The organism is Mycetohabitans endofungorum (assembly GCF_002927045.1).
Taxonomy (GTDB): domain Bacteria; phylum Pseudomonadota; class Gammaproteobacteria; order Burkholderiales; family Burkholderiaceae; genus Mycetohabitans; species Mycetohabitans endofungorum.
The window spans coordinates 1-57671 of sequence record NZ_PRDW01000007.1; the positions used below are offsets into that span (position 1 = coordinate 1).

Consider the following 57671-nt stretch of genomic DNA (forward strand, 5'->3'; position numbering starts at 1 on the left):
GTTCGCCTGCCAGTGCAGGCCCCGGGCCGATTCGGCCCACCCCGAAGAGCCGGAAATTTCCACTTTAGAACGGCCCTGATTTGGGGGGAGCCTCACTCGATATATTGTTCCAGGTCAACTTGGTACAAGTTTAGGGTATATTTTTCAAATTTTTCCAGGTCCTATGCAAGCAGCGATTGAAAAAGAGAAAAATAAAGGAGAAAAGAATTAATGTCTTATTTGATGAAACGCAGGAAATTGTATCGGCGATTTGCCTTGGGATACCTTGGTATACTGGGTATGATTTTAGTTCCACTATTATTTTCCATAATTCAGGGTGCGGGTTGGAAGTCTGTGCTTGCCGGAGTACCAGGGTACCTGACATTCTTTTTTGCGGTGTCCTGGCAGTTTGTCAAAGAGCTTCGCGCCTTAAAACGCGAGAAAAGGGAAGCGGAAAATTCAGCAAGAAATGGTGAACAATAGGTAGCCAGTCTTGAATTATTCGAAATACAAGTTATTGATCAGGCGTACAGGGGCAGCTGGTCTAGCTGGCGCGCTGACGTTTGGTACAAGCCTTCTACTCGGTATGTTAATGCGAACAGAAGAAGCCTTATTGGGCTCTGTTGTTAAAGGTGAAGATCCGAATGCTGGCATGGTGGGTGCTGAGGCTGGCTTACTAATCGATTATAAAGTAGGGGATTCGCTTGGGAAAGCCTTGAATACGAAATTGAACCAGTAATATCGTCCAGAATGGGTTGAATGAGACCTTGGCATGTTGAAATATGTTCCGCCGAGTACGCTTCCCTCACTAGGTAGCACTGCGTCTGGCACAATCAGTTCAGAAGGAGCGGGCGGTATGGTCAATGCAAACTTGGAATCTTCCTTCAAAGTTCATGGAAAATGAAATTACGAGTAAAGTGTGAGGTTATTGAAGTTGGTTATTTGTCTCTGTTTTATTAATATTGATAATTGTGGTGGGTTGGGTTGTGTGGTTTATAATCTGGCCTTCTCTGGCTTGGATGTTGGGGCCCGATAACAATACTGCGCCAGTAATGGATAGTTTGTGCAAGTACGGAAATTAATTTGATTGGTTTGCCCATTTTTTAATTAATAATATGGATTTGTGAGAAAAAATATATGGTTAATAGATAATGAAAACCACGGATGTGGGCCAACGGAAACAGGAGTGAGCGGTTCAACTGGCAGTTGCACGACAACTAAAAAAGGCGATCGCGGAAAAAGCGGGCAGCAATAAGGCGGAGCAAGAGCGGCTAGCCAAAGCGGTGTGCTACGCGGTGAAATGTTGGGCGAAGTACAAGCCGGGAAGCGAGGAGTACACGAAGCACTATGTGAGCCAGCTTGAGGCTTCACAACTTCAACCAGAAATCGATTGGGCGAATCAACAGAAAGAGGCGGGGCTGTTCAAGTACACGCCAGGTCAGAAGATTGGCAATGCGGTGAAGAGCGATCCGGGAGGGGTGGCAGAGGATGTGGCGAAGGTTGTTGTTGGAAGCGTGACAGCGAAGACAGGTGCTGGGCTTTGCACGACAGGACTTGGTTGCACGGTCGGCGGCTGGATGGCGGGCTTTGGGTTGAGCGAAGTGGTAGAGGGCGGAAGTGGTCTGTATAACCGCTATAATAGTGTGAATGCACCTGGTGATAATCCGTTGCGTTGGGGTTTTAATCAGTTAAACCCTACATGGGGGAATGCTGTGTACGATGGTGTTAATTTCGCGTTCTCTATAGCGGCTTTGAAAGTTAAAGCCCAACTAAATGTTGGTGTTGCTGATGGACTAAATAAGCCTGTTTCGATGTTTGGCGTGACGGTTTCACGTATAGATAACGTGAACTTGCTGCCATTTATTAAGCAGCCTTGGCCGTATGGTACGACGCAGGGGGGTGCTCTTTGGCGTTGGTTTGAAAGGGGCCGCGGTCGTCAATGATGTTCGGCAGGTCATGGGAGATAAGAAGTGAATTGGCGCAGATTGTATGCGACCGTTCAAATATATGGAGTCATAGGCGGTGTTGCCTTGGGCGGGGCGGGATGTTGGTCTTTCTTGGTCGCAGGGATTTGTCGCATAGTGTTTGGTCTTGGCGATAACGAAGTGATTTTATTGATAGGTTTGCCGTTATTTATTGTTCTGTTCGTTGTGTTTGCGAAGTATTTGCCAAAATCGTTGGGCAAATCGGGGGGGGGCGAGCGACGATCCGGAGAAATTTGGTCCGTGGTTCAAGTGAGAGTCCTAGAAAATCCAATATGGGGTGACACTACATAGGCGCAAATCTCCTCTTTGCTATTGGAGGATTGCGAGCTCAAATTTTCTTTGAAGATGGTAGCGTATGATGGAATGAATCGTCCGAATTCTATATTTGACGTGACTGTGCCATGCTTCAATAATCCGAATTTAAATCCATTCACTAAATTTCCTTTGCCGATTGGTGCGACGCAAAGTATCTTGTTGTTCGAAGTTGGCTCTAAAGGTGCGATAATTATTAATAATATTAAAAAGTGAAGGAAGGTGAATTGGAAAAGAATGCTTGCTGCGGAATGCAAAATCACCATTTTAAATGCTTGGGTTGGAGAGGTGAATTCTTGGATTGGAAAGGTGGTTCTTGTGATAACAAAGGCTACACCAGACTTTGCAGGAAAGGAGATTGAAATTTCTTTTGGAAATTTGATAGGACTGGGCGGATTCATAAATTCAAGGAGGGCGATCAGTGACTCTAGAGGTGGGATTCATAGTTATCTCACTTGCATCCCTTACAATCACTTGGCTGATGTTTGGTAGGGGCGATCTGAAATTGAGACAAGAAAAGTTTTTTTACTGGTTAAAATCGACGCTATTTTTTGGTGTGTTGCTGACTGCCTGGCTGGTATATAAAGAACCCACATTGAAATTTTTGCTTTCTGCTGTTCTTGGTTTTGTGTTCTCTGCATTACTGAATTGGATGAGGTCGCAGTGTGTTTTTATGATTCACTGAATGATAAGCCCGAAAAATTTCGAGCGATTCAACATGACATAACATACCTCGAAGCAGGGGATAGTTACAAAAATAAAAATGATGACCAAAAGCGTGGGTCGAGATAAAATATCTACGCTTCAATTGGCAGTTACATCCGGAAGAGAAAAAGTGGTTTAGTGTCGCTAACACAAGTCGTCCACGAAGCGCGAACAGATAACGGCAGCGGCCAGCAGAGCAAGGCGATATGAATGTCCAGACGCCGCTCGAAGCGGATGCGCAGCTTACCAAAGCCGGCAAACCAGGCGTGCGTGCGCTCGACTACCAGCGATGCCGTTCGAGCCGCTCGCGCTTTTCTCCGCCGCGACGGGCGATGCGTGCAGTGATTGCGCGTTGTTTCAGATAGCGTCGGCAGCGGGTAAAGTCGCAGCCCTTGTGCGCATGCAGTTTGCCCGGGCGTTTGCGCGGCGAACCGCTCAATTTCCCATGCAATGCCTGTATGCAGGACATACACGATGCCGTTCAATGCCGCCCGGTCGCCAACAGTGCGCCGACGCCCGCCTTTGGGTGAGGGCGTGAACGCTGGAATCAACGGCTCCAGCACCGCCCACCATTCATTGCTGATTTTGCGCCTTGCCATGACCCCAGGATACGGCGCTTACGGCCTGCCGTCCAGGTTACGTTAGCGACTCTTATTGCCATGAACAGCCGCCTGAGCACGGCAAAATAATCTAGCTGGAACGTTTTTGCTCAGTGGGTTATGATGAGCAAGCTTCAATAACCATTTCAATAACGAGGTAAAGAATGACAATTTCATCAGAAGAAAACGTATCGCCGATCAGTCAATGGTATGACATGATGACTCGGATGTTTCCCGACGGCCGTCTAACGTTTCTGAACTACGGCTATCTGGACGAGTGCAGCAACTTTGATTGGCTCGAAGAGGAGGACATTGAGCAGAAATGCTCAGCTAACCTGATCCGAACCATTTTGGGCGATGCCGATTTGCGCGGCAAAAAGGTCCTTGAAGTGGGTTCTGGAAGAGGGGGAAATTGTTCTTACCTTGCTAGATATGCTGGTGCTGCATCGGTGACCGGGCTGGACTTCTGTCCAGCGCATATCGAATTTTGTAAACAAGTGCATCATCTTGACGGGCTGTCTTTTATTGGTGGCGACGCGACGGCTTTACCGTTTGCCGATGAAGAATTCGACGTGGTGGTCAACATCGAGTCATCTCACTGTTACCCAGACATTAATAGGTTTGGTGAAGAAGTGCGGCGGGTGCTGAAAAAAGAAGGTTTGTTTTTTTATGCCGATACCATGAAGGGCGACAATCACGATGTGTTGTCTGAAAAAGATAAAATTGGCGTTGATTTTTTTAACAACATATTGGAGCAGCATCAGGCAATGATTCTGAACTCCAAATTTAACGTAGAAGATTATATTGACATTTCTGACGGAGTGGCGAGGGCTTTTGAAAGTGAGCAAGGTCACCTAAAGCATTTACTTAAGACATTAGTAAATGAAAAAAAGCAGCATAGTTCTCTACCGCCCGACGTGTATCATGCATTCGATACAATGTTCCACTTCTTTGACGATAGTGGCCTTAAGGCTTATAAAAATGGCCACCTAGCATACAGATTTTGGCGTCTAAGAAAAACTGTGTGACTTTTTAAGCTCGGGCTTGGGTTTGATCAAGACCCGTGGTATTGGCGTAGGTTGGCCCCGTAGGTGACCAACCCTATTATCGCGCCATGCTTGTGATGGCGCGGCTTGAATCATTGAGCAGCGCCATCACTGGTTCTCCACTATTAAAAGACGACCGTGGGGATATGTCTCAATCAAAGCGGCGTGTCAAAGCGGTGTGCTATGACCAGCAGCTTTGTTTTAAACAGTAGTTTCCGCGGCGCGGATACTGTTGATTAATTTGGTCAACACATTCCCTGGTCCAAGTTCTTCGAACTCGCACTCCCCTTGGCGAATTAAATACTGAACGGTGTCAACCCACCGCACGGATCCACAGATCTGTCGGGTGAGGTTGTCGATCAGTTCGTTATCTCGGTAGGGAGCGGCATGAATATTGGAGATCACGGGTATTTGCAGCGGTGAATAACTAAACTGCCTCAGATATTCGCTAAACTCCTCCATCGCGCCCTGCATATAACGGGAATGAAACGGAGCGCTGACTGACAGGGGAATAACCGTGATTTTCAGCTCCTGGAAAATCTCTTTGGCTTGGCTAAGGGTTTCAGCAGGGCCGGCAAGGACAACTTGGGTCGGTGAGTTGTAGTTGGCCACATCCAGAGCATTCAAGCCATGCTGAGATAGTAGCGAATTGATTTCTGCTGGGGAGGGACCGATGACCGCGGCCATGCTCCCGCCGGTGGCGCGCGCCATTAATTCGCCACGTTTCTTGACCAGTTTCAGGCCAGTTTCGAACGAGAAGGCCCCAGCGGCAAAAAGTGCGCAGTATTCGCCTAGGCTATGGCCGGCAAGGTAATCCGGTTGACGAAGATCCTGTTGTTGCTTGCTTAGGAAGGCTAGGGCGCTGACAGTGTAGAGCGCTGGCTGGGTATATTGGGTGTGGGACAGCTGGCGATCTGGATCTTCCAAACAAAGCGTTTTTAACGAATAGCCAAGGATTTCATCGGCCTGGGCAACGTGATCGGGAAACTGCTCGAACAGTTCCGCTCCCATGCCGACGCGTTGCGATCCCTGGCCAGGAAAGACGTAAACGCGCTTTGGGCCATTCGCTGGCCGCGTTGACGGCTGCTGTGCCACGTGAACTGGCTGCTGAACTTGCTGTGATGCTGGCCGCGCGAATGGCTGTACTTGCGGGGGCGTTTGTTGTGTTGGTGCGGTCGAACTTGTTGGTAGCGGTTGTAGCCTCCGTCCGAGCGCCAGCGTTTCATCAAATTTTTCAAGATCACGGCCGAACGGGCTGAGCACAGCGAAAGTCTGTGGCGCCTGACGGTCACGAATATTTTGTTTGATTAGGTTGGCTAGTGTGCCGCTGGGGCCAAGATCCAAGTAGATCATTGACTCACCGCGCTCGGCGGCTTCCTGTTCAATCCGCGCCAGTGTTTGAGAGAAGTGAATCGGTTCGCGGATGGTCCGCCAAAAGTGGTCGGTCGCGAGTTGATTCAAGGTCTCGGTGTTGTGGCAGGAAATCACCGGGATTTGCGTGTGCCGTAAACGCAGCTCACTGGCTAGCGCATCGACTTCCGGTTTAAGGAAATCGATATGGCGGGAATGAAAAGCCTGTTTGACTGGCAGGCGTTGGAACACGATATCTTGACTGCTGAGGTAGCGTTCAGCGTCTGCAATCCGGGCGGATTGACCGGCGATGACGATCAGCGATTTAGCATTATAAGCCGCAATATCGCAATGGTCACGGAGTAGAGGCGTTCGCTGGTAGAGCGACTCATCGCAGAGAATCGCCAGCATCGCGCCTTCAGTGGTCGAAGTTTGACGTCGGTGAAATAGCTGGCCCTGGCGGGTCACGAAACGAATCGCGTCGGACAACGGCAGTGCATCGGCGAGGGCGGCGGCGGCAAGTTCTCCGAGACTGGCGCCTAGTAGATAGTCGGGCTTGATCTGCTGCTCGATCAGCGTTTTGCCAAGTGCGTACTCCACCATGAAGATGGCTGGGTGGCTAATACGAAGATCATCGAACGTCTTAGAACGTGCGTTATTGGCATCGTAAATTTCGGCAATTAACGAATGCCCAAGCTCGACGCGAATGAGCGCATCAAGTTCGTTCATCCAGCGATGGAACACCGAATTGTTTTGATAGAGTTCCCGTCCCATCTGGTAGAACTGGCAACCTTGGCCTGGAAACATAAAAACAACGGAAGTTTTCTGTCCTTCGCAGAGGTACGGCATATATTTGTCCTAGGATGTGGAGGGTGCAGAGAACGATATTCTAGCCAAAACTCATTTTGCGTCCTGCACAATTTGGATGCCGTGTGTACATTCGTCGCGGCAAACCATTGCTTGCCTACACATTGGCTTGCCTACACGTTGAGCTTTGTGTTTCGCCAGCTCGCGCTCGGCACTCACTCGACGCAACGCGCGATGTTTCCAAGAAAACGGCAGCCTTCTGCGATGCACACGATTGTTGACAACGCGTGTCGCAGTGTCGCGCTATTTGCGTGCAAACCGTATCGGGGTATCTAAGTATACCGATGTGGTTATTGTTGCGACACGATATCGTCCATGCCGCACGATCGTAACGACGCTATGTAAAGCGCTAATGCGAGCGTTGCCGAAATGCGATGGTGCTACATACGGGAAATCGTAGTCAGCGATGAGGAACGAGTTCACGCACTGCTGGGATCGGGTGTTATCGCTTGACTTTGCCGGCATAGTCAGCGCCGCGCATACGCAGCGCTTACGACTTCGAAGTCGGGCGTGACGCGGCCAGGCTTCTACACTATTTACCGTAAAGGAGCAAATCTTCTATTGAAGTTCGATCAACCTTTTTCTAAACGACAATTTATTTATGTAGTGAATTATTGGGGCGTGTCAACGGCGTATCGTTGTTGTTTCAAAAAACCATTGAATCAATATGGCTTTTCGGCTATGGTTTGGCTGACAAATGAACCGTTGCTATGGAAATGTTGATGATGGTCACTTTTACCGATCATCTGTTTTTTCTTTCTATCGTTCTTAGTCTCGAAAGTCGTCGGCTGATCTCCCGTCGTGGGATCGGCCAACCGTTTGAGCTTGAACAGTTTGTCCCGACGACGTCCGTCAATGTTGGCCCATTACGGGTTGCGTTTGACGGCCTCAAGGCGTTTGGCTGGCTGGGCCAGTCAAGCGACGACGAGTATTTTTTTCGCAGTCGGGCGTATGCTGCCCAAGCCCTGCCGGATCGGATCGATGAACTTTTTGCGCTGCTAGCGTCTGAACGTGGACCCGTCAAAGAAGACTTGTCGCAACTGTCGTGCTGGTTGTCGCTGTCGGCGTTGGACTGGAACTTGCGTTGCCCTGCATTGATTCGCAGCCTCGACGATTTGTTGGCGTTGGCGATATTGCGTTGGATGACGTTGAGCGATGCGATCGACCATGACACCGGACGGGTAAATCTACGGCGTGTTGGCAGTGGCCGAACGAGCCTCAAGTGGGTGCATCAGCTAACGGATTTCCTGCTTGCCCGACAGTGGATTCAAAGCAGTGGTGAGCAGGAGTTGACGCTCAACCCAATGCGGCGAGCGCTATTGTCTGAGTTGTTGAGTGAGTCGTTCCTGGTTTACTACGCCAGCCTACCGTCGACTCTCGATGATGTACTGTTTGGAAAGGGGGAGCGATGGGCTGCAGCATCGAGGTGGCTAAAGGAGGCGGGTGAGCGGCAGATCTGGCGCGGCGACCAGCCAGCTCTTGAACAGCTGTTGAGCACGATCTTTGATGCTCAGCCGTTGGCTACGCAGCCAGACTGGATCGTTGAATTTGGTCGCCGTTCCAACAGTTCATTGGATGATGTGTGGCAATGGATTCGCCAACATACTGCCCGAGGCAAGGTGCTGGATAGCTTGCCACTACGGTTGCTAGTGCTGGACGACGCAGTGCGGGGCGATCTGGCGGCACTTCAACGACGCCTTGAAGACGCTGGAGTCGGGGCGAGCGAGCGGGTGCTGTGGCTAGGTGTCGGCCAGCAAAATCTTGAAGAACCGGAAACTACGCCGGTGCCGCAATCGCAACTGGCGCCACAACGCTATTACATCCGCTCCAACGGCTTGGCGGCGGACGGCGCCAGCGTGGTTGGTGGCCTGCAAGCACATTTTGATTGTCTGGCTGCTTTAGTTGGCAGCCATTTAGTACTGCTTAGCGAAAGCCACTGGCGCCCTGGTGGTGCCCTGGCCGATCGCTTTGCGTATCATTACGATGTTGAAGCAGTCCACTACTTGATGGCGTTGGCCGGTGTCGGGTTGTTTGCGAAACCGGGAATGTTGCACAAGTTACCTCGGGATCGGGCCGACTGCGACGCGACCTTCGGTTGCTACCAGGCTAGAGAATATCGTATCCGCTACGCGACCCTCGATGACCTGCCTGCACTATTGATGCTGGAAAAGGCTTGTTGGCCGGAAGGCGCAAGGGTTGACGAGCCGATCCTGCGTCGCCGGCTGAGTCAGTGGTCAGTTGGACAGTTAGCGCTGGAGCTTGACGGCGAGGTGGTCGGTGTGATCTATTCACAGCGGATCACGAAAATCGATGGTCTTTTCGGAGTCAATTTCGCGACCGTCGATCAGCTTTATCATACCGAAGGCAGCATAGTCCAGATTCAGAGCCTGAACATCTTGCCAGCCCATCAGTACAGCGGGTACGGCGATCAGTTGCTGGAGTTTATGCTGCAATACTGCACTGTGCTCAACGGTGTTGATACCGTGGTGGGTGTGACCCGCTGCAAGGACTATTCGAAGCATCGCCAAATTCCTTTGGGTGACTATATCCATAGTCGTGACGAGCGAGGAATCTTGCTGGATCCGGTACTGCGTTTTCACGAGCTTCACGGCGCACGGATCGAGCGGCTGGTGGCAGGTTATCGTCCGGCTGATCATGACAACTCGGGCTACGGCGTGCTGGTGCATTACGATCTAGCCAGCCGTCAGCGTCAAGAGCTGCAGTTGACCACAGCGCCGGTGGCGTTGTCGACGGTATCAATCGATGACGCCGTGCGTCACGGAGTCAACCGGTGCTTGGGTCAATCGGAAGACAGCCGGCTGTCGCCGCGCCACAGCTTGATGGAGCTGGGACTCGATTCAGCTGATCTTCTCGCGCTGGGTGAGCAACTGGGACCGATGTTTGGGCTCACGCTGGAGCCGACATTTTTCTTTCGCCATAACAGCATCGACAAGATAGTTGCGGCGCTAAAAGAACGTTTGGAAGGGCAGGCGCCGTCATCGAGTGGCAGCAACGTGCTCCACCCCAAATCCACCAACACGTCACCACAAAAAACGCCATTCACGTCAACCGAAGACCACGATGACTTTGCGATCATCGGTATCAGCGGTTGTTTCCCCGGCGGGGAACTGGAGGATTTTTGGGCTGCGGTACGCAGCGGCGTCAGTCAGATACGTGAGGCGCCGGCCGGGCGCGCCAATGCGGGTCCCCTAGGCGGCTATATCGACGATATTGATTGCTTTGATCACTCATTTTTTGGCGTGTCGGCGGCAGAGGCGGCGCTGATGGACCCCCAGCAGCGGTTGCTATTACAACATGCTTGGCTGGCGCTTGAAGATGCAGGTATTCCAGCAACGCAGCTAGCCCGTAGCCCCACCGGTGTATTTATTGCTGCCGCACCGAGCGAATATCGCGGCGTCGTTGAAATCCCCAAAGATAGCCCGTTCCTGCTGACGTCTTCGTCTGCGTGCATGTATGCGAACCGGGTTTCTTACATCCTGGATCTATGCGGACCGAGCGAATATTGCAACACGGCCTGTTCATCGGCATTGGTAGCGTTACACCGAGCGATGCAGGCGATCAAGGCTGGCGAGTGCCGACAAGCGTTGATCGGCGCAGTCAACCTATTGTTGTCGCCTGACGAAACGGCAGGGTATCGGCTGATGGATTTCCTCAGCGCGCACGGTCAAACGCGCTCATTCCAAGCGGGGGCCGATGGCTATGTGCGTTCCGAAGGCGTTGGTGTACTGGTGCTCAAGCCACTAGCGGACGCTGAGCGGGACGGCGATCACATCTATTTGAAGCTCAAGGGTAGCGGCGTTTGCCACGGCGGTAGAGGGGCTTCGCTGACCGCGCCCAATCAAGATAGTATGAAAGCGGCAATCGTTGCCGCCTACCGCAGGGCCAACGTGGAGCCGAACAGCGTTAGTTACGTGGAAGCGCACGGCGTTGGCTCGTTGCTTGGCGATGCAATAGAGATCGCCGCCATCCAGGCAGCCCGGGCGGAATTGAGCGACGACGATCACGATGTTCCTTGGACGATCAGTACATTGAAGCCGGTAATCGGTCATTGTGAACTGGCTTTTGGTATGGCGGCGTTGTTCAAAGTGATCGACGCTGTGGCGCAGCGGCAGTTACCAGGGATTCCGGGATATGCACAACTGAATCCCGCGATTACGCTGGATCCCCGCCAATTGCGGCTGCAGGCCGACAGCCGCCCATGGCCAGCGCTAAAGGATGCGAACGGCCTTGCATTGCCGCGGCGAGCGAGTATCAATAGTTACGGCTTCGGCGGCGTCAATGCCCACTTAGTCGTGGAGGAGTACATTGCACCGCAGCGTACGATACAGGATGACGTCGGGCCTCAGTTAATCCTGTTGTCGTCACGTGATGCGGCGCGTTTGACAGAGCAGGCGGCGCTGCTAAGCCGCTATATTGCCCAACAGCCCAATCTGGGTTTGGCTGACATCGCTTATACATTGCAAGTGGGGCGCACTGCGATGGCATGCCGCTGGACTTGCGTGGTTGACAGCATCGCGTCGCTACAACAGCAGCTCGACGCACTCAATCGTGCGCCGATGAATGAAATCACGATGCTCGATGCGGACACGGTGGCGATCGATCCGTTGCAAGCTGGAATCGGCGACGAGGTGGACCGGGCCTTGGCCCGTTGCGATTTGCAAGCGCTGGCCGGTTACTGGCGGCAAGGCGTTGAGCTGGACTGGCTCAAGTTGCCGCGTCTCGGTGAGGCGCGGCGCATCCGTCTGCCCGGCTATGTCTTTGCTAAGGTGCGTCATTGGCTGCCGCCGCGGCAGGCTGCTGCAGCTTGTCAGGAAAGCGAGGGTGTGGCGCAACCGCAAGGCTTTCGGCAAATACTGGCTGAGCTACTCGGATGCGAGCCAGCCGCGCTTGAAGGCGATGAATCGCGTAGTCTGGCCAGCCTTGGCCTCAACTCGCTGGCCGCAGTCGGTCTTAAAGCCAAATTGGAGCAGCAGTTGCAGCTATCGGTATCGTTAGCGCAATTGAGCCCCTATCTGAGCCTTGGCGAGGTAGAAACCCATCTGGCGGCACTAGCGGGACAGGGGGACAATCACCCGGTGCCTCGGTTGCAAATGGCACCCAACGATCAGTGGCAGCCTTTTGCACTCAACGATATCCAACAATCTTTTCTGTCGGGGCGCAAGCTACTGGCCGAGACTGAGCGGGTAGGCTGCCATATCTATTTGGAATTCGACTGGCCGGATCTCGAAGTCTACAGTCTCAACCAGGCTTGGAATCGCTTGATGAGCCGACATGAAATGTTGCGGGTCAAGCTGCTCGACGATGGTCGCCAGCAAATCCGAGAATCGGCTTCTTATCGCATCAAAGCACGGGATTTGCGACGAATCGACACGGCCGGCCGCGAGTTGGCGTTGGCAGCCATCCGTGCGTCGATGTCCCACAACGTCTACCTACCGGGGCAGGAGCCGCTTTTTGAAATCCGCGTTTCGCTGCTGGATCAACAGTGCAGCCGGGTACACCTGAGTATCGACGAGCTAGTGGTCGACGCCACTTCTTTGGATCTACTGTTGCAACAATGGTTGATGCTTTACCAGGACCCCGCTGCGCAGCTGCCAGATCACGGCTTGTCATTTCGGGACTACCAGTTATCGCTGGAGGCATTCAAACAGTCTCCACGCTACCAGCGTGATTTGCAATACTGGGTCGATAAGCTGGCGCAGATGCCACCAGGCTTGTGCTTGCCCAAGGCACAGCGGCCAGCTGGCCGCCAACGACGACGACTGGCTTCGACGCTGGAGCCAAGCCGTTGGCTGCGATTGAAACAGCAGAGCGATGCTTTGCAAATCTCAGGCACGGCATTGCTGCTGACCTTATTCGGCTTAATGCTTAGGCAGACCAATGCGGGCAAAGCATTTTCGTTGATCTCCACGTTCTATAACCGGTTCCCCATACATCCTGCAGTGGATTATTTGGTTGGGCCGTTCATCTCGACCCATTTTTTTGCCTTTGCCGGCGCGGCGGAAGAAACCCTGGCTGAATTGGCGCAGCGGGTTCAGCGCCAATTGCTCGAGGACATTGATCATATCAGCGTCAGCGGCGTTGCCGCGCTGCGGGAAGCCCGGCGCCGCAGTGGCAAACAGCTGCATTTTAACGGCGGCGAGGTGGTGTTTACGTCGATGCTCAACAACCCAGTGATTGGAGGCGCGGACAGCTTTGGTGACGCGCAGCACTACTGTGTCACGCAAACGCCGCAGATCAACCTTGATCATCAACTGCGAGAGTGCGGTGGTGCACTGAGTTTCAGCTGGGACGTCGCCATCGACTGCTATCCGGACGGCATGATTGACCAGCTGTTTTCCGACTATTGCCATTTGTTACACAAGTTGGCAGACGGCGATGCTGACTGGCAGGCTTTAAAAACGGACGAGTTGGTGGGGCAGCTAACGGCCGCGGAGCAACCCTTACTCATTTCCACCGCCGGGCATACGGGGCCCTTTGTTCTGGCACCGGGCGAGCCGACGAAAACGCCGTTTGCGTTGACTGATCAACAGCAGGCGTATGCGTTTGGCCGCTCGCTTTACCCAAAGCAAAGCAGCTCGCACCTCTATATGGCAGTGGCCATAGAGGACGTTGAAATCAGTCGGTTAGAGCAAGCTTGGCGGCAATTGGTGGCTCACCACCCGATGCTGCGCGCCCGGATTCTGCCCAGCGGGACTCAACAGCTTATGGAAGCGGCACCACCACCGCAACTCGAACTGAGCGAGCAGGGCGTTGATGTGGCTCAGATCGCCGATGAGATGCTGGGTCGGGTAACGGCGCTGGGGGAGTGGCCCTATGCCGAATTGCGAGTCAGCCCGCTGGACGGGCGGCGCAGCCTGGTGCATTTAGCGGTAGACCTGCTGATTGCCGACCTTCCCAGTCGGGATCTGTTGATTTGCCAGTTGCTGGACCTCTACTACGGCCGTCCGCCGGCACCGTTGTCGATTAATTTTGGTGGTTATATTGAAGCGCTTGGACAATACAGGCGTTCGCCGGCAGCGCAAAGCGCCGTTGCGTACTGGCAAGAAAAATTCCGTCTGTTGCCGCAGGGGCCGCTGGTAAATGACAAGGATGCCAATGGTCGGTATCTAGGCTACGAGCACCGCCTTGATTGCTGGCCGGCGCTACGTCACCGCATCGCGCAGGCAGGTATCTCAGCGGACGCGCTACTAATTTCTGCCTATGCGTGGAGTATTGCCGAGCATAGCAGCAAGCAGGCCTTTACTTTGGTGGCGCCAGGCTGGCACAGGCCTGCGGTACACCCTGAGATCAACGCGCTGGTCGGTGACTTCACGACTTTGAGTTGGATCGACTTTAACGACGAACCGATGACTTTCATCGAGCGGGTTCGGCGTTGTGAGCGAATCTTCACTGCAGACCAACGCCACGGCGCGATCAGCGGCTTGCAGGCGCTGCGTAAGGTGGCAACGGATAAGCAACGACCGCGGAAGCTGAATTTTCCGGTGGTTTTTACCCGGCTCAATCCGCAAGGGCCATTGGATCTACCCGCCGGAACGATGTTGGTCAAGAGCGCGAGCCGCACGCATGGGGTGGCGTTGGACAATCTCAGCATCGAGCATCAAGACGTGCTGTTGATCCATTGGGATCTCGCGGCCGACTGCTTGGCGCCGGCGCAGGTCGAGGCGATGTTTGCCGACTACTGCCGGGTGCTCGAGGCGTTGGCCGATGACGATAGCCTGTGGACGGTACAGGAGTCCCAACTGGCGGCGACGCTAGCTGCGGGCGAACATCCAGTAATGAGTTGAATCGCGTCGCCACTTTATATTAGACACGGACTCATAGTCGCAGCGGAAGTTGCCCTAGTTTGGCTGAAAGGGCGTGAGGCGACAGACTACGGCTTGACGAATGACAGCTAGCAGAGCAACCAGCGGCATCGCCCGGACATGATTGCTGTGCACAATGACCAGGATAGTAATTCGTGAACAGACAAGACAGTAAGGCCCTTTCCGGTTGGAACGATACCCACAACGCATACCCACTGGACAAGTGCTTGCAGCAGTTGATCGAAGAGCAGGTCGAACGCAGTCCGGACGCGGTGGCGGTTCGTTTCGAAGGCCAGGCTTTAAGCTATCGCGAGTTAAATCGGCAGGCCAATCGGCTGGCCCATTACCTGCGGGAGCTGGGAATCGGGCCAGACAGTCTGGTGGGCGTTCAGATGGAGCGTTCAGTAGAGCTGATCATTGCGCTGCTGGCGATTATGAAGGCCGGTGGCGCTTATTTGCCGCTGGACCCCGGCTATCCCGATGAGCGATTGGCTTTGATCATTGAGGACGCTGCGGTGACAGTGATACTGACGCAACAGCGTTTTCGTGGGCGGCTGGCGGGATATGACGGCGAAGTGCTTTGCTTAGACGATGCTAATCAACAAGCGCTGTCTGGCAGCGAGGCCAATCCTGTGTCAATCAATGGTCCCGATGATCTTGCCTATATCATCTACACGTCGGGTTCTACCGGCCGGCCTAAAGGCTGCATGCTGCCGCATAAGGCGATCTGTAATCGTCTGCTGTGGATGCAGCGCCATTATGATGTTGGATCAGCCGATAGGATCTTACAAAAAACACCCTTTACCTTTGACGTCTCAGTCTGGGAGCTGTTTTTGCCGCTGCTCAGCGGCGCTTGCTTGGTAGTAGCCAAGCCGGAAGGCCACAAGGATGCGCATTACCTGGTGGAGGTCATTCAAGCGGAGCAGATTACGATCTGCCATTTTGTGCCTTCGATGCTGCGCTTTTTCCTCAAGCATCCAGCGGTCTCCGAATGCGTATCGCTGCAGAAAGTATTTGTTAGCGGCGAGGCGCTGACTCACGATTTGCTGCTCCAGTTCCGTCAACTGCTGAGCGCCGAATTGCATAACTTATATGGTCCGACCGAAGCGGCGGTGGACGTGACCTATTGGCGTGGTGAGCCGCGAGAAGATCAGCTAGTGCCAATCGGTCGACCTATCGATAATATCCAAATATATATTCTGGATAACGAAGCAAATCCAGTGGCGATTGGTGAAACCGGCGAGCTGTGCATCGGTGGTGTCGGTCTGGCTCGAGGCTATCTCAATCGGCCTGAGCTGACGGCTGAAAAGTTTATCCGCGATCCGTTCTCTGGTGAGGCCGGCGCCAGACTATACCGCACAGGTGACAAAGCCCGTTTCCTCAGTAATGGTGAGATCGAGCTGCTTGGCCGTTTCGATTCGCAGGTTAAGTTGCGAGGCTTTCGCATTGAGCTGGGTGAGATCGAAAGCGCACTGAAAAGCCATCCAGCGATCGACGATGCGGCGGTGCTGGTCAAGGACCCGAGTTCAGCGGATCCCAAACTAGTGGCCTTTGTGGTGGCGCAGGGGCTGGACAAGAAAGCGGTACGAGACTTCGTTAAAACGCGCTTGCCGGAGTATATGGTGCCCAATCTGGTTAGCTTTATTAATCAGATTCCTGTGACCGCCCACGGCAAAGCGGACCGCAAGGCGTTGCTCACCGGTGACATGGAGACGACGGCCCAACCGCGCAGGCAAGCGATCAATCCGCAGGCGCTGACCGCCTGGTTGCAGCAGTATTTTATCGAAGCGCTCGGCGTCGACGAACTGGCGGTCGATGACGATCTTTTCGATCAAGGCGCAACCTCCTTTACGTTGGTGCAAGCAGTCCATAGCATCCAGCAGCAGCATCAGGTGACGCTGCCAGTCGATGTGTTTCTGGAGCATCCGACTATCGCTGCGGTGACCGCTTATATTCTTGATGCTAAAGGCATCACGGCTGACGAGGTGGAGCCAGAGCCGGAGCCGCTGAGCGCTGCACCGGCTTGCCAATCAACGGTCAGTGGTTCAATTTCGTTAGAAAAAGTCAGCTTTGATCCTCGGGCATACTGGCGACCGACTAGGGGTTCATCTGCGAATCTCGAACGGCTTGGACGCCTGCTGTCGCTGCTACGAGAGGTGCCGCTAGACGGCCACGGCAAGTACCTCTATTCGTCAGCGGGTGGCTTGAATGCTGTCCAGTGCTATCTGTATGTGGCCCAAGAGCGGATCGACGGCTTGGCTGGCGGCGTCTACTATTACCAACCGCAGCTCAACCGCCTGCTGCCAGTGAGCGTACCGGCCAAGCTAGATCCACAGGCCTTGCCGACGGGGCAACGCGCGCAGCTGACCGAGGCCGGCTTTGCCCTATTCCTGATCGCCGAAAATGACGCGATCGCGCCAATTTACAATAAAGCGTCACCCTTCTTGCTGGTGCTCGAGGCGGGTTATATCGAGCAGCTATTGTTGTCCCGCCAGCGCGACTTTGACATAGCGCTGACCCCGGTCTACGGCGTAGATTTTGCGGCGATTGCCGGGTTGTTTAAGTTACGGCCGAGCCACCGGTTCCTGCACTGCCTGATCGAGGGCGTTGCGCCGGGCACCCTGGCTGTGGATGGTCAAGCACTGAATGATCATTGGCGTCAGTCTGGTCCTCTGTTTGCTGATTTTCTCAGTGAGAAAAATAACGGTTTCGCGTTACCGACCCGGGAGGAATTGGCTCAACTGCACGAAGAACAGCGCCAGATCCGCCATGACTTGCCGGAGCAGGGTGACGGCGTCATCGAGCTGTGCGCTGAGCCGATCAGCGCTGACGCCCTGCGGCTGCGGGCTGCTAAGCGGCAATACTGCGATGGGCCGCTGAATTTAGGCCAGCTGAGCCGGCTGTTGAACCTGTTGCGCGCCGATCAGGACAACGGGCGGTTGTACTACACCGATGCCGGGTTAGCGCTGAAAATTTATGTGCACCTTGCTGAGCAAAGCGTACAGCAAGGCTGCCAGGGGCCGTGTCTGCCTGCCGGGATATACCGCTATCAGGGCGACAGCCATAGCTTAGTGCGGATCAGCGACGGCGATCTATCGGCAATCAGCAGTTGCTACACGCCGTTTAATCGTAAGCACGCTCATCAGGCACGGCTGCGCATTTTTATCATCGCCGGTCGCTCTACGACCTACGGTGATGAAAGCCGTTATTTCAATTTGCTTCAAGCGGGCAGAATCGGCCAGCTACTGCTAGAAAAGCAGGGTGAGTTCGGGATTGGCCTGTGCCCGATTGGATCGATGTATTTCAACAAGGTCCGTGACGCGTTCGATTTGGATGACGGCGATGAGTTGGTGCACAGCTTTGTGGGCGGTGCGGTGACGCAATCACTGCCCGCTGACTGGCCGCGGCTGGAAATTCACGGCACCGATGAATCCGCCCAAGTCGCTCACGCGTCGGCGCATGGGGTCAACGAATACTTGTCGACTAGAACGGTCAATGAGCACTTCAATGGCGACGCGATGGCGATCATCGGAATCAGCGGCCGCTATCCCGGCGCCGCGAACCCTGATGAGTTATGGCAAAACTTGAGTGCTGGCCGTGCAAGCATCACCACATTGGATCGCGAAGCGCTATGCTACGGCAGCGACGATGCGAGCGATTCGCCACAGTGGGCAGTGGGCGCACTGGCGGGCAAGCAGCTGTTTGATCCATTGCTGTTTAAGATTACGCCGGCTGAAGCGAAAACGCTCGATCCTCAAGAGCGTTTGTTCCTGCAAGCAGTTTGGCACTGTCTGGAAAGTAGCGGCTATACCGCTGCGAGCCTGCGGCGGCAGGCCGAGCGCATTGGCGTGTTTGTCGGCGCAATGTGGGGCGATTATCAGCATCATCGGCCGACTGAACAAGGCGAGCGGGCCACCTCGTTCCTGTCGGCGATCGCCAACCGTGTGTCTTTCTTCAACGATTTCAATGGCCCCAGCGTCGCTTTCGATACCTCGTGCTCGTCGGCGATGACTGCGTTGCATTTTGCTTGCAACAGTATTCGCCAAGGCGAGTGCCACGCAGCGATTGTCGGTGGCGTCAACTTGATCAGCCATCCATCGCACCTCGAGCTGCTGACTTCACTGAAGCTGTTGTCCGACGATAGTCAATCTTATCCGTTTGGCCGCCATGCCAATGGATGGGTGGCTGGCGAAGGTGTCGGTGCGCTGTTGATTAGGCCACTCGAAGACGCCATGCGGGATGGCGATACCATCCTCGGCGTTATCCGCGCGACGGCGATTAGCCATAGCGGTAAAACTTTCCGTTACGGTGCGCCCAATGCCGATAGCCACGCTCTGTCGATGCGTCGAGTACTACAACAGGCGGGATTGTCTGCTGAGGAGATCGGCTATGTTGAGGCCGCGGCCCCCGGCGCCAGCCTGGCGGATGGGGCTGAGTTTGCAGCGATCAGCAACGTGTTTGGTGCTCCCCGTAGCGATGCGCCGCTATTGGTAGGATCGATCAAAGCCAATATCGGCCACCTCGAATCAGCGTCGGCGCTGTCGCAGATCACTAAAGTGCTGATGCAGTTGAAACACCGGCAGATCGCGCCGACGCTCGGTTGCAATCCGCTCAGCCCGATGATTTGTGTGAATGACAACCATCTTGCCATCGCCGATCAGCTGAGCGATTGGCGGGGACCGCAGCGCGCGCTGATCAATGCTTTTGGCGCCAGCGGATCCGGTGGCCATCTGATTCTCGAGGCGCCGCCGCAACAGGCCGCTGTACGGCAAAGCGACGGGCCCTGGTTGTTCCCGTTTGCCGCCGCGAGTGGCGAGCAGCTTGATCAATTGGTTGCGGCGTTTGCTGACGATATGCAAGCTGGCCGGTTTGGCGACGTCAGCCTTGGGGATATCAGCTATACCCTATGTGTCGGCCGAGTCGCGCTCAACCATCGCCTGGCGGTCGTAGCCGATAGCCGAGACGAGTTGGTGGAGCGACTGAAAGGTCAACATTCGGAAATGCCGCTGCGCGGCAGCCTCAAAAAAGACCCGCAGTCCAGCCGTATTGAAAAGGATCTTCGGGGGCTGGACCGCCAGGCGTTGACAGCGATTGCCGGCCAATGGGTCGCCGGACAGAGCAGCTTAGCGCAGATTGCGCGGCATCACCATCGTCGGGTGGCGTTGACGGCTTATCCGTTTGCGGCCGTCGATTGCCATATCGCGGCGTCGGCAATCAGTGATGGCGCCGAGGTGCTGCGGAACGAAGCGCTGCAGCCTGGGCAAGATGAAGCGCTGCGACGGGCACTGGAAAGCCATATCAAGCGCCATTTCTCAAAAGTATCGGCGATTCCTGAGAGTAGCCTCGATTGTGAAGAGACCTTCGATCGTTACGGCTTGACGTCGCTGATGATTACCACGCTCAACCAACGCTTGGCTCAGGAGTTTGGCGAGCTGTCGGCGACTCTATTCTTCGAGTACCAAAGCATTGCTGCGCTGGCGGGCTATTTTGTCGCTGAGCATCCGCTGCGCAGCAGGCAATTACTCGGGATCCAGGCGACGCAGCCCATCCTAGCCGCCAGGGCGCAACAGCAGACACGCGTAACGGCATTGCGACGCTATGATCGTAGTGAACGAAATGAGTCGATCGCCATCATTGGCTTGGCCGGTCGGTTCCCGGGCGCGGCGGATATCGACAGTTTTTGGAACAACCTTAAAAACGGTGTCGATAGTATCAGCGAGATACCCGCCGAGCGTTGGGAGCACAGCAAGTATTACAGCCGTGACCGCAGTTTAAAGGGCAAGATCCACACCAAGTGGGGCGGCTTTATCGATGACATCGATCGTTTTGACCCGCTGTTTTTCAATATTTCGCCGCGGGATGCCGAGCGGATGGATCCCCAAGAGCGGATCTTTCTCGAAACCGCCTGGCGCACGCTCGAAGACGCCGGCTACGATCGAGCCGCGCTGCAGCGTCATTACCAGGGTGAAATGGGTGTATTCGTCGGTGTGATGCACGGCGAATACTTGCTTTATACCCGCTCGAGCGCCGCAGACTGCACCGATGATGCGGTTGATTCATCGTTTGGTTCGATCGCCAATCGCGTGTCTTATGTCTTCGACTGCAACGGTCCGAGTATGGCGGTCGATACCATCTGCTCATCGTCGTTGACTGCGCTGCACTTGGCGGTCGAGAGCTTAAGGCGCGGCGAGTGCCAATTGGCTCTGGCCGGTGGTGTCAACCTGTCATTGCATCCGAACAAATATTTCATTCAGTCCCAGCTGACGATGTCGTCTTCTGACGGACGCTGTCGCAGCTTTGGCGACGGAGGTGACGGTTTTGTGCCCGGCGAGGGGGTTGGAGCGGTGTTGCTCAAGCCGCTGTCCCGAGCCGAGGCCGACGGCGACAACATCTATGCGGTGATCCGGGCGACGTCAATTAATCATAACGGTAAGACCCATGGCTACACCGTGCCCAGTCCCCATGCTCAGGGCGCCATGATCGCCGATTCGCTCGATAAGGCCGGCATGGATCCACGAGAGCTGAGTTATGTCGAGGCCCACGGCACGGGCACAGCACTTGGAGATCCGATAGAAATCACCGGCCTGCAATCGGGCTTTACCCGGCGCAGCGCCACGCTGGGCAGCGCGATGGCGCCGGCACAACACTGCGCGGTTGGCTCAGTCAAATCGAATATTGGGCACTTGGAGTCAGCCGCGGGCATTGCCGGGATCGCGAAGGTGCTATTGCAGCTTAAGCATCGCCAGTTGGCGCCCTCGCTGCATTCAAAGCGCCTGAATCCCAACATCCCCTTTGCCGATTCGCCATTTTATGTCCCTCAACAGCTGGAGGAATGGCGGCGGCCAGTGTTGAATCTCGATGGTCGGGAGCGAGAGTATCCACGTGCGGCTTCGGTATCGTCTTTCGGATCGGGTGGTTCAAACGGGCACGTGATCATTGCTGAGTATATTGCCCCGACTCGGGACGATGACGTCGGCGGGCAGACAACGATGATTCCTTTGTCCGCAAGGACACCGACTCAATTACAACAGCAAGTCGAGCAACTGCAACAGTTCCTGCATCGGACCGGTGCCGAGCATACGCGGCCGCGGCTGGCAGATCTGGCCTTTACGCTGCAGCAGGGCAGGGAGCCGATGGATTATCGTCTGGCCTTTATCGCCGAGTCGATCGACCATTTACAGGACAGGCTAGCGCAAAGCGCGGAGCTACTGGCCAACCAGCCCGAACCGCTCGGCTTTTTTGATGGCATTCATATTGGCCGGGTCAAAGATCATAAGGCGGCAATAGCGGTGCTCGCCCATGATGAGGATATGGCGGCGACCTTAACCGCCTGGGCCAATAAAGGCAAATACGACAAGCTGCTGGAGCTATGGGTCAAAGGGCTGGCGCTTGACTGGGCGCTATTTGGGCAGCCGAAAGAGTCGGCTAGGCGGATCAGCCTCCCGAGCTACCCCTTTGCTCGCGAGCGGATCTGGGTCTCTGGCGAATCCCACTTCTCGTCGCTAGGACAGCAAAGCGGTGAGGGACGGTTGCATCCTTTGCTGCACGCTAACGTATCGGATCTGTCGCAGCAAAAATTTATCTCAAGATTCGACGGCAGAGAGTTCTTCCTGCGGGATCATCTGGTCCGTGACGATAAAGTTCTGCCGGGCGTCGCCTACCTTGAAATGGCGCGCGAGGCAATCCTTCGCTCGCTGGGTGAGCGGGTGCCAACTGGCGTGCTGAGCTTGCGCAATCTGGTGTGGTCGCAGCCGGTCATGCTCAGTAAGCAAAGCGACGACTCGGTTGAAGTAGAGATCCGTATCGACAGTCTTGACGAACATCGACTGACCTTCGACATTCTCGAGCGCAAGCAGCAGGTGGTGTGCTGCCAAGGCGAAGCGGCTTTTGTTCAGGATGCCGACGAACCAGCAGAATCGTTGACTTCGCTACAAGCGGCGATCGGCGGCCATATGCTTGACGCTGATGCGTTGTACCCGCTGTTCGACACCATGCAGATCTACTATGGCCCGTGGCACCGATCGGTGAAAGCGTTGCGGATCGATGGTGGCCAAGTGCTGGCGCGGATTGAGCTACCGCAAGCGCTGCCCTCAGATCATAAGCGACTTGTTTTACATCCTAGCCTGATGGATGGCGCTTTGCAGGCGACCGTCGGTTTACTAGTCGCGGATCAGCTCGACCAAGGATTGACGCCGCAACTGAAGCATACTTGGGTACCTTTTGCGCTGGCGCAATTACAGTTGAGCGGCGCTGCGTTGGGGGAGCAGATTTGGGCTTGGGTGCGTCCTTGCACCGAGCATCCTGAAGCGGGACAATCGACATTTAATATCGATATTTATAACCAACGAGGCCAACATTGCGCCGCGCTGCGTGAATTTGCGCTACGTGTTATGAAAAAGCCGTCACCGCTGGAAGTGATGCTTGAAGATCGGCCACGTAGCGATTGTTATCTAGTGGAAAAGTGGCAGCGTTTCTGTCCCCAAGACCTGATTCCGCCTAATGGCCGGCTGCTGCTGGTTGGCAATGATCCCCAGGGCCACAAACAGTTGACCACCCGTTATCCGCAAGCTGTTTCATGGTTGTTGGACGGTAGTGAGTCTATTGAGCAGCTCACTGAACGGCTGCGCGAAGCCGGGCCTATTGAACATCTGATATGGCTGGCGCCGACAACGTTGGCGCAGCAGGAGAATCTTGACGGCATGATCCGCGCCCAGCAGCGTGGCGTGCTGGGCTGCTTCCGTTTGATTAAGGCGCTGCTGGCGTTGGCACTGGATCAGCAGTCGCTGACCTGGACGGTGATAACTCGGGGGGTACTGACCTTATTCGACGAGGCTGACAGTAGCCGCCAAGCTGTGACTGGGCCGGTGGCACCGGCGCATGCCAGCGTGCACGGACTGATCGGCGTTATGGCCAAGGAATACAGCCACTGGCGGGTGCGGCTGGTGGATCTGCCGGCAGGCGACGGTTGGCCCACTGTGGACCCGTTATCATTGCCCACCCATCCTCGTGGCGACGCGCTGGCCTGCCGCAACGATGTCTGGTATCGCCAATATCTTGCGCCTTACCTACCGCTGTCGGAATTGGGCGCAACGGATGTAGCCGAGCAGCTAGGCGAGGTAGACAGTCTCTATCGCGATGGGGGCGTATACCTGGTGATCGGCGGCGCCGGTGGTATCGGCCGGTTGTGGAGTGAGTATCTGATTCGCACTCGACGGGCGCAAATCATCTGGCTGGGGCGTCGCGAGCAGAACAATGACATTGATCAGGCGATCGCCGAGCTTGCCAAGCTTGGACCCGCGCCGCGCTATATCAGCGCCGATGCCAGCAATCATGCCGCGCTACGACAGGCGGTGGCGCAGATCTGCACCGAGTATGGCAGGATCCATGGCGTGGTCCATGCAGCCATCCAGCTTCAGGATCAAAGTCTGGCGCGAATGGATGAGCAAAGATTTACCACCGGCTTGGCCGCTAAGGTGGATGTCTGCGTCCGTCTGGCCGAGATGTTTGCGCATCAGCCGCTGGACTTCATGTTGTTTTTTTCGTCGTTGCAAAGCTTTACCAAGTCAGCCGGGCAGAGCAACTACGCTGCCGGCTGTACCTTCAAAAACGCATTTGGCCATTACCTCGCGCAGCAGTGTTCCTACCCGGTCAAAGTGATCAACTGGGGTTACTGGGGGCATGTCGGCTCGGTGGCTAGCGAAGACTATCGCCGAAGGATGGCTGACGTCGGTCTCGGTTCGATCGAGGGCGAGCAGGCGATGGCTGCGCTGGATATTCTGTTGGCTGGGCCATTTTCCCAGCTAACGTTCTTGCGAACCTCGCAGCGGCTCAGCGATACGTTTAGCCGTCTGGCGCTGCCGACGCATCCGGCTGGGCCTTTTGGCGAGTATGGCCAGAGGCTGACGCAAGCCTACCCGTCGCTGATTGCCCGGATAAAAAAACATCTGGCTGTAGATAACCACGAGATTCGGGCGGTGATGCAGCAGATGCAGGCCCGCAAGGCGGCCATCGACGATTTGCAAGGCCGCTTGCTGTACGCCCAGCTGCAGCAACTGGGCTGGTTTAGTGGCGAGCGCGAGATCATTGAGCAGATGAAGCAACGCAGCGGTCTGCTGCCGATGTATGACCGCTGGATCGACAAGAGCCTTGACGAGCTGGCGCAGCGCGGGTACCTGTCCATGGAGGGCGGGCATTGTCCGGCAGCCTATCGCGTGGTCCATCCTCAACCGCTGGCAGTTGAATCCCTATGGAATGAATGGGACGCGCAAAAGCGGGATTGGCTAGAACACGCCAGTCTTAGCGCCGAGGTGAATCTTGCTGAGGCCACTCTGCGGGTGCTGCCAGCGATTCTCAGTGGTCGGATCATGGCCACGGACATCATGTTCCCTGACTCATCGATGGCCATGGTTGAGGGGATCTACAAGCATAATCCGGTGTCCGATTTTTTCAATGAAGTGATGCTCAACGCGATGGTTGAGTTTGTCAGGGGACGGCTGGAACAGGCGCCGCAGACGTCGATCCGTATTCTGGAGATTGGCGCCGGTACCGGCGGCACCAGTGCACGGGCGTTTGAAAAACTTCGGCCTTATCAGCGGCAAATCGCGGAATACTGCTACACCGATGTATCGCAGGCATTCCTCATGCATGCGCGGCAAACGTACGGGCCAAACAATCCGTACCTCAGCTATCAGCTCTTTGATGTCGACAAGCCTTTGGCTGAGCAAGGGATCAAGATTGGCCATTACGATCTGGTCATTGCCACCAATGTCCTGCATGCGACGCAGGATCTACGGCGGACGATGAAAAACGCCAAGGCAGCGTTGAAGCACAACGGCCTGGTGATGATCAATGAGATTTGTCGCAACGGCCTGTTTACCCACTTAACCTTCGGCTTGCTCAAGGGATGGTGGTTATTTGACGATCAGGCGTTGCGGTTGCCCGGTGGACCCGCGCTCGCACCCAAACAGTGGAAACAGGTGCTGGAGAGCGAAGGCTACAGGCAGGTCTATTATCCGGCGCTGGCTGATCACGATCTTGGTCAGCAAATCGTGATCGCCGAGAGCAACGGAGTCATTTGGCAGGATCGGCACAGCGACGTGGAACCGGCCAAGGTTGCGTCCAAGGGCTTAACGGTGCGGGCAGCCCCCGCTTCGCGGCCACCGCAGCGAATCGTCAACACGGTGTCGGTGGGTGAGGTGACTTCCCAGGCGCTAAAAGATCAGACGGTGCACTATCTCAAGCAGGTGATCGGCGGACTGTTCAAAATCCGGCCGGAGCAGATCGATGCTGGGGAGCCGCTCCAGACGTATGGCATCGATTCGATCCTGGTGGTGCAGTTGACCAATCTGCTGCGCGACAAGCTGTCGGGAATCAGCAGCACGCTGTTCTTCGAATACCAGACGATCGACGCGCTTGCGGATCATTTTGTTGCGTCACAAAAAGATCAGCTTAGGGCCCTGCTGGGGCTGGACAAGGCGTCGGTGGTCGAACAACCGGTGTCGGTTGATACAGCCTCGACGCATGCGGTCAATACGTTAGTCAAGCTAGCAGCTGGGCACCGCTTTACCGCTAAGACGTCCGACAGCGCACCAAAGGGCCAGCGTGGCACTGAAGTCGCGGTCATCGGTATAGCGGGACGCTACGCGCATTCCGATAACGTCCAAGCGCTGTGGCAGTGCTTAAAAAATGGCGAGAACTGTATTGATGAAGTGCCGGCGGATCGCTGGGATTGGCGTCAATACTTTGATCAAACGCCGGGCAAAAAAGGCTGCATTTACACCCGCTGGGGCGGTTTCATTCGGGAAATCGACAAATTTGATCCGTTGTTTTTCCATATCTCGCCCCATGAGGCGCAGAAGATGGATCCCCAAGAACGGCTCTTCTTAGAAGAGGCCTATCACTGCATCAGCGATGCCGGCTATACCCCGGGTCGTTTGGCTGAGCGGCATCGGGTAGGTGTGTTTGTCGGCGTGATGAACGGAACCTACACCCATCAGTCCAGCTATTGGTCGGTCGCCAACCGGGTGTCTTATCAGTTCAATTTCCAAGGACCGAGTATGGCGGTGGATACCGCCTGTTCATCGTCGATCACCGCGATCCATCTGGCGCTGGAAAGCTTGCATAGCGGCGTGAGCGACTGCGTGCTGGTCGGTGGGGTCAACCTGGTGATCGATCCCGTGCACTACATGCGTCTGACCGAGATGAAAATGCTATCGTCAGGCAAGCAGTGCAAGGCGTTTGGCACGGATGCTGACGGTTTTGTCGCCGGCGAGGGCGTGGGTGCGCTGCTGCTTAAGCCGTTGGCTCAAGCTGAGGCGGACGGCGATCGGATTTACGGCGTGATCAAAGGTAGCATGATCAATGCCGGCGGCAAGACCAACGGCTATACCGTGCCTAACCCATTGGCCCAGAGCCGACTGGTGGCCGACTCGCTGGCCAGGGCCGGCGTTGATGCTAGGGCGGTAAGCTATGTTGAAGCCCACGGCACCGGCACGTCGCTGGGGGATCCGATTGAGATTGCGGGTCTGACCAGAGCATTCAATAGCGGCGCCGAGACGGCGGCTAAGCAGTACTGTGCTATCGGCTCAATTAAGTCCAATATCGGCCATTGTGAAAGTGCTGCCGGCATCGCAGGCATCACCAAAGTGCTGCTGCAGCTAAAGCACCGCCAATTGGCTCCGTCGCTGCACGCCGGTGAACTCAACCCGGAGATTGATTTCGCCAACAGTCCGTTCGTGGTGCAGCAGTCACTGGCCGACTGGCATCGACCTGAGGTCATAATCAATGGCAGCCGTCAGGAATTCAAGCGAATTGCTACGGTGTCATCCTTCGGCGCGGGTGGCGCCAACGCGCACGTAGTGATCGAAGAATACGAAGATCATCGACCGCGGCCGGTGATTGTCGTCAACGAGCAGCAGCCGGCGATCATTCCGTTATCGGCTAAGACACAGGGTCAGCTATTGCAGCAGGTTAGCCTGTTGCTGCACGCGCTGGAGCAGGACGAGCTGGGCGACGCCGATTTGCCGGCACTGGCCTATACGCTGCAGGTCGGTCGGGAAGCGATGGAGTATCGGCTAGGATTGCTGGCTCGCTCACTTGCCCATTTGAAGACCCAACTGCAAGATTGTATTGATAATCCGTCTACAGTCGCTTGCTATAGCGGCCGGATCAAAGATCACGACAAGGCGCTGTCACTGCTGGCTGGTGCAGACATACAAAGCGCCATGGCTAACTGGATCGAGCGCGGCCAACATGAAAAATTGCTCCAGGCCTGGGTCAACGGCTTAACGCTGGATTGGCGCTTGATGTACCGACAGGGCACGCCGACGCCCATCAGCTTGCCGGGTTATCCGTTTGCCCGTGAACGCTACTGGCACAAGGATGAACAGGCACAAGCGCTAACGACGAGCGAGAAGCGACTTCACCCACTCTTGCACCGCAATGTCTCTGACTTACGCGGTTTGCGTTACCTCAGTCAGTTCAGTGGCCAAGAAAGCTTCCTGTCCGGACATCGAATTAACGGTCGCGGCATTTTGCCGGGTGCGGCGATGATCGGAATGATCGATGCGGCGCTAACGCACGCATTGGGCGGTGAACGGCCTGCAGGCACGGCGCGGATTATCCGTGATCTGTCCTGGTATCAGCCCTTCAGCGTGGACGCTGCCAACCGTGGCGAGCTATTCGTTGAACTGGCGGCGCAGCCGGATGGCGATTGTCCAATTGGGATTTGCTCGTATGATTCTGCCGGGCAGCTGCAACTGCATTGCCGGGCGGTGGCTGGGACCGCCGTGGCGCAACCGGCGAACCTTGACTTCATTGTCGCCGACGCTCGCCCGATGGATGTCGATGCCTGCTACCAGCGTTTCACCGCCATGGGCATCGAATATGGCATAAGCCATCGCAGAATCCAGTCGCTGCTGCGCCAGGGGGACCAGGCACTGGCGTGGGTTGCGCTGGAAGACGCTGCTGCGAGCGACGGTTACGCGATTCATCCTGGGCTACTGGATGCCGCGATGCAAGCGGTCATGGCATTGTTGTTTGATGAGCTGGGAGAGCGGCCACCGTTGTTGTTGCCCGAGGGACTGGCCGAATGTGTGCTATTTGACGACTGCCCGGCAACACTGCAAGTACAGATTCGCAGCACTGGACGCACACCAGGTGGCTATCGCTTTGATCTGGCTCTGTTTGACAAAAACGGCCGGTGCTGTGCGACCCTGCGTCAGTTGTCGTTCAAAACGTTGTCTGCTGACAATGACGTTGCCAGTGAAGCACTGCTTTGCCACCGGCAATGGCGTGACGTTGAGCTTGCTTCGGCCACGGATGCGCCGGTGGTGTCCCATCTGGTGCTGACGCTGGGCCACCATCCAGCCTTTGCCAACCTGCCGGAGCAGTTGCAAGCGCATCAACACATTTCCACCCTGGCGATGCACAGTGACGATTATCGACAGGCGGCGCTGGCTCTGGCCGGACAACTCAAACCACTGCTTCGCACTGAGCACCGCTGCCTGGTTCAGCTGGTCATCCCGGCAAACGATCCGCAAGGTTATCGCGGCCTTGGCGGCCTGTTGTACAGCGCCAGCCGAGAGCAGCCGGCGCTGACTGGCCAGTTGATAGAAGTGTCGCCAGGGCTCGATGCGTCGCAATTGGCGTGGCAACTGGCGGCCGAAGGGGCTGCACCTGGTGAGCGCCAACTGCGTTATCTGTCTGAGGCCGGCAAGTTACGGCGCCAAGCGCTAACTTGGCTCCACCAACCATTGCATCATAGCCCTGCGCCCTGGCGGTCGGACGGCGTCTATCTGATTACCGGAGGCCTGGGCGGCGTTGGCATGATCTTCGCGCGGGCAATCCTGGACGCTGCACCGGGTGCGAGCGTGGTGCTATGCGGCCGTACCGAGGCTAATGCGCCGTCGGTTGCCGACAAGCTGGCGCAACTGGGCGCACGATGTCACTATCGCGCTGTGGATCTTGCACAGGCAGGTCAGGTTGAGCGCTTGATCGCTGGGATCATGATGGAGCGGGGCGGATTACATGGCATTATCCATTGCGCCGGGTTCACTCGTGACACGCTGTTGTCACATAAAACGCAGCAGGATTTTGAAGACGTGTTCGCCGCGAAGGTAGCTGGCGTGCGCCACCTCGACCAGTGCAGCGCTGCGGTGGCATTGGACTTCTTTGTGCTTTGTTCATCCATCGCCAGCGTACTGGGCAACGCCGGGCAGAGTGATTACGCTGCGGCTAACGGCTATCTTGATGCTTTTGCCGGTTTGCGCAATCAACGGGTCGCGGCGGGACAGCGCCACGGCCGCACCGTGGCAATCAACTGGCCGCTGTGGCTCGAAGGCGGCATGCGAATGAACGATGCCGCCCGGCGCGCGCTGGCGCAACGCACTGGCATCAAGGCGATGACCGGTACAACGGGCATTCGGGCGCTATACCAGGCGCTGCAAAGCGATGAAGATCAGTTGATGGTACTGGCAGGCGACAGAGATAGGCTAGTCGCGCTGCTGAGCCGTGAACCGGCGCCTGCTAGTCCAGCCATCACAGCGGTTGATGGTGACGATGTATTAACTGGATTGCGTCGGTTACTAGCCGACACGATCAAGATCGCTGAGTCGCGGCTTGACAACGACGAGCCATTTGAAAAATACGGCATTGACTCGCTGATGGTCATGGATATGACGGCGGCGCTGGAAAAGCGCTTTGGGCCGCTGCCAAAGACGTTGTTTTTTGAATATCCCAGCTTGCAAAGCTTGGCGGATCATCTAGTCGCGCGATTGCCGCAAAGACCCGCTGTCAGCCAAGTTCCGCCTGCTGCCAGCGACTCGTTAATCGCGCAACTGCGAGCAATGCTGGCGAGCACCCTGAGGATCGCGCTGGAACAGATCGATGATGCGCAGTGCTTCGAGCAATATGGCCTTGACTCGCTGATGATCATGGAGATGACCAGCGTGCTCGAAAAACGTTTTGGCGCTTTACCGCGTACGCTATTATTTGAATACTCCAGCTTGCAGCAACTGGCGCACTATTTGGCCAACCGGCCACTCGAGCCGCAAGGTACGATGGCGGTGGTTCCGACTGGCGAACAAAAGCCGCTGACGACGTCAGAATCCGGGGGCAAGGGCAGTGCGTGCCGCAGGCTGTTCGACAGCGTGGCGAATACGACAAGCCTCCGTGTCCAGCAAAGTCTGCAAGGTAGCCAGCCAGGTCCTCAGCACAGGGGCGATATCGCTATCATCGGCGTGGCAGGGCGCTATCCCGAGGCTGAAAATCTGGAGGTTTTCTGGCAGAACCTAAGCGAAGGCAAAAACAGCATCAGCGAAATTCCGGCCGAGCGCTGGAACTGGCGTGAGTACTACAGCGAAAATCGCAGTGAAAGCGGGGTGCACAACAGTAAGTGGGGCGGGTTTATCGATGGCGTCGATCAATTTGATCCCCTGTTTTTCAATATTTCGCCGCTGGAAGCTGAACTAATCGATCCGCAGGAACGTCTATTTCTGCAGACCGCCTGGTCGGCGATGGAAGACGCAGGTTACAGTCGCCGCATCGGTGGCGAGCAGACCGAGGATAGCGCGCAAGTTGGTGTCTACGTCGGCGTCATGTATGGCGAATACCAGCTATTCGGTGCTGAAGCCAGCTTGCGAGGCCAGCGCATGGGCTTTGCTGGATGCACCGCCAGCATTGCCAACCGGACATCCTTCTGCCTCAATCTGCAGGGCCCGAGCATGACGGTCGACTCGATGTGCTCCAGCTCGCTGACTGCCATTCATCTAGCCTGTCAGGATTTGCGCAATGGCCGCACCTCGATGGCGATTGCCGGAGGCGTCAACCTGACGATTCATCCCAACAAATACTTGATGTTGAGCAGTGGTCAATTCATCTCGAACCAGGGCCATTGCGCTAGCTTCGGTGAAGGCGGTGATGGCTATGTGCCAGGCGAGGGCGTGGGTGCAGTCATCCTAAAGCGACTGGCCGATGCGCAGCGCGACGGCGATCACATTTATGGGGTGATCAAAGGCAGTTACCTTAACCACGGCGGCAAAAGCACCGGTTACAGCGTGCCCAATCCACGGGCGCAGCAGGCAGCAATCAGCGGCGCGCTACAGGACGCCGGCGTCGATCCGGCAATCGTCAGCTATATCGAGGCGCATGGTACGGGCACCAAGCTGGGCGATCCGATTGAGATCGCTGGTTTGGCTAACGCGTTGGGAACACGCAAGCCTGAGCAGACTTGCTGGTTAGGTTCGGTCAAATCGAATATCGGTCACTGTGAAGCGGCGGCTGGCATTGCTGGGTTGACCAAGGTGCTGCTGCAATTGAAATATCGGCAAATTGTGCCGTCGCTGCACTCTCAAAAACTCAATCCCTTTATTGACTTTACGGCAACGCCCTTCGAGGTCAACCAGCAACTGCGAGCGTGGCCGCAGCCGTTGCTGAATGGTCAGGCCGTACCGCGGATCGCCGGCATTTCCTCGTTTGGTGCCGGCGGTTCCAACGGCCATTTAATCGTCGCGGAGTACAGTCAAGCCAAGCCTGTGCTTGGCGATAGTGGCAAGCCCGAAATGATTCTGCTGTCGGCCCGAGAGCCCGAGCAGCTGCGGCAGATCGCCAGCCGCTTGCTGGCCAGACTCGAGCACTCGCAAGCCACGGATAGCTTGGCGGCCATTGCTTACACGCTGCAAGTGGGCCGGGAAGCGATGGAGCATCGCGCAGCGTTCATCACCAGCACAATGACAAGCTTGCTCGACGCATTACGGCGCCTGTCAGATGGCGACAGTCGTGGCTGGATTTGCGGCGACGCGAGCACGACCAGCGAGCGGGTTGAACAGTTTAAAGGCCGCTTTCAGGCGCAGTGGCGCGAGCAGCTGGTCAAGCTCTTTACGGACGGTGAACAGCAGTCGTTGCTGCAGTTGTGGAGCGAGGGCCTGCCCGTCGACTGGACAGCACTATGGGCTGCCAGCGGTGAACAACGTCAGCGAATCAGCTTGCCGAGTTATCCGTTCGCCACCCGCCGTTACTGGGCGCCTACGGGAGCCAGACCACTAACGTCATCAACGCCTATGCCGTTGCACCCGTTAGTGCATCAAAACAGCTCACGATTTGATCAACAGCAATTTGTGACTGAATTCAGCGGTAACGAACCTTGGCTGAAAGATCATAGGGTAAGTGGGCGCAAAACCCTACCTGGCGTGGCGTATTTGGAAATGATTCGGGTAGCAGTGGCGCATTCGTTGGCCCACGGTAAAGCAAACGCGATGGTGATTGAGCAGCTGCACTGGTTAGCGCCGTTGACGGTTGAGTCCAATTCGCGCCGGATGCAGATCAGCTTGGCGCGCGTGGACGAACGGATCAGTGTCAAATTGTTCACCAACGAAGGCAGCTCCTCCGTGTTGCATGGCCAGGCCACAGCGATAACCGGCTTGTCGCTTCATGAAGATCCATTAGATCTGGCGTACTGGCAGGGCCTGAACTGGCGACTGCGGCTTGACAGCGACGAAGTTTACCGTCTCTTTAGTGAGATGGGCATCGATTACGGCGACAGCCATCGCGGGATCCGCCAGTTGATGGTGGCGCAGCGGGGCGGCCGGCGTGATGTGCTGGCGGAGTTGGAACTGGACGGGGCATTGCCCGGCACAGCCGATGACTGGTGGCTGAATCTGGGGATCACTGACAGCGCACTGCAGGCGGCGATTGGCATGTTGTTGCCGCTCGACGGCAGTGTGGCGGAATGGGCGTCGCCTTTAATGCCCTTTGCGCTGGACCGGCTGGAAATCCTCGCGCCTTGTCGTCAGCGGATGTGGGCGCTGCTGCACAGAAACGACGCAGATAACGCGGCTGGCAAAATGGATATTGATCTTTGCGACGATCAAGGACAAATCTGCGTACGATTCTTGGGCTTAAGCTCAAGGCGCCTGCCTGCAGGTTCAAGACCGCCAAGCGCGGCGCTCGGACGGGTTGATTCACTCGTGCCCCAGCAGCCGCGCGAAGAGCGGCATCTGCTGGCGCCGATCTGGTCGGTGGTCAACGGTGCGGTCGCTGAGCGGCGTCAACAGGAGGGCACGGCGCTGATCTTCGGCGCGACCCCGGCGCGGCGCCAGGCGTTGGCCGAGCTTTATCCCGGTGCTGCGTTGGCGCTGAACACGGACGACTCGGAGGCCAGCTACCAGGCCGCACTGAACACCCAATCGAAACTTATCGACGTGATTTGGTTAGCGCCACCAAGCGACGACCACTGTGCCAGCGCGTCGGAACTGGTTGCCGCACAACAGCACGGCGTACTAGCACTGTTCAGACTGATCAAGGTGCTGCTGAGCCTGGGTTACGGTCGCCAGCCTCTACGCTTGACGTTGGTCACCGAGCAGGCGATCAACACGCTGCCTGGCGAGTCCTGCCGGCCTGCTCATGCTGCAGTGCACGGATTGGCCGGTTCCTTAGCTAAGGAATATTCGCACTGGCGAGTGCAACTCGCAGATCTGCCGAACGAACATTTAGCCTCGCTGGCCAATGCGCCATTCGATCACGTTGCTTCAGGTGAATTGCTGGCGCTGCGCCACGATCAGTGGTGGCTCCGAAAGCTGGCCCGGGTGACGGTCGATGCGCCGCCCGCAGCGCAGCAGCCCGCCTATCGCAACGGCGGCGTCTACCTGGTGATCGGCGGTGCGGGGGGGATCGGCGCAGTTTGGAGCCGTCATGTCATCAGCCGCCATCGCGCTAGGGTGATCTGGATCGGTCGTCGATCGCCGGATCAGCAGCTTAAAGCCAAGCTCGATGAACTGACTGCCGTTAGTCTGCGCCATAATGCTCCGGCGCCTGTTTATTTCCAGGCCGATGCCGCAAACGAGCAACAACTGGCCGAGGTACGGCGACAAATTATCGAGCGCTTTGGTGAGATCAACGGTGTGGTGCACTCGGCAATCGTGCTTAAGGACCAAAGCCTGGCCAATATGGATGAACAGACCTTTACCCGTGTGCTGAACGCTAAGGTCGAGACCAGTGTTGCACTGGCTCGGGCGTTCGAGCCAAGCGCCGCTTCACTGGATTTTGTCCTGTTTTTCTCGTCAATGATGTCCTTTAGCACAGCTGCTGGTCAAAGCAACTATGCTGCCGGCTGCACGTTTGCCGATGCTTTTGCCGATCGACTCAGAGCCGATTGGCCTTGCCCGGTCAAAGTCATGAATTGGGGCTATTGGGGGAGTGTCGGCTCAGTGAGTGACGTCCGTTACCGTGACCGGATGCGCGCGCTAGGATTGGGCTCTATCGAGCCGGAGGAAGGCATGCTGGTATTGGAGCAATTGCTGGGCGGCATGATGAATCAATTGGCGTTGCTGAAAACCCTTCAAAGTGAAGAGATCGACGGCCTCGACAGCTTGACTGGACTGCTCAGCGATGAGCAAATCAAGCTTTATCCCGATAATCACGGCAGTATGACGGTGATGCAGAATCGGCTGACGGACAGGCTGGCAGCGTTGGCGCCGCCGTTTGGTGCAAGCCAACCCGCCTCCGGTGTTCCCGGCGCGCTCGAGTGTGTATGACGCATACCTTGATATCGCAACCATGAAGAGACGGCAGATGCGTTACCACAGGATTGAAGCATGCTAACAGACGCAAATCAGACTACAGCAACGCTGGCCGGTGAACTTGAAGCGCTGGCGTGCCGCCTACTGGCGATCCAGTTGCACAGATTGGGGCTACATCGCAGCGAGGATTTGCAACGCCTTGCGCCGCGGCACGGTAACGCCACGCCAGATTACCTCTACCTCTGGCTAGCCGAAAGCCTGAAGTATGTTGCGAATATTGAGGTCGGCGACCCCGACTCGTTATGGCAGCAATGGCACGAGCGGCTAGCGGGTTGGCGTCAGGATAGTGACTTGGCAGCCAGGGCGCAGTTGCTTGACGCTTGTCTGAAGGACCTGCCATCTGTATTGACTGGCGAGAAGTCGGCGACTAGCGTCATTTTTCCTGGTGGCTCGATGGCGCTGGTGGAAGGGGTATACAAACACAACAGGATCTCCGATTACTTCAATCGGGTCCTGATCGAAGCGGCGTTAGCCTATGTCGAAAGCCGTCCTAACGATGCTGAGCCTTTGCGAATCCTCGAGATCGGTGCAGGCACCGGCGGTACCACGGCAGGGTTGCTGGCTGCGTTGGCGTCATGGCGGGCGCATATCGATGAATACTGCTATACCGATCTGTCCCATGCCTTCCTACAGCATGGTGCTCATGAGTTTGGCCGGGATAACCCGTTTTTACAAACCCGGTTGTTCGATGTTTCTCGTTCTTGCCTGGAGCAGGGGATCGCTACAGATCGTTATCATTTGGTGGTGGCGACCAATGTGTTGCATGCCACGCCGGAGATCCGCCAGACTTTGCGCAACGCCAAGGCCGTTTTGCGCAAAGGCGGATTGTTGTTGCTCAACGAAATCAGTGAAGCGTCGTTGTTTACCCACTTGAGCTTCGGTCTGCTAGAAGGCTGGTGGCTCTACGAGGATCGCGCATTGCGTATTCCTGGTTGTCCTGGATTGTCGCCGGCTGGCTGGCAGGCGGTGCTGGAGCAGGAGGGGCTTAGCCCGGTTTTGTTTCCCGCCAAACAGGCCCACGGCCTAGGTCAACAAATCATCGTTGCCCAGAGTGACGGTATCGTGCGTCAACCTATCGCAAAGACGGAGCGGCCGATCGCGCGGCCATCCATCGCCAGCGAGCGTGATGGCGATTCCAACCCGACGCAGGATGGCATAGCGTCGGGTAGTTGGCGGCGGCGGGTGAGCGACTACCTTCGGGAATTGGTGGCGTCAACGCTGAAGATTCCGGCAGACAAAATGAGCTTGTCTCGTCCGCTGGAGGAGTACGGGCTAGACTCAATTCTGGTGGTTAGGCTGACCAATGCCTTTAATGAGCAATTCGAAGCTATAGACAGTGCGTTGTTCTTTGAAATGCCGACCCTGGCGGCGCTGACTGAGTATTTTATTCAGCATCGAAAAGACGAGCTGGAAGCGTTGTTGGGGCAGCCCAGCGTTGAACCGAACAAGGGGGCCGCAGCCGTTGTACAGCTTGTGCCGCAGGCCAATGCGCAGCCGGCGTTGGAGGTCAATGGCACGCCAGATGTCGATCGCGTCCCGGCGACGGGCGACTTTATCGGGCAGGCCGGCAAGAACACGATCGCTATTATCGGTCTTGACGGTCGTTATCCCGGCGCAGAGTCGATGACTGCATTTTGGCGTAACCTGGCCGGTGGCCATTGCGCGATCGACGAAATTCCGGCTGATCGTTGGGACTGGCGCCGTTATTTTGATCCGGAGAAGGGAAAGGCCGACCACATCTACACCCGCTGGGGTGGCTTCCTGAAGGGCATTGATCAGTTTGACTCGGCGTTTTTCCGAATCTCCCGCCGCGAAGCTGAGCGGATGGATCCGCAAGAGCGACTTTTCCTTGAAGTGGCCTACCACAGTATCGAAGACGCGGGCTACAACCCGGCAACGTTGTATCGACAGGGTGAGGTTGGGGTGTTTGTCGGGGTCATGAACGGCAGCTATAACCCGATGAGCAACTATTGGTCGATTGCCAATCGGGTGTCCTATCAACTGAATCTACAGGGACCGAGTTTGGTGGTCGACAGCGCCTGTTCGTCATCACTGACAGCGATTCATCTGGCGATTGAAAGCCTGACTAACGGCAGCTGCGAGATGGCGATTGCAGGCGGCGTTAACTTGATCGTCAATCCGCGCCACTACGTCAATCTGTGCGAGATGATGATGCTGTCGCCAGGCGAGCGATGCAGTGCCTTTGGCGGTGACGCCGACGGCTTCGTCGATAGCGAAGGAGTGGGCGCGGTGGTGCTCAAACCGCTGAACAAGGCGATTGCCGATGGTGACCAGATCTATGGGCTGATTCGTGGCAGCGCGATTAACGCCGGCGGCAAGACCAACGGCTATACCGTGCCCAGCGCTGGCGCCCAACAGCGTGTATTAGAAAAAGCGCTATCGCGCTCAGCGATCGACGCCAGCCGAATTAGTTATATTGAGGCCCATGGCACTGGCACCGCACTGGGCGATCCGATTGAGATCAGCGGCTTGAGTCGAGCCTTTGACAATCGCAACGGCGTGGCCAGTCAGGGTTGCGCCATTGGCTCAGTCAAGAGCAATATCGGCCATTGTGAAAGCGCAGCGGGTATCGCTGGGTTAAGCAAGGTGCTGCTGCAATTAAAGCATCGCCAACTGGTGCCTTCGTTGCACGCCGAGCAGCTCAATCCAAAAATTCATTTTGAAGGTACGCCATTTCGGGTGCAGCGGCAGTTGACGCCGTGGCAAGCCAACGGCGACACGCGGATCGCGGCGATTTCCTCTTTTGGGGCTGGCGGTGCTAACGCGTCGTTAATTGTCGAGGAATATAGTGGCGCGGTAGATCAACGACCCGCCGCAGCCGGTCCCTGGTTGATCCTGCTGTCGGCTCGCGATCAACAGCGCTTGGCCGAGTTGGTGTCCCGATTGCAGGCTTACCTTGATAGTGAAGACGGTCAACAAGTTGAAATAGCCGATCTGGCCTTTACGTTACAAGTGGGACGAGAAGCGATGGACGTGCGGCTAGCGCTCATCGTTGACGCCCTTCCAGATCTGCGACGTCGTCTAGCACGGTGGCTCACTGGCGAGCCTAACGACGATGTGTTCCATGGCCATGTCGATCCGTTTGACGAGGCGCTCGACGCGCAGTGGTCCGACGCTGAATCGCAAAAGCAAATCGACCGTTGGTTGGAACAACGTGAGTTGGCCGAATTGGCGGCGTTGTGGGTGCGTGGCGGCGCAATTGACTGGAATCGGCTCTATCTTGACCGCGCTTATCGGCAGCCGATGCGGGTGAGCTTGCCAGGTTATCCATTCGCCAAAAATAGTTACTGGATGCCCGGACTGGCACACCCTGCCCCGTGTCACGGCGGCGTCGAGGTTCAGCGGGCAGAGTCGTTGCCGTTGCGCGATGATGAAGTGTTTGCCGATAGCGATTTATCCCATTGCTGTTATTTGCCGCGCTGGCAGCCGCAAGCGGCGGCCGAGCGGGCCACGTTGGCAGGCCCTGGAGCGATTGTGCTCGTGGCGGCGGAGCAACGCGGCGCTGCCACTGGGCTGCTGCTAGAGGCACTGGCTGATCATTATCGCGATAGCCGCACGGTGGTGCAGATCGACTGCGGTACGGGAGCGACTGCCGAGTTAGCGGTAGGGCGTTGGCGTTGTGGTTACAAGGATCCGCAAGGTTTTGCGCAGATCCTCGCGGCGGTCGGCAAGGTGGCGCAGATTATCGTGATTGGCGCGCAAGCCAAGAGCGACGTCACGCCGCTGATGCTAGCCGATAGCGTGCAGCACAACGAATTGCCACTGCTAAGATTGTTTAAGGCATTGCAGCACCATATAGCCGCCGACGCGTGGGTAGATTGTTTCTTGTTGTCGCTGGATCGTTACGCTTTTGCCGGTGAACAACGAGGGGGCAATCCGCTGGGAGCGGGCATGGCCGGGTTGGGTTATGCGATGGCCCAGAGTGATCACCGGGTGCAACTTCGCAACCTGGATATTTGCTCCGTGGAGTTAGACACGCGAGACAGTCGGCAGCGGTTGCTGGCACAAATCTTTGCTGAACCCGCTTCAGAGCGGGGAGAGCTGATCAAGTTCAGCCGAGGCGAGCGTTTTGTTCAACAGTTGACGCCATTGGCCCTGCCAGTGAGCGGTGACAGCCGTTCAGCGCTAAAGCGTCAAGGGGTCTATGTCATTCTGGGTGGCAGCGGTGTCATCGGTCAGGTGATTAGTCGCCAGCTGATCGAGCATTATCAGGCGCGCGTGATCTGGCTGGGGCGCAAGGCCGCTGACAGCCGCGAGGTGCAGCAAAGTGTGACGGCGGCCCCCTTCCATGGCCGAGTCGACTATATCCAGGCCGACGCGACGGATCTGTCGCAGTTGCAGCAGGCCGTGGCGCAGATCAAACAACGCTATGGGCGGATCAATGGCGCCATGTTCTCCGGCATGGTCTTTGACTTTGAAAACAGCATCCAACAGACGTCGGAAGCGCAATTTAGGCAAATTCTCGAAATTAAGAGCCGCGGCAGCATCCATTTTTATCAGGCGTTTGCCGAGCAGCCACTCGATTTCCTCTGTTATTTCTCTTCCGGCCAGGGCTTTGCGTTCTCCGGGGCGGCCAAGTTGTCAGCTTATGCGTGCGGCATCACCTTTGCAGATGCCTTTGCCGACGCGATCCGCCCCGCGGCGGCTTTCCCGGTCGGCGTGATCAACTGGGGGTTCTGGCGCGCGTCGCTGCAACCGCAGGCGATCAGCCAACACATGGATGCGCTTGACGATGACGAAGGGTTTGCCTGCTTCAGCCGCTTTGTCGCCAACTTGGCCGGCGGCGCGCTGCCCCGGTTGTTGTGTATCAAGGCTTCAACGGCGGTGCGTCAGTTGATGGCTGTGCCGCAGGGGCGGCAGTACAAGCTGGACCCACTTGCCGTGCCAGCGCAACCTGCGCAGAGCGTCGAGCTGGAGCCCGCCGAGCTTGCCAGGCTGCAGCAAATCTTTGATCCTCGGATGCTTGATCAGTCGATCGCCGTATTGCTGTTGATCCAGTTGCAGACGCTCGGGATTTTCACCGCATCAGGTCAGCAAAACGCTGAAGCCTGGCGACGGCAGGCAGGGATCAGCGACAGGTATCGTCGCTGGTGGCACGAATGCTTGGCAATCTTGGTAGAACATGGCTATCTACAGCAGCAGGGCGAGACCTTCGGCCTGGCAGTACATATTGCCCAAGAGCGCCGCGCAGCGATCTGGGCTGCTTGGCGGGAGCAGCGTGATCGTTACCTGGAAGACCGTGATCGTCGCGCTCAGGTGGCTTTGATCGACGATTGCCTGCAACAGCTACCGCACATTCTGATTGGGCAGATTCAGCCCACGGATCTGCTGTTCCCCGACGGTTCGATGGCCAAGGTCGAAGGAATCTACAAACAAAATACGCTGTCGGATTTTTTCAACGATCAACTAGCGGCGGTGGTGACCGATGATGTGCGCCGCCGGATCGAGGCGGATCCTCAGCGGCCGGTGCGTATCCTTGAAATTGGCGCTGGCACGGGTGGCTCCACTGCAAGGCTGCTGCCCGCGCTGCAGCCGTTGGCTGGGCAAATCGGTGAATATTGCTATACCGATATTTCCCGCGCGTTCTTGCAGCATGGCGAGCGCTGTTTCGCGACTGACCATCCTTACTTCACGACCCGAATTTTGGATATCAGCCAAGCTGTTGACGATAGCAACCCTGCAGCTGTCGGTTACGACATCGTCATTGCCACCAATGTGCTGCATGCGACAGCCAATATGCGCCGCACGCTAGCCCACGCCAAGGCGATGCTACGCGGTGGTGGTCTGCTGGCTTTAAACGAGCTGAACCGCAAGACCACAGCGGCGACTGTGACCTTCGGCCTTCTCGACGGCTGGTGGCTGTACGAAGATGAACCACTGCGGATCCCCGGCTCGCCGTTATTGGCCGATGACAGCTGGACTGAGCTGCTGTGCAGTGAGGGCTTCAAGCAGGTCAGTCTGCGGATCAATCACGGGGTCACGCTAGGCCAACAAATCATCACCGCCCATAGTGACGGGTTAGTCCTGCAAGACATGGGACAACCAGCCCCAGCCACGCCGGCGCGCCAACTGGAAAACAACGACTCAATGTTAAACGATCACCATGCAAGCCAGGCCGGACAATGCGAAGATATAGCCGGTAAACTGCAGAAATTGATCATCGATGCTTTGGCCAACACGCTTAAGGCTGACGCACAGAGCATCGCGCTACGCACGCCGTTTTCCGACTATGGCGTGGATTCGATCCTTGGGGTGGGCTTTGTCAAGCATTTGAGTCATCAACTGGGAATCAAGCTCAATAGTGCGGTCTTGTTTGAACAGTCCACGGTGGCTAAGCTGCGGGACTATTTGTTAAACACGTATGGCGAGCCAATCAAACGGACGCTAGCTGAACCGATTGATGCCCGTTCTGCCACGGCCGTAACCAACGACACATCGAAGATACAGCCGCCGGCAGTCGCTGCCGTGGCAGCGACGATGAGCCCAGTCATGGCCGTTGCGCTAGGTGGCGTGGATCGGCCAACGACTATCGACGCAGCCTTGAGCGCCCATTCGTCGGCGAGCACGGCCGCTAGTGGACGGATTGCGGTGATCGGCATGTCTGGACAGTTTCCTGGCGCTGATCATGTCGATGAGCTGTGGGATAACTTGCTGGCCGGACACAATAGCGTGCAAGAGCTGCCGGAGCATTATCTCAATCCCCGTGCCTACAGTGCCGATAAGCAGCCAGGCAAGAGTTACTGCAAATGGGCAGGGATACTGAAGAACCGTGACTGCTTCGATCCCCTGTTTTTCAATCTCACGCCTCACGAAGCGGAGTCGATGACGCCGCACCAGCGGTTGGTGATGCAGGAAAGCTGGAAGGCGCTCGAAGACGCGGGCTACAACCCGATGACGCTGGCGGGCCGTGCGATCAGCGTCTACGTCGGCGCGGAGCCCGGTGGCTATCACCATGACTCCTTTACCGGTGGCTCTGAGGCGATTGTGGCTTCCCGACTGTCTTATTTCCTCGACCTGAAAGGGCCGGCGATGGTCGTCAACACCGGTTGCTCTTCGTCTGCCGTGGCGATCCACCAAGCTTGCGAAAGCTTGCGTCACGCAGAAAGCAATATGGCGCTAGCCGGCGGTGTGTACGCGTTGCTGGATCAGCGGGGCTTGATCAGCCTGTCGGCGATTGACATGCTCAGCGCCAGTGGCCAATGTCACGCGTTCGACGCGGCAGCCGACGGCACGGTGATCTCCGAAGGTGTCGGCATGGTGGTGTTGAAAAGGCTGGAGGATGCCGAGGCCGACGGCGATCCAATCTATGGTGTCATTGAAGCGTCGGCGGTGAACCAGGACGGGGCCAGCAACGGCATTACTGCGCCAAACGGTGACGCCCAGGAGCAGTTGATCCGCGACACCTATCGTAAGTTCGCGATCGACCCATCGCAGATCAGCTATGTCGAGGCCCATGGCACCGGCACCCGGCTCGGTGATCCGGTCGAAGCCAACGCATTGATCCGCGCGTTCCGTCAGTTCACCGATGCCCACGGATATTGTGTATTGGGCAGCGCCAAAGCTAACCTTGGCCACGCGGCCGCGGGTGCCGGGGTAATCGGCTTAATCAAAATTCTACTGTCGATGCGGCATCGCAAGCTGCCGGCAATGCCCGGCTTCGAACGGCTCAACCCGTTGATTGAACTGGAGGGCTCGCCGTTTTATATCAACCGCCAAGCGATTGACTGGCAGCCAACCGGCGGCGAACGGCTGCTGTCGGCACTGAACGCTTTTGGCCATAGTGGCACCAACGCCCACTTGGTCATCGGTGACTACCCACCGAGACAAGCCGTTGACCGGTGTCCGGCGCCACCGACTGTCAGCCGGATTTTTCCCTTGTCAGCCAAAACCGCTGAAAGCTTGCAAGACAATGCCCGGGCGCTGGCGCGTTGGCTGGACAAAAACGCATCGTCGCAGCAGGGGCTGCTGGCCAATATGGCCTTTACCTTACAGACTGCTAGAGAGCCTATGCGGGTGCGGGCGGCGGTGGTAGCCGACAATGTTCCGCAGCTGCAAGTCCAACTGGCACGGCTGGCCAACGGCGATTTACCAGTATCGTTGGACGACGAAGCTGGTCGACTCGCCACCGAATGGGTCGGCGGAGCCGAAATCGACTGGGCGACGCGGTGGCCGGCCGGATCGGCAACGCGTCTGAACCTGCCGAGTTACCAGTTTGCTAAGGAGCGTTACTGGGTCGATCAAACTGCGCGGTCGGTCATCGCTGCGCAGAGCGTGATTGAAGCGCCAAATGCAATGAGTGAATCAACGGGTGAGGACCTGCCGCAGTCTGCTACGGGTTTGTTCCTCGCGCGGCCTGTTTGGCAAGAGCCTGTCGGTGAAAACGTTGATGATGGGGCTGGCCAGTGCTTGCTGTTTTTGGTCGGGTTCAGCAGTGAACAGGTGGCGCAATGGCAATCCTTGTCTACCGCTGCAGCAGGCGCGCTCAGCTGTGAGGTCCTGGCTTCTAACAAAAGCACGCCGGCAGCGCGTTATCAAGAGCTGGCGATTGCACTGTTACTGCGTCTACAAAAGCTGAGTGGCCGAGTGCACATTGAATTGGCCATTGCCGAGCACGCGTCGGACAGTTTGCTTTACGCGGGTCTCGATGGCCTACTGAAAACGGCTTGCCTAGAGCAGCCCACACTCAGCGCGCGTTGCCTGTTGGTCGAGGTTGAGGCTGGCAAGCCATTGCCAGCATTACAGCTGAATGAGCTAACGGCGATGCTCTCTGAGACGCACCGCAGCGGCAGTTCGGTATTGCAGCGAAGCGGCGCTGACGGTGGTCGCCTGGAGCTGCAATGGCAGGAGCTGGCTGACGATGTCGCTGCGGGCCAACCGATAAACAGGCATGGCGCGGCGGCAGGCTGGAAAGATCGGGGCGTCTACCTGATTACTGGCGGCGCAGGTGGCCTGGGGCTGATTTTCGCCAACGCGATCGCTGCACAGTGCCGCGAGGCGACTTTGATTCTGATCGGCCGCTCGGCTCTCGACCAGCAGCAGCAGGCGCGTCTGCAGCAAGTGCGCGACGCCGGCGCCCAAGTCAGCTACTATCGGGTCGATCTGACCGATGCCGAAGCGCTTGAGCAGTTGATCACTGAAATCTGCGCCAAACATGGCGGCCTTAACGGCGTGCTGCATAGCGCAGGTGTCAATAGGGATCGGCTACTCGCACGCAAGTCCCCCCAGGACATTGCCGAGGTGTTTGCTGCCAAGGTTATCGGCACCGAACTGCTGGATCGGGCTTGCCGTCGGCTTTATCTAGACTTTTTTGTCTTGTTTTCTTCGTGCTCGGCTGTGCTGGGCAGCGTGGGGCAGGCTGACTACGCCGCGGCTAATGCGTTTATGGACCGCTTTGCCAGCTTGCGCAACAGGTGGGTGGAGCAGGGCCAGCGATTTGGCCATACGATGTCAATCAATTACCCGCTGTGGCGGGACGGTGGCATGCAGATTAGCGCTGCCGATCGGGCCGAAATTCGCCGCAAGACCGGGATGGCACCGATGCAGTCGGTCCATGGCGTCAACGCATTACAACTGGGACTGAATGCCGCTTTGGAACGGTTATTAATCATCGAAGGCGATCTGTCGCAGATCCGCGGTCATTTCACCGCTGCGTCAGGCGCTGAAGAGTTGGCCGCGGTGCTGGCTGCGGCTGGCAGCAGCGTGCAAGACTCGGTGACATTGGCCGATGCCGCTGTGGATCATGAGCGGCTGGCCGCCGCCACGCTTGAGCGACTTAAGGCAGTGTTCTGTGAAGTCACCAAGCTGCCGCCCGCGCGTGTCGAGTCTGACGCGCCGCTGGAACAGTACGGCATCGACTCGATTATGATCACCCGGCTCAACAAGGCGCTGGAAGACGCTTTCTCCCGGATGACGTCGCTGCAGCCGGCGGAACGCCAACTGTCGAAAACGCTGTTTTTTGAATACCACAGTTTGAACAAGTTGACCTGCTATCTGGTGGAGCGGCATCATCGCGCTTGCCTGTTGTGGAGCGGCTTGGTCGAAGAGCAAAGCTGCGAGCAAATCCAGCGTCAAGCTTTGAGCCAACGCGAGCCAGGGACCGCCAAGCCGGAAACGACGGTGGCTGAGCGCAGGGTAACGGCTGCTGAGCCGAGGGTGGCTGCTGCTGCGGTTGAGCCCATCGCGGTGATCGGCATGAGTGGTCGCTATCCGCAAGCCACTAATCTCGACGAGTATTGGCGCAACCTCAAGGAGGGACGCGACTGCATCAGCGAAATTCCGGCGAATCGTTGGTCGCTGCAGGATTTTTATGTCGACTCCGTGCAGCAAGCGCTGAAGCAGGGCCGTAGCTACAGTAAGTGGGGTGGTTTTGTTGATGGCTTTGCCGATTTTGATTCGCTGTTTTTCAATATCTCGCCTCGTGAGGCGGTCAACATGGACCCGCAAGAACGGCTGTTTTTGCAATCCTGCTGGCACGCGCTGGAAGATGCCGGTATCACCAAGGCGGATCTGGTCGAACACTACCAAGGCAATGTCGGTGTCTTCGCCGGGATCACCAAAACCGGATACGGCCTCTATGGGCCGGCGTTGCGTGAACAAGGTCATCTGATATTCCCGCGCACCTCGTTTAGCTCGACGGCCAACCGGATCTCCTATGTCCTGGGCCTAAACGGGCCGAGCGAACCGGTGGATACCATGTGTTCATCGTCTTTGACTGCACTGCATCGGGCCTGCGAAAGCCTGCGTCGCGGTGAGTGCCGAATGGCGTTCGCCGGTGGCGTCAACCTCTATTTGCATCCGTCCAACTACGTCGAGTTATGTGCCGGCCAAATGCTGTCGAAAGACGGTCGCTGTCGCAGCTTTGGAGCAGGCGGTAACGGTTTCGTGCCCGGCGAGGGTGTCGGCGTTCTGTTGTTGAAGCCACTGTCGCAGGCGTTAGCGGACAGAGATAACATCCATGCCGTCATCCGTGCCACGGCAGTCAACCATGGTGGTAAGACCAACGGTTACACCGTACCCAATCCCCAAGCGCAAGCCAAAGTGATCCGCCTGGCAATCGAGCAAGCCGGGCTGCACGCAAGCCAGATTAGCTATATCGAGGCCCATGGCACTGGCACGGAGCTAGGCGATCCGATCGAGGTGAGCGGGCTGAGCCAAGCTTTTGCGATGGACGGCGTCGATCTGGGTCGTTGCGCGCTGGGCTCGGTGAAATCGAATATTGGCCATTTAGAAGGCGCGGCCGGCATCGCCGGCGTCAGCAAAGTGATTCTTCAGCTCAAGCACAAGCAGATTGCGCCGAGCCTGCATGCCGCCAAACTGAATCCCAACTTGACATTGGACGCCACGCCGTTTTACTTGCAACAGGTGTTGGGCGACTGGCAGCCAGCAGCGGAAGGACCGCGCATCGCCGGCGTCTCGTCCTTTGGCGCTGGCGGCGCGAATGCGCATGTGCTGCTGCAGGAGCACAACGAATACCGCGAGCTGCCAAACCATCGTGGCGCTGAGGTGATTCTATTGTCGGCCCGAGACGGCGAGCGCCTGCGCGACTATGCCAAGGCGCTGCTGGCTTATGTTGAAGCCCGGCCGTCTATGTCGGGTGCTGACTTGACCAACCTGGCCTATACGCTGCAAACCGGCCGGGAGAAGATGGCGACGCGGCTTGGCCTGGTGGCTGAGACGCCCGTCGCGCTAGCGATGAAGCTGCGGCAGTTTATCGACAGCGGCGGCCAGGCGGGTGACGGCATCTATGTGGGCGACGTCAAGCGCGAACGGATGGCCACTCAAGCCGATGAGGATTGGACACCGGTTATCCGTCACTGGGCGGCTAACGGTAAGTTCGACAAACTGCTGCAATTATGGGTGGACGGCGAGGCGATCGACTGGTCGCTGCTGCATGCTGAACGCCCGGGCCCGCGGCCATACCGGATTAGCTTGCCGGTCTACCCGTTTGCCTGCGAGACCTTTTGGTTGCCCAATAGCGAGCCCTCTGCCCGCGTGCGTATCGCCAGTGACGAGCGTGCAGTGGCCGAGATAACCCAAGTCCCGGCCCAACCCGCAAACGCGATGGAGACGGCGGCTGCGTCGGTGGCGTCAACCGTCTGTGATCGACTGAGCTATGTATCGCGCTGGCAGGCCGATGGGCAACACGATCAGCCATTGATCAGCGAGCACCGTTGCGTCTTGATTGTCGCCTGTGCGTCGGCCGCGGCCGCTGCCGAAGCGATCGCGAGCCAGTACCTCGCCAACGCGGATTTCGTTGACGGCGGCGGCAGGGTCATTCGAGTGGAGCCGGGACAGCTAAACCGTTTGGTGGCCACTGATCACTGGTTGTTGGATGTGGCGGATCCGCAAGCACTGGATTGTTGTCTCGGTGGCTATCCAGCGATCGATTGTTTTTATTTTATCGGCGGCTCAGGCGAGCCAAACGATTGGCAGGCGCTACTCGACAGCCCGCGATATAACGAGATCTTGTTGCTCCGGTTGATCAAGTGGCTCAAGCAGCATGGCGGTCGTCAAGCGATTGACAGCTATATCATTAGCCAAAACAACTTTGACATTGCCGGTGAGCCAGTCAACGCCTTTGGCGGCGGTCTGACCGGCATGGCTTATGCCATTGCTCAGGGCGAGCATCGATTCCGGGTGCGTCATATCGATGTTGACAGTCGTGAGCTGGCCGATAGCCGGTGTCTGGCGCAATGGGTGCGTCAGTTGCAAAGTGAGCGCGGGCTGGCGCGTGGTGACGCGTTGTGCCTGCGCGCAGGCCAGCGCTATCGCCGCCGCATCTTCAGCTTGGCCTGGCAAGCCCAGCAGCCGGTGCGAGCCAACACAGATTTTGTCACCCCGGCGCTCAAGCGCGGCGGCGTTTACGTGATTCTCGGCGGTAGCGGTACAGTGGGCGGGATCATCAGTCGCTACCTGCTTGCCGACTATCAAGCCAATGTAATTTGGCTGGGGCGCAGTGGGGCGGACGATCCCAAAGTGCGACGGCGACTGGATCGTTGCTTGAGCAGTGTCGGTCGTGCGGTCGATCCAGCGCAGTTGGCGTACCTCCAGGCCGACGCCAACGATCTGGCATCGCTGCAGCGCGCTGTAGCGCAGATCAAGCAGCGCCACAGCATGATCAACGGAGCCATTTTCTCTGGCGTGGTGTTCAACCATGAGGATGCCCTTACCCGAATGCCAGAGGCACAGTTCCACGAGATTTTGGACGTGAAAAGCCGCGGCGGCATTGAGTTCTACCGGGCGTTTGCCAATGAGCCGCTGGATTTCATGTGCTACTTCTCATCGGGGCAAAGCTTTGCCTTCTCCGGCGCAGCTAAATTGGGCGCTTATGCTGCCGGGATCACCTTCTGCGACAGCCTGGTACGCAGCCTGCGGCACCATGCTGCTTTTCCGGTAGGCGCAATTAACTGGGGATTTTGGCTTTCGTCACTTACGGAGCAACAGGCGGTTGACCCGTCGGCGCAACCGATGAGCCGCCACGCCGGTGCATTGGAGGATCGCGACGGCTTTGAATGTTTCGCCCGCTTTGTTCAGGCACTGAGCCGGGGCCAGCTTGATCATGTTATCTGCATGGCGGCTTCAGCACCCGTGCAGCAATTAATGCAGTTGCAACCGCAGCCCATTGTGCTCGCAAACACCGGTGACCGCAGGCCTATTGATGGCGTTGAGCGCTACCGCGTTGCCGCTGCACCGCTGCTGGCTGCCCATGACCCCATGCCTTTCGATGAGGCGATGGCCGGCATGACGTTCGTCCAGCTGTGCCGCATGGGACTGTTTGAACAGCCGGGATGCTTCGAAGATAGCGAAGTGATGCGCCGTCAGGCTGGCATTGGCGACAACTATAGTCGCTGGTGGTCAACCTGTATCGATCTGCTGCAACAGCATGGTCTGGTGTTGCGCCGTGGCGCGCAGATTTGCGCCAATGACAGCGCGTTTTCTCAGCAACAACAACTGGCTGAACGCTGGCGCCAACTCAGCGGCGAGTTGAGGGCTTCTGTTCAGCGCAAGGCCCAGGTTGAGCTGGTTGACGCCTGCTTGCAACAGCTTCCGGCGATACTCAGTGGCCGGGTCCAGGCAACCGATGTCATTTTCCCCAAGTCATCGATGGAGAAGGTCGAAGGGGTCTATCGCAATAATGCGTTGTCTGACTACTTCAATCAGGTGGTGGCTGGCGTGGTTCAGCAGCACATCGAAGCGCTACTGGCCAAGGATCCCCAATGTCGAATTCGGATCCTCGAGATTGGCGCTGGCACCGGGGGCACCACGTCAATCGTGTTGCCGGCGCTACAGCCTTGGCGTGAGCATATCGCTGAATACTGCTACACCGATATGTCCAAGGCATTTTTGATGTACGCTAAAAAAACGTATGGTCCGGCCCATCCTTTCCTCACTTACCAGCTGTGGAATGTCGAACAGTCGCCGGAAGGCCAGGGACTGGCGCTAAATCACTACGATATTGTGATCGCGGCCAACGTGTTGCATGCCACTGGCAGAATTCGCCGCACCCTAAGTCACGCCAACGCGGTATTGCGGCGCGGCGGGATCCTAGTGATGAACGAGATCAGCGACATATCGCTGTTCTCCCATCTCACTTTTGGTTTGCTCAAGGGCTGGTGGCTGTACGAAGACCCTGAGTTGAGGATTCCTGGCACGCCGGCGCTCTATCCAAAAAGCTGGGCCAGCGTGCTGGGCGAAACCGGGTTCTGCGACGTTGCTTTTCCGGCGCAGTGCGCCCATTGCCTCGGCCAGCAGATTATCGTCGCTCAGAGCGATGGTTACGCGTGTGCAGCTTTAGCGAATCGCCCAGCGCAGGAGCACAGCAGTCCTGAGCTTCAGACTAACTGCGCTCAGCAGCGCAGCGCTGATGGGGCCGGAAACGGCGACAGCCGCGACGCACTGACCGCGGTGGCGCTCAACGGCCTGGCCAAAACGCTGCAACTGGCGCCAGAGCGGATTATGACGGATCAACCGTTTGCTGATTACGGCATCGACTCAATTCTTGGCGTCAGCTTTGTCGGTGATTTGGAGGAGGCGCTAGGTACAGAGCTTAATACCGCATTGCTGTTTGACTATCCGACGCTGGACAGTCTGGTTGACTATCTGCTTGACCAATACCCGGCGGAAAGCGCCCGGCTGGCCGGCGGGCAGCGTGGCGATGTTGAGTTTGTCAATGGCTGTGAGTCAGCGCCCATGCTTGATCCGGTGGCTACCGCTCAAGTAAATGGTGTTTCGCAAGAAGCGGTCGCTGCGCTGGTGGTGCAAGGGCTGGCCAGCGCGTTGCAGCTCGATGCGGCACAGGTCGATAGCGAGCAGCCGTTTTCTGATTACGGCCTTGACTCGATTCTTGGCGCAAGCTTTGTTGACTACCTGGGTGAAGCGCTTGGCGTCGAGTTGAGCGCGGCGATACTGTTTGACTATCCCACTGTGACGACGTTATCAGCGTACCTTGTCGAAAATCATCGCGCAGAGGTGGTCACTTGGCTAAACGGCGTCAATCAAGCCGGCTCGGCAGCGAATGGTGCGCCCCAGTCATACCGTCAGTTTGAGCCACCGCATTCGTTCGCCAGTGAACTCGAAGAACAATTTCTATCCGGTGAAATAACAATCGATTCTTTGCTTAATCTAGTAAGCATGGGTACCGTAGAACGTGACGCTGTTAAAAACCGCTGTACAGCGTAGGCACTTGCCGGGAAACGACATAATGAGCAGCCAAGAATTCCAATCCATCATTGCCGGACTTCAAAATCGGCAGATCACCGTGGCCGAGGCCAAACAGCGGCTGCAACGACTGCAAGCCGCGACCGCTACACTAGGGACAGAGCGGACCGGCGCAGCAGATAAAACGGTGCCCGGCACTGAGCGGGCACAGGAGCCTGTTGAAATCGCAGTCATCGGCATGGCGGGACAGTTTCCCGCGGCTGACAACGTTGAGCGCTTCTGGCGTAACCTCAGCGCCGGCGTTGATGGCATCGTTGAATTGGGTGAGCGTTATCTGGACGCCCGGCGCAGCTATTCGCCGCAGCGCCAGCCCGGCAAGACTTATTGCAAATGGGGTGGCGTGCTCGAGCAGCGGGATGACTTTGATCCGTTGTTCTTCAATATCTCGCCCCGTGATGCGGAATCGATGAATCCGCATCAAAGGTTGATCCTGCAGGAAAGCTGGAAGGCGTTGGAAGATGCGGGCTACAACCCAAAAAGTTTCCGGAATCAGCCGGTGGGGATCTTTGTCGGCGCCGAGCCGACGGGTTATTTCCATGAAACGTTTATCGGCGCCTCCGATGCGATTATCGCGTCACGACTGTCGTATTTTCTCGACTTCAAAGGGCCGGCGCTGGTCGTCAATACCGGCTGTTCATCATCGGCTGTGGCTATCCACCTGGCTTGTGAAAGCCTGCGCAACCGTGAGACGGATCTAGCGTTGGCCGGCGGGGTTTTTGCTACGCTCGGCGAGCCAAGCCTGATTAGCCTGTCGCAGATGGATATGCTGTCGCCCACCGGGCGCTGCCACACCTTCGATAGCCGCAGCGATGGCATCGTATTGTCGGAAGCGGTCGGCATGGTGACCCTTAAACGCTTACCGGAAGCGATAGCTGACGGCGATCCAATCTATGGGGTGATCTGTGCTTCGGGCATGAACCAGGACGGGGCCAGTAACGGCATTACCGCACCGAGTGGCCAGGCTCAGGAGCGGCTGATCAGCGAACTGTATCGGCGTTTTGGCATTGATCCGAGGCAGATTAGTTATGTCGAGGCCCATGGCACCGGCACGCCGCTCGGCGATCCGGTAGAGGTTAATGCGCTGGCCCGAGCCTTCCGGCGATTCACCGCGGATACCGGCTACTGTGTATTGGGCAGTGCCAAGGCCCATATCGGTCACACTTCAGCGGCCGCTGGTGTGGTCAGCTTGATCAAAATCCTACTGTCAATGAAATACCGGCAGTTGCCGGGTTTATTGAACTTTGAGCAACTGAACCCCCGGATAGCATTGGCGGACTCAGCGTTTAATATCAATCGCGAGTTGAAAGACTGGCCGGTTGGCGACACTGGGCGGCGGATGGCGGCGCTCAACTCCTTTGGCCACAGCGGCACCAATGTGCACATTGTGGTCCGCGAAGCAGTCGAAGTGGCCACTGCGACCCGCGCTGAGGTGTCACGGCCGCGGCTCTTGCCGCTATCGGCACGCACCGCCGATAGCCTCAAGCGCTACGCTCGCCGAGTGCGCGAAGCGTTAGCCGATCCGGCGGTTCGGCTTGCGGATCTTGTTTATACGCTGCAAACGGGCCGGCTGGCGCAGGATCATCGGTTGATTTTTCTATGCACCGACAAAGCCCAGCTGATACAGCAGCTCAATGACTGGCTGGACGGCCGTGCATCTGAGCACGCCTGGCATGGGCAGATCGGCACAGGCGAGCATGCGGCTATCGAACTGCCGTCTACCGACGATCATGCTGACTTACAACGCTTGGCTAAAGCCTGGGTGGCGGGCGGTCATGTCGATTGGAACGCGTTTAACTGTCGCTATGGTGCCGACGCCCGACGTATTCACGCTCCGGTTTATCCTTTTGCTCGGCAGGATTTCTGGATACCGCCTGCACGTCGGGGTACGGCGGGAGGCGATGTCGGCGCGGCACCCAGTTTTAGCGTTGGCCGCCTGCATCCGTTCCTGACGCGAAATACTTCAGATCTGCTAAGCCAGCGCTTTACCACCGTGTTTGAGGGCGAAGAATTTTTCCTCAAGCAGCATGTGGTGGGTGGAAGGCAGATTTTCCCCGGCGTCGGTCATTTGGAAATGGCCAGAGCCGCGGTGGCGATGGCTGCCAACGGCTTGGTGGGGACAGCGCGGCAGCCGGTATTGAGCGATATCGTCTGGTTGCGGCCGTTAATCATCGACGGCCAAGCGCGGCAGATTGACGTTGAGTTAACGCTGGAAGAGGACAATCAGATCCGCTTCGAGATCACCAGCCGCGATTATGATCCGCTTTCAGGCCTTGTTTCGGGTGAACCCGTGTTGCACAGCCAAGGCTTGGCAAGTTTTGCTGAGCCTTCTGCGCAGCGCCAAGTTGATCTGGCGGCTTTGAAGGCTAGGATGGAAGGCGGCCGGTTGAGCGCTGAACAATGCTACCAAGCCTATCGGGAGATGACATTTGAGCATGGCCCGGCTTACCAAGGCTTGCAGTCGATTGCGCTGGGACGGGCAGAGGTATTGGCGGAACTTGCGTTGCCGTCCTGCCAACAGGACAGTCTGAATGACTACCTGCTGCATCCGTCACTGATGGACTCGGCGCTCCAAGCGGCGATCGCGCTAAGTATCGGCGCCGACGTCGTGCTTCCCGAAGGCGATAGGGGTAACCTGCCGCCGGCGACGCGGCCGGCGCTGCCCTTTGCGCTTGAAAGCTTGCAGATATGGGACCGCTGCAGCGAGCGGATGTGGGCTAGGGTCGCCTATGCCGAGCGGCGCGATGACCAGCAGCCCGACACCAGTTTGCAACGGCTCAATATCGAACTCTTTGATCAGCAAGGCAAGCTTTGCGTGCTGATGCAAGGTTTTACCTCCCGGGTGCTTGGCGACCACAGCGATCAAGCCGCGACCGATCGTGCGTTGACAGAAACGCTGCTGTTCCAGCCGCAGTGGATCGACGAGGCGGCCAGTCACCGTAAAACAGCCGACTTTAACGAGCAATTCGTGTTGCTCAGCGGCTTTGATGAGCAATGTGTTGCCGACGTGCAACGCCAGTTAGCCACGCAGGGTACTGATTGCCGCTGTGAGTTACTGGCCGTGCCGCAGCAGGATCCAGCCGATGATTACCAACAGGCAGCGCTGGCGCTGTTGCAGCAGATTCGGACGTTACTCGGTCGGGGTGCCAGTGGACGTTCACTTATCCAGCTTGCGCTCTACAACCCCAAAGGCGATCGGATGATCGGCGGCCTAGCGGCCATGCTGCGCAGCCTGCAACTCGAAGCGCCGCGCTTGACCGGCCAATTGATTGAGTTGGACGAGCAGCAATCGTTGGTGCAGCGGCTAAAGGAAAATGCCGCCACCGGCGACGTCGAGATCCGTTACCAGGCAGGGCAGCGCCAAGTGCAACGCTGGCACCCTTGTCCGACGCTTGATTTAGCGGTCGGCACGCCATGGAAAGATCGCGGCGTCTACTTGATTACTGGTGGTCTTGGTGGCCTCGGACAGATTTTTGCCCGCGCGATGGCGGCTAATGTCAGCGATGCCACATTGATTTTGACAGGCCGCTCTGCGGTAGACCCGCAGCGTGTGGCTGAGATCGACGCGGGTCGAAACACGATTGAATACCGGCAGCTGGATGTCAGCGACCGCGATGCGGTGCAGCGATTAATTGCATGGATTGGTGACAAATATGGCCGCCTTAATGGCGTGTTGCATAGCGCCGGCGTGATCCGAGACAGCCTGCTGATCAATAAGCAGGATGACGAACTGAAACAAGTGATGGCGGCCAAGGTGGCCGGCGCTCGCAACCTGGATTTAGCCACTGCCGAGCTGCCATTGGATTTCATGATCTTCTTTTCGTCGGGTACCGGCGTGATCGGCAATACCGGTCAGGCCGATTATGCGGCGGCAAACGCCTTTGTCGATCGTTACGCCGCGTACCGCAGCCAGCTGGTCGAGCATGGACGACGAAGCGGCCGTAGCCTGGCGATCAATTGGCCGCTGTGGAAAGAAGGCGGCATGAAGGTGGATGAGACGATTGCGCAGCAAATGGCAGAAAGCACCGGCATGGTGGCAATGCCCACCAATGCTGGGATTCATGCGCTGTGCCAATGCTTTGCATGGGATAAGCCGCAGTTGTTAGTGATGAACGGTCGACGTGAGCAGATGAGCGCACTGGTGACCGGCCGCGACGATGCCGATACTGCGCTCGCGCGCGACAATGCGCCGCAACGCCAAGATATAGCGCCGTCGTCGCCAACCGACGCCGGGGCGCCGTTGGCAGAGCAACTGCGCCGCACGCTGATCGACCTCGTGTCCCAGCAGATGAAAATTCCTGCCGCAGAGATCCGTGTCGATGCCGAGTTCAGCCAATACGGCTTTGACTCCATCAGCCTAACCGTGCTGGCGAGCACTTTGAAGCAGCAATGGCGACTGAACCTGGCGCCGACAATCTTTTTTGAACATGCCACGATTGACCGTTTTGCGGCTTACCTGGAACGCGAGCACGGTAGCGTGCTCGCGGCCAAGCTATCGCCGCAATCCACGGCGCCACAACAGCAGTTCAAGCCATCGCCTTCAACGCCGCAGCAGCATAGCGCCCAGGCGTCAAGATCGGTGCTCAAGCGGCGCCCACTGACAGTCGCGCAATCTTTCGTTCATACGGCTGCCTCTTCTGTTCCGAGCAAACCTGCAGAGGATGATGATATTGCCGTGATCGGCGTCAGCGGCCGCTTCCCAATGGCCGACGATGTTGAGCAGTTTTTCCGCAATCTTAGAGACGGCCGGGACTGTATCAGTGAGGTTCCCGCCGATCGCTGGGACTGGCGTGAATATTATGGTGATCCGCATCAACAGGCCAACAAGACCAACGTCAAATGGGGGGGCTTTATCCACGGCGTGGACCACTTTGATCCGTTGTTCTTCGGTATCTCGCCGCGGGAAGCCCAGCTGATGGACCCTCAGCAACGCCTGCTGATGACCTATGTCTGGCTGGCCATTGAAGACGCGGGCTACGCCACTGCTGATCTGGCGGGCAGCAGTACCGGGATTTTTGTGGGCACCGGAATGACGGGCTATAGCAGCCTGATCGCCAAAACCGGCGTGCCGGTTGAGGGTTACAGTGCCACGGCGATGGTACCGTCGGTCGGCCCCAATCGAATGAGCTTTCTACTTGACCTGCATGGTCCCAGCGAGCCAGTCGAAACGGCCTGCTCTTCGTCGCTGGTGGCGATCCACCGTGCGGTTCAGGCGATGCGCAGCGGAGATTGCCAAATGGCGATCGTCGGCGGCGTGAATACCCTCATTGCGCCCGAAGCGCAGATCAGCTTCAATAAAGCGGGCATGCTGGCGCTGGATGGGCGCAGTAAAACCTTCTCGGCTCAGGCCAACGGCTACGCCCGGGGCGAAGGGGTCGGGATGATTGTGCTGAAAAAACGTTCGCAGGCCGAGGCCGACGGCGATCACATTTACGCGCTGATCCGCAGCACTGTAGAAAACCATGGCGGCAAGGCGAATTCGTTGACTGCGCCCAACCCGCGGGCCCAAGCGGAGCTGCTAAAAGCAGCTTATCGCCAATCCGGTGTCGATCCACGCAGCATCGGCTATATCGAAGCGCATGGCACCGGTACCGAACTGGGTGATCCGATCGAAATCAACGGCCTGAAAATGGCGTTCCGCGAGCTGAGTGAAGAGTTGGGCATTGGCCCACTGCAGCCAGGCTATTGCGGCGTTGGGTCAGTGAAATCGAACGTCGGGCACCTTGAATTGGCGGCCGGTATTGCCGGGGTGATCAAGGTATTATTGCAATTGAAGCACAAGGTGCTGTTTAAGAGCCTGCATTGCGAAGCCCTCAATCCGTATATCGAACTGGACAACAGTCCGTTTTATATCGTGCAGCAAAGCCGGCCCTGGCTGGCTGCCAAGGACAGTAACGGTCATGCGTTGCCGCGGCGGGCGGGGGTGAGCTCCTTCGGCTTTGGCGGTGCTAACGCGCATATCTTGTTGGAGGAATACCAACCGCCGCAGCGCTCTCGCCACGACGCGACGTCCGGTGCGCGACCGATCTTGCTGTCGGCCAAAACGCCAGAGCAATTGCGTGAATATGCACGTCGCTTGGCCGAGTTTATTGCCGCGGAGCCTGCCGAAGCCAAGCTCAACCCTGAGCATTACCTCGATGATCTGGCTTACACGCTGCAGGTTGGTCGTGATCCGATGCCAGAGCGGCTAGCGCTGTTGAGTGACTCTTTGACTGATCTACAGCGCCAGCTTGCCGATTTCGCTGCCAGCGGCAAAGCTGTCTATCGCGGCCGTAGCGAAGGTGATAACCGGGCGCTGGCGCTGTTTCGTCAGGATGAGGACATGGCTGAGGCACTTGCGGCATGGATTGACAAGCGCAAGTATCACAAATTACTGGAATTGTGGACGCAGGGGCTGGCGATCGACTGGCGACAGTTCTATCGCGATGGGCGCTCCATGCAACGTCTCAGCCTGCCAGGCTATCCGTTTGCCCAAGAGCGTTATTGGGTGACGGATTTGGCGACTGTACCCGTCACGGATTCAATGCCAGGCACCGGCTGGTTGCACCCGATGCTCGAACGTAATACGTCGGATTTTTACCGCCAGCGGTTCAGTAGCCGCTGGCAAGGCCAAGAGTGTTGGTTTGCTGACCATCAGGTCAACGGCCGTCCAACGATGCCAGGCGTCGGCTATCTGGAAATGGCTCGGGCGGCGATC

Annotated in this window: 9 protein-coding genes and 1 pseudogene (1 of these 10 running past the window's edge); 8 read left to right on the forward strand and 2 right to left on the reverse strand. The window is 57.1% G+C overall.

The window, feature by feature from the left end; genetic code table 11:
* Window positions 1–210: 210 nt before the first annotated feature.
* From B0O95_RS08305 to B0O95_RS15505, 3 genes are all read left to right on the forward strand, one after another.
* Window positions 211–462: a hypothetical protein gene (locus tag B0O95_RS08305; RefSeq protein WP_104077483.1), complete on the forward strand. Its 252-nt coding sequence runs from the start codon at window positions 211–213 to the stop codon at window positions 460–462.
* A gap of 10 nt (window positions 463–472) precedes the next feature.
* Window positions 473–718 carry a hypothetical protein gene (locus B0O95_RS15500; protein WP_146064030.1) on the forward strand — a complete coding sequence of 82 codons (246 nt, stop codon included), beginning with the start codon at window positions 473–475 and terminating at the stop codon, window positions 716–718.
* Window positions 719–1328: 610 nt separating this feature from the next.
* Window positions 1329–1922 carry a hypothetical protein gene (locus B0O95_RS15505; protein WP_146064031.1) on the forward strand — a complete coding sequence of 198 codons (594 nt, stop codon included), beginning with the start codon at window positions 1329–1331 and terminating at the stop codon, window positions 1920–1922.
* Between the two features lie 1203 nt (window positions 1923–3125).
* Here B0O95_RS15505 and B0O95_RS08310 read toward each other — a convergent pair.
* A pseudogene (locus B0O95_RS08310) lies at window positions 3126–3580 on the reverse strand (transposase).
* A 164-nt stretch (window positions 3581–3744) separates the two neighbouring features.
* Between B0O95_RS08310 and B0O95_RS08315 the strand changes: the two are divergent.
* Window positions 3745–4608, forward strand: coding sequence for a class I SAM-dependent methyltransferase (locus B0O95_RS08315; RefSeq protein WP_104077484.1), 864 nt, complete (start codon window positions 3745–3747; stop codon window positions 4606–4608).
* A 219-nt stretch (window positions 4609–4827) separates the two neighbouring features.
* On the opposite strand, the gene fabD is transcribed toward B0O95_RS08315, so the two are convergent.
* Entirely contained in the window at window positions 4828–6825 is a 1998-nt protein-coding gene (gene fabD / locus B0O95_RS08320; RefSeq protein ID WP_104077485.1) for an ACP S-malonyltransferase, read from the reverse strand.
* A 740-nt stretch (window positions 6826–7565) separates the two neighbouring features.
* Between fabD and B0O95_RS08330 the strand changes: the two genes are divergently transcribed.
* The 4 genes from B0O95_RS08330 to B0O95_RS08345 form a co-directional block, all read left to right on the forward strand.
* Complete coding sequence (locus B0O95_RS08330) at window positions 7566–14648, forward strand: beta-ketoacyl synthase N-terminal-like domain-containing protein (protein WP_233203245.1); 7083 nt, start codon at window positions 7566–7568, stop codon at window positions 14646–14648.
* Between the two features lie 173 nt (window positions 14649–14821).
* A complete protein-coding gene (locus B0O95_RS08335; protein ID WP_104077487.1) occupies window positions 14822–35194 on the forward strand; it encodes an amino acid adenylation domain-containing protein in 20373 nt (6790 codons plus the stop codon).
* Between the two features lie 60 nt (window positions 35195–35254).
* Window positions 35255–50938 (forward strand): SDR family NAD(P)-dependent oxidoreductase, encoded by a 15684-nt coding sequence (locus B0O95_RS08340; RefSeq protein ID WP_104077488.1) that lies wholly within the window; start codon window positions 35255–35257, stop codon window positions 50936–50938.
* Window positions 50939–50960: 22 nt separating this feature from the next.
* A protein-coding gene (locus B0O95_RS08345; protein WP_104077489.1) for an SDR family NAD(P)-dependent oxidoreductase crosses the window boundary here: on the forward strand, window positions 50961–57671 show its 5' portion. Its footprint extends 5694 nt past the window's final position; 6711 of the gene's 12405 nt are visible here — the first part of the coding sequence; the start codon lies at window positions 50961–50963; its stop codon lies beyond the right edge, outside the window.

Bases quoted from the DNA above. Each gene is read 5' to 3' on its own strand.
- B0O95_RS08305 (WP_104077483.1), top strand. From the start codon at position 211: ATGTCTTATTTGATGAAACGCAGGAAATTGTATCGGCGATTTGCCTTG.
- B0O95_RS08315 (WP_104077484.1), top strand. From the start codon at position 3,745: ATGACAATTTCATCAGAAGAAAACGTATCGCCGATCAGTCAATGGTAT.
- fabD (WP_104077485.1), bottom strand. From the start codon at position 6,825: ATGCCGTACCTCTGCGAAGGACAGAAAACTTCCGTTGTTTTTATGTTT.
- B0O95_RS08330 (WP_233203245.1), top strand. From the start codon at position 7,566: ATGATGGTCACTTTTACCGATCATCTGTTTTTTCTTTCTATCGTTCTT.
- B0O95_RS08340 (WP_104077488.1), top strand. From the start codon at position 35,255: ATGCTAACAGACGCAAATCAGACTACAGCAACGCTGGCCGGTGAACTT.